General features: G+C 72.5%; 31 protein-coding genes (1 of these 31 running past the window's edge). 11 read left to right on the top strand and 20 right to left on the bottom strand.

Translation table 11 applies throughout. The features are described 5' to 3' along the window. Positions 1-131: 131 nt before the first annotated feature. On the bottom strand, positions 132-1,766 hold the full coding sequence (pgi, locus tag ACIA8L_RS21760) for a glucose-6-phosphate isomerase (RefSeq protein WP_395907176.1): 1,635 nt from the start codon (positions 1,764-1,766) through the stop codon (positions 132-134). Positions 1,767-1,787: 21 nt separating this feature from the next. Then, positions 1,788-2,705 (bottom strand): sulfite exporter TauE/SafE family protein, encoded by a 918-nt coding sequence (locus ACIA8L_RS21755; RefSeq protein ID WP_395907174.1) that lies wholly within the window; start codon positions 2,703-2,705, stop codon positions 1,788-1,790. Positions 2,706-2,832: 127 nt separating this feature from the next. Here ACIA8L_RS21755 and ACIA8L_RS21750 point away from each other — a divergent pair, with 127 nt between their 5' ends. Continuing rightward, positions 2,833-4,410, top strand: coding sequence for a hypothetical protein (locus ACIA8L_RS21750; protein ID WP_395907172.1), 1,578 nt, complete (start codon positions 2,833-2,835; stop codon positions 4,408-4,410). Between the two features lie 20 nt (positions 4,411-4,430). Then, positions 4,431-4,952 carry a hypothetical protein gene (locus ACIA8L_RS21745; RefSeq protein ID WP_395907170.1) on the top strand — a complete coding sequence of 174 codons (522 nt, stop codon included), beginning with the start codon at positions 4,431-4,433 and terminating at the stop codon, positions 4,950-4,952. Between the two features lie 8 nt (positions 4,953-4,960). On the opposite strand, the gene ACIA8L_RS21740 is transcribed toward ACIA8L_RS21745, so the two are convergent. The 3 genes from ACIA8L_RS21740 to ACIA8L_RS21730 form a co-directional block, all read right to left on the bottom strand. Further along, on the bottom strand, positions 4,961-5,797 hold the full coding sequence (locus ACIA8L_RS21740; RefSeq protein WP_395907168.1) for a hypothetical protein: 837 nt from the start codon (positions 5,795-5,797) through the stop codon (positions 4,961-4,963). A gap of 58 nt (positions 5,798-5,855) precedes the next feature. After that, complete coding sequence (locus ACIA8L_RS21735) at positions 5,856-7,007, bottom strand: lytic polysaccharide monooxygenase (protein WP_395907166.1); 1,152 nt, start codon at positions 7,005-7,007, stop codon at positions 5,856-5,858. Between the two features lie 136 nt (positions 7,008-7,143). Beyond that, positions 7,144-8,328 carry an ATP-binding protein gene (locus ACIA8L_RS21730; protein WP_395907164.1) on the bottom strand — a complete coding sequence of 395 codons (1,185 nt, stop codon included), beginning with the start codon at positions 8,326-8,328 and terminating at the stop codon, positions 7,144-7,146. 163 nt (positions 8,329-8,491) lie between these two features. Between ACIA8L_RS21730 and ACIA8L_RS21725 the strand changes: the two genes are divergently transcribed. The 3 genes from ACIA8L_RS21725 (at position 8,492) to ACIA8L_RS21715 (ending at position 12,887) form a co-directional block, all read left to right on the top strand. Continuing rightward, entirely contained in the window at positions 8,492-9,103 is a 612-nt protein-coding gene (locus ACIA8L_RS21725) for a TetR/AcrR family transcriptional regulator (RefSeq protein ID WP_395907162.1), read from the top strand. A 3-nt stretch (positions 9,104-9,106) separates the two neighbouring features. Next, positions 9,107-10,843, top strand: coding sequence for an ABC transporter ATP-binding protein (locus tag ACIA8L_RS21720; protein ID WP_395907160.1), 1,737 nt, complete (start codon positions 9,107-9,109; stop codon positions 10,841-10,843). Positions 10,844-10,958: 115 nt separating this feature from the next. After that, positions 10,959-12,887, top strand: coding sequence for an ABC transporter ATP-binding protein (locus ACIA8L_RS21715; RefSeq protein ID WP_395907158.1), 1,929 nt, complete (start codon positions 10,959-10,961; stop codon positions 12,885-12,887). Positions 12,888-12,997: 110 nt separating this feature from the next. On the opposite strand, the gene ACIA8L_RS21710 is transcribed toward ACIA8L_RS21715, so the two are convergent. Continuing rightward, positions 12,998-16,024 carry an NACHT domain-containing protein gene (locus tag ACIA8L_RS21710; RefSeq protein ID WP_395907156.1) on the bottom strand — a complete coding sequence of 1,009 codons (3,027 nt, stop codon included), beginning with the start codon at positions 16,022-16,024 and terminating at the stop codon, positions 12,998-13,000. A 199-nt stretch (positions 16,025-16,223) separates the two neighbouring features. On the opposite strand from ACIA8L_RS21710, the gene ACIA8L_RS21705 reads away from it, so the two are divergent. Further along, positions 16,224-16,898: an SDR family NAD(P)-dependent oxidoreductase gene (locus tag ACIA8L_RS21705; protein ID WP_395907154.1), complete on the top strand. Its 675-nt coding sequence runs from the start codon at positions 16,224-16,226 to the stop codon at positions 16,896-16,898. A 54-nt stretch (positions 16,899-16,952) separates the two neighbouring features. Here ACIA8L_RS21705 and ACIA8L_RS21700 read toward each other — a convergent pair whose 3' ends face one another. From ACIA8L_RS21700 to ACIA8L_RS21670, 7 genes are all read right to left on the bottom strand, one after another. Continuing rightward, on the bottom strand, positions 16,953-17,357 hold the full coding sequence (locus tag ACIA8L_RS21700; protein WP_395907152.1) for a VOC family protein: 405 nt from the start codon (positions 17,355-17,357) through the stop codon (positions 16,953-16,955). 65 nt (positions 17,358-17,422) lie between these two features. After that, on the bottom strand, positions 17,423-19,912 hold the full coding sequence (locus tag ACIA8L_RS21695; RefSeq protein ID WP_395907150.1) for a DNA topoisomerase (ATP-hydrolyzing) subunit A: 2,490 nt from the start codon (positions 19,910-19,912) through the stop codon (positions 17,423-17,425). Between the two features lie 23 nt (positions 19,913-19,935). Then, complete coding sequence (locus ACIA8L_RS21690) at positions 19,936-21,993, bottom strand: type IIA DNA topoisomerase subunit B (RefSeq protein WP_395907148.1); 2,058 nt, start codon at positions 21,991-21,993, stop codon at positions 19,936-19,938. 246 nt (positions 21,994-22,239) lie between these two features. Continuing rightward, positions 22,240-22,986, bottom strand: coding sequence for a hypothetical protein (locus tag ACIA8L_RS21685; RefSeq protein ID WP_395907146.1), 747 nt, complete (start codon positions 22,984-22,986; stop codon positions 22,240-22,242). Positions 22,987-23,020: 34 nt separating this feature from the next. Beyond that, entirely contained in the window at positions 23,021-23,572 is a 552-nt protein-coding gene (locus ACIA8L_RS21680) for a hypothetical protein (RefSeq protein WP_395907144.1), read from the bottom strand. 19 nt (positions 23,573-23,591) lie between these two features. Beyond that, the gene (locus ACIA8L_RS21675; RefSeq protein WP_395907142.1) at positions 23,592-24,707 is read right to left on the bottom strand and encodes a barstar family protein; all 1,116 of its coding nucleotides are present in this window, start codon (positions 24,705-24,707) and stop codon (positions 23,592-23,594) included. A 28-nt stretch (positions 24,708-24,735) separates the two neighbouring features. Further along, complete coding sequence (locus ACIA8L_RS21670) at positions 24,736-25,857, bottom strand: magnesium and cobalt transport protein CorA (RefSeq protein ID WP_395907140.1); 1,122 nt, start codon at positions 25,855-25,857, stop codon at positions 24,736-24,738. 99 nt (positions 25,858-25,956) lie between these two features. On the opposite strand from ACIA8L_RS21670, the gene ACIA8L_RS21665 reads away from it, so the two are divergent. Further along, positions 25,957-26,925, top strand: coding sequence for an ATP-binding cassette domain-containing protein (locus ACIA8L_RS21665; RefSeq protein ID WP_395907138.1), 969 nt, complete (start codon positions 25,957-25,959; stop codon positions 26,923-26,925). After that, positions 26,922-27,719, top strand: coding sequence for an ABC transporter permease (locus ACIA8L_RS21660; protein WP_395907136.1), 798 nt, complete (start codon positions 26,922-26,924; stop codon positions 27,717-27,719). Before ACIA8L_RS21665 ends, ACIA8L_RS21660 begins: the two co-directional genes overlap by 4 nt. Here the strand turns inward: ACIA8L_RS21660 and ACIA8L_RS21655 are convergent. The 5 genes from ACIA8L_RS21655 to ACIA8L_RS21635 are packed head-to-tail and all read right to left on the bottom strand — an operon-like array spanning position 27,701 to position 34,455. Beyond that, on the bottom strand, positions 27,701-30,814 hold the full coding sequence (locus ACIA8L_RS21655; protein WP_395907134.1) for a BTAD domain-containing putative transcriptional regulator: 3,114 nt from the start codon (positions 30,812-30,814) through the stop codon (positions 27,701-27,703). The two genes, ACIA8L_RS21660 and ACIA8L_RS21655, sit on opposite strands and share 19 nt — an antisense overlap. A 50-nt stretch (positions 30,815-30,864) precedes the next feature. Beyond that, positions 30,865-31,254 (bottom strand): hypothetical protein, encoded by a 390-nt coding sequence (locus ACIA8L_RS21650; protein WP_395907132.1) that lies wholly within the window; start codon positions 31,252-31,254, stop codon positions 30,865-30,867. A 47-nt stretch (positions 31,255-31,301) separates the two neighbouring features. Beyond that, entirely contained in the window at positions 31,302-32,273 is a 972-nt protein-coding gene (locus tag ACIA8L_RS21645) for a hypothetical protein (protein WP_395907130.1), read from the bottom strand. After that, positions 32,266-33,585: an MFS transporter gene (locus tag ACIA8L_RS21640; protein ID WP_395907128.1), complete on the bottom strand. Its 1,320-nt coding sequence runs from the start codon at positions 33,583-33,585 to the stop codon at positions 32,266-32,268. Before ACIA8L_RS21640 ends, ACIA8L_RS21645 begins: the two co-directional genes overlap by 8 nt. 21 nt (positions 33,586-33,606) lie before the next feature. Further along, positions 33,607-34,455, bottom strand: a complete 849-nt coding sequence (locus ACIA8L_RS21635) for an alkaline phosphatase family protein (protein ID WP_395907126.1) — start codon at positions 34,453-34,455, stop codon at positions 33,607-33,609. Between the two features lie 216 nt (positions 34,456-34,671). On the opposite strand from ACIA8L_RS21635, the gene ACIA8L_RS21630 reads away from it, so the two are divergent. Beyond that, positions 34,672-35,874 (top strand): MFS transporter, encoded by a 1,203-nt coding sequence (locus tag ACIA8L_RS21630; RefSeq protein ID WP_395907124.1) that lies wholly within the window; start codon positions 34,672-34,674, stop codon positions 35,872-35,874. On the opposite strand, the gene ACIA8L_RS21625 is transcribed toward ACIA8L_RS21630, so the two are convergent. Then, entirely contained in the window at positions 35,795-37,726 is a 1,932-nt protein-coding gene (locus ACIA8L_RS21625; protein WP_395907122.1) for an Hsp70 family protein, read from the bottom strand. The genes ACIA8L_RS21630 and ACIA8L_RS21625 overlap by 80 nt on opposite strands. Positions 37,727-37,786: 60 nt before the next feature. Beyond that, entirely contained in the window at positions 37,787-38,779 is a 993-nt protein-coding gene (locus ACIA8L_RS21620) for a threonine aldolase family protein (RefSeq protein WP_395907120.1), read from the bottom strand. A gap of 198 nt (positions 38,780-38,977) precedes the next feature. Between ACIA8L_RS21620 and ACIA8L_RS21615 the strand changes: the two genes are divergently transcribed. Both ACIA8L_RS21615 and ACIA8L_RS21610 read left to right on the top strand, forming a co-directional pair. Beyond that, the gene (locus tag ACIA8L_RS21615) at positions 38,978-40,237 is read left to right on the top strand and encodes a DUF2314 domain-containing protein (RefSeq protein ID WP_395907118.1); all 1,260 of its coding nucleotides are present in this window, start codon (positions 38,978-38,980) and stop codon (positions 40,235-40,237) included. Between the two features lie 37 nt (positions 40,238-40,274). After that, positions 40,275-42,304 carry the 5' portion of a methyl-accepting chemotaxis protein gene (locus ACIA8L_RS21610; protein WP_395907116.1) on the top strand. Its footprint extends 22 nt past the window's final position, so 2,030 of the gene's 2,052 nt are visible here — the first part of the coding sequence; it begins with the start codon at positions 40,275-40,277; its stop codon lies off the right edge, out of view.

The raw sequence follows: 42,304 nt of genomic DNA, 5'->3' as shown, positions 1-42,304 counted from the left end.
GCCCCCCCCGCGCACCCGGTGGGTGTTGGTGTGGCGGCTGCTGTGCATCCCCCACCAGCTGCTGCTCCACCCAAGGGGGGGGGGGGGGGGGGGGGGCCCCCACGGGGGGGCCCCCCCCGCGACCACGGGCTCTACCGTCCGCGCAGGGCCCGGTAGCGCTCGACCAGGCCCGCCGTCGACGAGTCGAGGGCCGACACGTCCGGGCGGTCCGACGTCAGCGCCGGCTCGATCCGCTTGGCGAGGACCTTGCCCAGCTCCACGCCCCACTGGTCGAACGAGTCGATGTCCCAGACGGCGCCCTGGACGAAGACCTTGTGCTCGTACAGCGCGATCAGCTGGCCCAGCACCTGCGGGGTCAGCTCGTTGGCCAGGATCGTCGTGGTCGGGCGGTCGCCGCGGAACGTGCGGTGCGGCACCTCGGCCTCGGCCACGCCCTCGGCCGCGACCTGCTCCGACGGCTTGCCGAAGGCGAGCGCCTGGCCCTGCGCGAACAGGTTGGCCATGAGCAGATCGTGCTGGCCGCCGAGCGGGCCGAGCTCGGCGACCGGCTGGGCGAAGCCGATCAGGTCGGCCGGGATCAGCGCGGTGCCCTGGTGGATGAGCTGGTAGTAGGCGTGCTGGCCGTTGGTGCCGGGGGTGCCCCACACGATCGGGCCGGTCTGCCACTCGACGGGCTGGCCCTCGTGGTCGACGGACTTGCCGTTGGACTCCATGTCCAGCTGCTGCAGGTAGGCCGTGAACTTCGACAGGTAGTGGCTGTAGGGCAGGACGGCGTGGGTCTGCGCGTCGTGGAAGTCGCGGTACCAGATGCCGAGCAGACCCAGGATCAGCGGGGCGTTGTACTCCGGCGGCGCGGTGCGGAAGTGCTCGTCCATCTGGTGGAAACCGGACAGCATGGCCCGGAAGCCGTCGGGACCCAGGGCGATCATCAGCGACAGGCCGATGGCGGAGTCGTAGGAGTAGCGGCCGCCGACCCAGTCCCAGAACTCGAACATGTTGGTCGTGTCGATGCCGAACTTCGACACCTCGCCGGCGTTGGTCGACACGGCAACGAAGTGCTTCGCCACGGCCGCGTCGTCGCCGAGCGCGTCGAGCAGCCACTGCCGGGCCGCAGTCGCGTTGGTGATCGTCTCGATCGTCGTGAACGTCTTCGACGACACGATGAACAGCGTCCGGGCCGGGTCGGCGTCGCGGACGGCCTCGTGCAGGTCGGCGCCGTCGACGTTGGAGACGAACTTGAAGTTCAGGGACCGGTCGGTGTAGGCCCGCAGCGCCTCGTAGGCCATCGCCGGGCCGAGGTCGGAGCCGCCGATGCCGATGTTGACGACGGTGGTGATCGTCTCGCCGGTGTAGCCCTTCCACTCCCCGGACCGGATCCGGTCGGCGAAGGCGGACATCCGGTCGAGCACGGCGTGCACCTTCGGCACGACGTTCTCGCCGTCGACCAGGATCTCGGCGTCGCGCGGCGCCCGCAGCGCGGTGTGCAGGACGGCCCGGTGCTCCGTGAAGTTGATCTTGTCGCCGCGGAACATCGCGTCGCGCCGCTCGAACACCCCGCGCGCCGCCGCGAGCTCCTGCAGCAGCCGCAGCGTCTCGGCGGTGACGAGGTGCTTGCTGTAGTCGAGGTAGAGGTCGCCGACCTGCACCGTGAGGTGAGTGCCCCGCTCGGGGTCGTCGGCGAACAGGTCGCGCAGGTGGACCTCTCCGAGCTCCGCGCGGTGCTTGGCCAGCGCGGCCCACTCGGGCAGATGGTTGAGCCGAGGCATCAGGAAACAACTCCTAGCGAGTCAGCGTGGTGACACTCCACTCGCTGATTCTGCCCCTTTCGTTTTCGACTCGCCGTCGGTGTCCCGATCTTCCGGCCGCCGCCGACGCCGGAGCCCCTCCACAACGGCGGCCGCCGTCGCAAGAGCGACAACCAGAAGCACCAGATTTGTGGGTACTGCGAACAGCTTGAGCGCGCTCGCGATGAGCACGATCACGAGGGCGGCCCGCACGACTCCGGCCGGCGCCCGCGCGGAGAGCCGGGCCCCGAGCAGCACTCCGGGCACGGACCCGACCAGCACCGCGGCGGCCAGGTCGAGCTTGAGGTCGCCGAACAGCGCATGCCCGAGCGCGGCCGCGACGACCAGCGGGATGGCCTGCACGAGGTCGGTCCCGACGAGGTCCCGCGGGGCGAGCGCCGGGTAGAGGGCGAGCAGGATCACGATGATCAGCGATCCGGACCCGACCGACGTCATCCCCACGACCAGCCCGCCGACGGCCCCGAGCAGCAGCGTCGGCACGGGCCGGACGACGACGGCCGCCGTACCACCGCCGCTGTCCCGGCTCCTGCGGTAGGTCTTGATCAGCAGGCCGGCCACCGCGAGCAGCAGCGCCACGCCGAGCGCGATCCGCACCACGTCCTGCACGGAGTCCCCGCCCCCGATGGCCCGCATGAGCAGCACCCCGAGGAACGCGCTGGGCACGCTGCCGACGCACAGCCACCGCACGAGCCCCCAGTTGACGGACCCGCGCCGGGCGTGCACCCACCCCCCGAACGGCTTCATGACGGCGGAGGCGGCCAGGTCGCTGGAGACGGCGGCGAGCGGCGGCACCCCGAAGAACAGCACGAGGATCGGCGTCATGAGCGCCCCGCCCCCCATGCCGGTGAGCCCCACGATGACGCCCACCCCAAGACCGGCGAACGCCAGCAGCGGATCCATTCGCTGAAGTCTGCCCACCAATCTCGCCTTTGTCCACTAACTAGGTCGACAAAGCGAGGTATCGCACCCGCTCGTGATCGCCCCGGGGTGAGCGTTTGATGATCACCGGGCGGGTAGTGGGGCCGCCGTGCTGACGAACCTGGCTCATCTCGACTCGCTGCGGGTCCGTATCGCGCCGCGGGCCACCGCGGGGCACACCACCTACCGGCTCGACGAGGAGCCGCACGTCGAGGTGGTGTGGACCTATGCCGAGCGGGGCGCCGACGGGGGCTTCCGGGCCGTCGGGGGCGGGGAGTTGTCGGCGTCGGGGCAGTACACCCAAGGCGCCTTCAATGCCGACGACATCGCGCGGGCCGCCGTGGTCTACACGCGGCACTGGGTCGCCACCGGGGACGCGGGCAGCCGGGAGGCCGGGCGGCAGCTGCTGCGGGGGCTGTGTTTCCTGCAGACCGCGCCCGCCGACGACACCGACCCGCGGGCCGGCAACGTCGTGCTGTGGCAGCAGCCGGACGGGCGGCTGAACCCGAGCGCGCGGCCGGTCGAGCAGCCGGACCCGTCCGACGCGGGGGAGTCGGCCTGGCTCGCCCGGACGATCTGGGCGCTCGGGGAGGGGGTCGCGGCGTTCGACGCCGACGATCCCGCGTTCGCGGGCTTCCTGCGGCGGCGGCTGCGGCTGGCGGTCGGGGCGGTCCGGCGGCAGGTGCTCGCGCGCTACGGGCAGTGGCGGCTCGTCGACGACACGGCCACGCCCGCCTGGCTCATCGGCGACGGTGCCGACCTGACCGGCGAGGCGATGCTCGGGCTGTGCGCGTACACCGGCGGCAATCAGGGCGACGACGACGCGCGGAAGGTGCTCGAGCAGCTCGCGGAGGGCGTGACCGCCATGCGCACCGGAACGCCGTGGACGTGGCCGTTCGGGGCGGTACTGCCCTGGGCGCTGTCGCGGACCTCGTGGCACGGGTGGGCCGGGCTGGCACCGGCGGCGCTCGGGCGCACCTACGCGGTGTGCGGCGATCTCGCGGCCCGCGACGCGGCCCTGGCCGACGCGGCCTCGTTCACGCCGTACCTGCTGGTCGGGGGTGGGCCCGACAACCTGCGGGTGGCGCTGCCGGGCGCGCGGGAGGCGCTGACCCTCGACGGTGTGCAACTCGCCTACGGCGCGCACTCCCGGGTGGAGTCGCTGCTGGCCACTGCGCACGCGACCGGGCGGGCGGCGCTGCGGACCCTGGCCGGCGTGGCCGGGTCGTGGTTCTTCGGCAACAACCCGGCCGGTGCGCCCATGTACGACCCGGCCACCGGGGTCACCTGCGACGGGATCGACCGGCCGGACGGGTTCGGGGTCGTGCACCGCGACGCCGGGGCCGAGTCGACGATCCACGGCCTGCTGGCCATGCTCGCCCTCGACGCCGACCCGCACGCGGCCGCGATCGCCCGGATCGCCGCCCGCACCGGTCAGGCCGAGGGGGCGGAGCTGCACTCGCTGAGCCTGGCCGACCCGGAGCGGCCGGCCCACCTGACGCTGCTGCGCAGCCTCGCCACCAGCACCCGGGCGGCTGACATCGTCGTGCCCGGCGACGCCCCGGCCACCGTGAGCGTCAACGACCCCGGCGGCGTTGAGCTGGAGCATTACACCACCACGGCGGGCTGGATCCGGGTCCTCGTCGCGCCCGGCGGATTCACCACGGTGGTGCAGTCCGAGCCGTAGGCCGACGTATGGTCGAAAGCGTGATCGAGGACGCCGAGCTGCTGGCCATGAGCCCACAGGAGCGCGACGAGCTGGCCCGGCGGCTGGCGGCGCTGCGGTCCCGGGCGGGGCGGAAGCCGACCGCGGGCAACGAGCGGGCGCGGCGGCGGTTCGTCATCGTGGTGGGCGTGGCCAGTGTGCTGATGATCCCGTGGGTGATCACCCTGGCCCTCCGGCTGCCGCCGCAGTACCTGGCCGGCAACTGGGACCTGACCTGGGTCGGGTTCGACGCCGCGCTCATGGTGGCCCTGGCCGTCACGGCCTGGGCGGCGCTGCGCCGGCGGCAGGTCGTCGTCCTGGCCGCGCTGGTCAGCGGGACGCTGCTGTCCTGCGACGCCTGGTTCGACATCATGACCGCGTCCGGGCCCGACCGCTGGGTCAGCCTGGCCACCGCCCTCGCCGCCGAGCTGCCGCTGGCCGGGTGGCTGTTCTTCGTCTCCTACCACCTGGTGCGGCGCCGGCTGTCACCCGGCGCCGCACTGTGGAGGCAGCCCGTCCAGTAGGGCAGGGCCTAAGGGCGGCGGTCCACCGAGACGGCGGCCGCGGCCGTGTCGACCTGCAGCGCGTACTTGTCCGTGGCGCCGGCGTAGTCCGGGGTCGTCGGCATCACGGCGGGGCCGGACACGTTCTTGCTGATCTTGTCGTCGAGGCGGACCTCGCCGATCGTGCCCTTGTCGGCCAGGGTCAGCTGGGCCGGGATGCCGGTCGGGGCGTGCACGGCGAGCCGCCCGACGCCGCCGACGTGGATGTTCATCGTGCCCTCGGGCTTCGGGACGGTCACGTCGAGCTCCTGCACGCCCGATTTGACCTCGATCCCGGCGAGCCGGCCGCTGCCGAAGTCGACGGACTGGCGCAGCCCGCCGCCGGCCAGGGTCAGGGTCCACTTGACCTTGTCGTTGAGGTACACGTGGATGGTTGCCTGCCCCGCGATCTCGGTGCCGGTCAGCGACAGCTGGACCGTGTCCCCGCTCCCGCCGGCGACCGGCGCGACCTTGCTGCCGGGCAGGGTCGACGCCCGGTACAGCAGCTGGTCGAGCGGCTCCGCGTGGATGATCACGGACTCGGCGCCGCTCTGCACCTCCAGGGTCGCCGCCTGCCGCCCGCCCAGCGCCCCCTCGACGCTGTGGACGGTCTGGTCGGCCGGCGGTGCGGGCGGGTCGCCCTGCTGGGTGACGAACACGACGGCGCCGATCACGGCGACGATGGCCACGAACCCGATGACGTAGCGCCACATGGGTGCGAGACCGCCGCCCCCGCCGCCGCGGCGGCGCGGTTCTTCCGGCGGGTCGAGGTTCGGCGGTGCGGCGGCGTGCCGGACACGGGTACCGCCGGAAGGCGAGTGCGTCACGAGGACCTCGAAAAGTCGGGGCGGCGCCCGGGGTGCGGGCGCCGCCGTGTGTGCGGGGTTACGGGCTGGTGCAGGTCAGTGCGGGTGCGGTGGCCGGCGCGGTGCCGGTGGCGTTGAACCCGAACGACGTCGTGGCATTGGCCCCGAGGACCTTGTTCCAGTCGACGTTCGACACCGCCGGGTTCGGTGGCTGGGCGGTGAGCGTGCCGTTCCAGGGCGCGCCCTCGAAGCCCTGCCCGCCGGTGTAGCTCCAGCGGACCGTCCAGCCGTTGAGCGTCGACGCCCCGTTGTTCTTCACGGTGACGTTGACCTGGAAGTGCCCGGCCCAGCTGCTGGGTTGCAGCGCCCACGTCGCGCTGCACCCGCCGCCACCGCCGGGGTTGGAGGAGGCCGACGCCGACCGCGAGGGCGACGAGGACACCGACCGGGACGCGGAGGGCGAGGCCGACGCGGAACGGGACGGGGAGGCCGAGACCGAGCGTGAGGGCGACGGCGAGCTGGTGCCCCCGCTGCCCTTGATCCCGGTGACCTCGCCGTTGCCGCCGTCGAAGACGACGTCGGAGCAGCTGAAGAAGTTCTCCTGGCTGTCCGAGCGGACCCACTGGATGTACAGGATGTGCCGCCCGCTCTTGCCGGTCGGCAGCGTCTGGTTCCAGTAGTAGTAGTTGAGGCCGCCGGGCCCGCCGGACTGCGGCGGGTCGGTGACGCTGCCGAACGACTCGAGGTCCGACCACTTCAGCGGGCTCGTCGGGCTCCAGCCGTCCTTGGTGACATACAGGCGGAACGTTCCGGGGTGGGCGGCCCAGTTGCTGTAGCGCAGCTGGATCGACGCACCCGACGTCAGGTGCGTCACCGGCCAGTCGGAGCGGGCGGCGTTGTACGCGGCGTACTTGGTGGTGCCGGCGCCGCAGATCTCACCGTCGTTGATGAAGCCGGTGGTGCGGCCGCCCGCGTCGGAGCGCAGGACGCCGAACCAGTCGTAGAGCGGCTGCTGGCCGCCCTGGGCCACGGCGTCGGCACACGCCGGATTCGTCGGCGCGATCGTGCCGTTGGACTGCAGGGCGTCGACGTAGCACAGATAGGTGCGTGCGCCGGGCATCATCGCGACGCCGTGTGCCTGGGCCGTTCCGGGTGCGACCAGCATGGCCGCGATGAGGGAGGCGGCGGCGACCGTGACGGGCCACAGCGCGCCTCGTGCGATTCTGACCAAGGGGTACCTCCTCGAGTTCGGGGCACGGCAGAGTTGCCTGGCTCCCACGAGGTAGGCGCAGTGTGGTCGGCGTCACCGTTCGATGGCAAACAATCGACGGTGACAACTGTGGAATTGCTGGGGAAGGCCGTGAAACTTACGGCAGCGTGAGCCGCGCCGTCGTCCCGGACCCGGCCGAGCTCAGCGTGATCCGCCCGCCGTGGGCGGCGACGGCCTCCTGGGCGATGTGCAGACCGAGGCCGACACCGGGGACGGCCTGGCGACGGGCGTGGCGGCCGCGGAAGAAGCGCTGGAAGACATACGGCAGCTCGTCCGCCGGGATGCCCACGCCGGTGTCGGTCACCTCGATCGCCGGGACCGGGGCGTAGACGGCCCGGACGGTGACCCTGCCGCCGGGCGGGGTGAACAGGATCGCGTTGCGGACCAGCTGCTGCACGGCCTGCGTGATCCGGGCGATGTCGACGGAGACGACGGAGGCCTCGGTCGCCCGCTCCACCGCCACCTCGACCCCGCGCGGCTCGGCCAGGGCGGTGTTGGCCTGCACCGCGGCGTTGAGGACCAGGTGCAGCTCGGCCGGGCTGCGGTGCAGCAGCAGCGGCGCGTCGGCCGGCCGGGTGCCGGTGAGCAGGTGGTCGACCATGCTCACGAGGCGCTGGCCGTTGCGGTGGATGGGCTCGACGAGGCGGTCGTACCCGGCCAGGCCCTCGTCCTCGGCGAGTAGCTCGAGGTACCCCTGAATGGCGGTGACCGGGGTGCGCAGCTCGTGCGAGATCGTCGCGACCAGGTCCTCCTCGCGCTGGCTGGCGCGGGCCAGCTCGTCGCCGAGCTCGGCCAGCATGAGCCGGCTGCGCATCAGCGACAGGTGCCCGGTCGCCTGCCGGGAGAGGGTCTCGAGGGCCTGCTGCTGGCGGGGGCCGAGGTCGCCGGGGCGGTCGTCCTTGACGCAGAAGGCGCCGAGCACGTGCCCGTCGTCGTCGATCAGCGGCGCGCCGGCGTAGAAGCGGATGTGCGGCTCACCGGTGACGTTCGGATACGCGCGGAACTGCGCGTCGGCCCGGGCGTCGGACACGACAAGCGTCTTGCGGGTCGGGATCGTCTCCGCGCAGAACGAGATGGCCCGCGGGGTCTCGTCGGACGTGATGCCGGTCCGGCCGGCGAACCACTGCCGCTCCCGGTCGACCAGGGTCACGGTCGACATGGTGGTGTCGAAGACCGACGAGCCGAGCTGGGTGAGCTCGTCGAGGGCCTTGGGCCGCGGCGTGTCGAGCACGCCGTAGCTGTACAGGGCGGACAGCCTGGCTTCCTCGTCGACGTCGCGCATCGCACCGTTCCCATCCGGGCTCAAGGGCTAACCCGATCATCGTGCGCACACCGGGTTGCGCGGCCCGATCACAGGGTGTTGCAACGCAGTTGCTGCCCGTGATTTGTCATACGTTCGTCAAATTCGGTTGTACGAGTGAGTGCTCGCTCATTAGAGTGGCCGCGTGAATGCCGAGACCCGCCGGCGGCGCGTGCCCGCGCTCGCGCCCGAGGAGCGGCGCGCGGCGCTCATCGCCGCCACGCTGCCGCTGCTGATGGCCCACGGCGCCGCCGTCACCACCCGGCAGATCGCCGAGGCGGCCGGCGTCGCCGAGGGCACCATCTTCGGCGTCTTCCCCGACAAGGTCTCACTGCTGGCCGCGACGCTGAAGCAGGCGTTCGACGCCGGCCCGACCGTGCGGGCCCTGTCGGCGATCGACCCGCAGGGCAGCCTGCGGCAGCGGCTCAGCGACGCGGCGGCGATCCTCATCCGGCGGATCGAGGGCTCGGTGCCGCTGATGATGCTCGCCCGCACCATGCACTTCCCCGCCGACGAGTCGCCGATGGCGGCGATCATGGACAACCGGCAGCGGCTCACCGAGGCCGTCGCCCGGCTCATCGAACCCGACCGGCACCTGCTGCGCCGCAGCCCGGAAACAGCCGCCGGACTGCTGTTCGCCCTGGTCGGGATCACCACCCGGGGCATGCTCCCCAACGACGACCTGACCCCCGACGAGATCGTGGCCGTCCTGCTGGACGGCCTGCTGACGACCACATCCGACCCTGGAGAAGCCTGAACGATGCTGATCCGACTGCTGCGAACGTACCTTCGGCCCTATCAAGGGACGATCACCCTGGTGGTGGTGCTGCAGCTGGTGCAGACGCTCGCCACGCTCTACCTGCCGACCCTCAACGCCGACATCATCGATCAGGGCGTCGTCACCGGCGACACCGGCTACATCGTGCGCTACGGCGGCTACATGCTGGCCGTGTCGCTGCTGCAGATCGTCTGCTCCGCGGCCGCGGTCTTCTACGGCGCCCGCACCGCCATGGCGCTCGGCCGCGACGTGCGGGCCGGGCTGTTCGCGAAGGTGCAGGAGCTCTCCGCCCGCGAGGTCGGCGAGCTCGGCGCGCCCTCCCTGATCACCCGCACCACGAACGACATCCAGCAGGTCCAGATGCTGGTCCTGATGACGTTCACGCTCATGGTCTCGGCCCCGATCATGTGCGTCGGCGGCATCATCCTGGCACTGAACCAGGACGTGCCGCTGTCCGGGCTGCTGCTCGTCGTCGTCCCGCTGCTGATCGGCATCATCTCGCTGATCGTGGTCCGGATGCGGCCGCTGTTCCGGACCATGCAGGTGCGCATCGACCTGGTCAACCGGGTCATCCGCGAGCAGATCACCGGCATCCGGGTGATCCGCGCGTTCGTCCGCGACGAGCACGAGCGGGTCCGGTTCGACAAGACCAACGGGGACCTGCGCGACGTGTCCCTGGCCGTGGGCCGGCTGATGTCGCTGATGTTCCCGACGGTCATGCTGGTCGTCAACGCCTCCAGCATCCTGGTGCTGTGGTTCGGGGCCAAGCGCATCGACACCGGCGGCATGGAGATCGGCGCGCTCACCGCGTTCCTCAGCTACCTCATGCAGATCCTCATGTCGGTGATGATGGCGACGTTCATGTTCGTCATGATCCCGCGGGCCGAGGTCTGCGCCGAGCGCATCGAGGAGGTGCTGGGCGCCGAGTCCAGCGTCCACGCCCCGGACGCCCCGGTCACCAGCCTCGACGCGCACGGCGAGCTGGAGCTGCGCGGCGTCTCCTTCCACTACCCGGGCGCCGAGTCGGCGGTCCTGTCCGGCGTCGACCTGGTCGCCCACCCGGGCCAGACCACGGCGATCATCGGCAGCACCGGCGCGGGCAAGACGACCCTGCTCAACCTGGTGCCCCGGCTCTTCGACGCGACCGGCGGCACGGTCCTGGTCGACGGGGTCGACGTCCGGCGCATCGACCCGGCGTTGCTGGCCCGGACCGTCAGCATGGTTCCGCAAAAGCCATACCTCTTCTCGGGTACTGTCAGCAGCAACCTCCGCTACGGCCGGCCCGACGCCACTGACGAAGAGCTGTGGCAGGCCCTCGAGGTGGCCCAGGCGGCCGACTTCGTGCGGGCCATGCCCGAGGCCCTCGGCGCGCCGATCGCGCAGGGCGGCACGAACGTCTCCGGTGGGCAGCGGCAACGGCTCGCGATCGCCCGGACGCTCGTCGCGCGGCCGGAGGTGTACCTCTTCGACGACTCCTTCTCGGCCCTGGACTACGCCACCGACGCCCGCCTCCGCGAGGCCCTGCGCGCGGCGATCGCCGACGCGACGGTCGTCATCGTGGCCCAGCGGGTCAGCACCATCCGCGACGCCGACCGCATCGTCGTCCTCGACGAGGGCCGCGTCGTGGGTGTCGGCACGCATGAAGAGTTGATGTCCGACAACGAGACCTACCGCGAGATCGTCCTCTCGCAGTTGACCGAACAGGAGGCCGCGGCGTGACCGCTGGAGCGAAGCGGAGGCGGGCGTGCTGCGTCGCTGTTGGCCTTCAGGTTGTTAGGAGAACAGCGTGACTGCACCACGTCCCGGTGGCGGCGCTCGCCCCGGGGGACCACCCATGGGCGGCCCGGGTCGGATGATGATGGGCGCTGGCGGACCCCCGGCGAAGATCGACGACTTCAAGGGGTCGGCCAAGCGGCTGCTCAAGATGCTCGCGCCGGACCGGCTGATCGTCACCGCGGTGCTGGTGTTCGGCGTCGCGAGCGTTGTGCTGTCGACGCTCGGCCCGCGGCTGCTCGGCCACGCCACGGACGTCATCTTCGAAGGCATCATCAGCAAGCGCATCCCGCCCGGGACGACCAAGGAACAGGCGATCGAACGGCTCCGGGCCCAGGGCCAGGACAGCTTCGCCGACCTGCTCTCCGGCATGGGCAACGTGGTGCCGGGCCGCGGCATCGACTTCGACCGGCTCCAGCAGGTCCTGCTCGGCGTCGCCGTCGTCTACCTGTTCGCCTGGATCCTCGGCCTGCTGCAGGCCCGGCTCACCACCGTCATCGTCCAGCGCACCGTCTACCGGCTCCGCGAGCAGGTCCAGGCCAAGCTGGCCCGGCTGCCGCTGAGCTACTTCGACCAGCAGCCCCGCGGCGAGGTCCTCAGCCGTGCCACCAACGACACCGACAACATCGCGATGACCCTCCAGCAGTCGATGAGCATGCTGCTCACCTCCGTGCTGACGATCATCGCGGTGCTCGGCATGATGTTCTGGATCTCGCCGCTGCTGGCCGTCATCGCTTTGGTGACCGTCCCGCTGTCGGTGCTCATCACGGCCAGGATCGGCAAGCGCTCCCAGCCGGAGTTCGTGAAACAGTGGGCCAGCACCGGCCGGCTCAACGGGCACATCGAGGAGATGTTCACCGGCCACTCGGTCGTGAAGATCTTCGGCCGGCAGCACGAGGCCGCGAAGACGTTCGAGGAGCACAACGACGCCCTCTACACCTCCGCGTTCCGGGCCCAGTTCATCTCCGGCCTCATCCAGCCGGCGATGATGTTCATCGGCAACGTCAACTACGTCCTCGTCGCCGTCGTCGGTGGCCTGCGGGTCGCGTCGGGGACGATGACGCTGGGGGATGTGCAGGCGTTCATTCAGTACAGTCGCCAGTTCTCCCAGCCTTTGACGCAGGTCGCCGCGATGTCCAATCTGATCCAGTCCGGCATCGCCTCGGCCGAACGCGTCTTCGCCCTGCTGGACGCGCCCGAGCAGAGCCCCGACCCGGCCGCGCCCGCCCGCCCCGACCAGGTCCGCGGCAAGGTCACCTTCGAGCACGTCTCGTTCCGCTACAAGGACGACGAGCCACTGATCGAGGACCTGTCGCTCACGGTGAACCCGGGCCAGACGGTCGCCATCGTCGGCCCGACCGGCGCCGGCAAGACAACCCTGGTCAACCTGATCATGCGTTTCTACGACCTGACCGGTGGCCGGATCCTGCTGGACGACGTGGACATCGCCACCATGTCCCGCGACGAGCTGCGCGAACAGATCGGCATGGTGTTGCAGGACACCTGGCTGTTCCAGGGCACGATCGCGGAGAACCTGGCGTACGGCGCCGACCATCCGACCCCGGAGAGCATCACGGCCGCCGCGGAGGCCGCACACGCCGACCGATTCGTGCGCACCCTGCCCGACGGCTACGAGACGGTCATCGACGAGGAGGGCGCCGGCGTCTCCGCGGGCGAGAAGCAGCTCATCACGATCGCGCGGGCCTTCCTGGCCGAACCGACGATCCTGATCCTCGACGAGGCGACCAGCTCCGTCGACACCCGCACCGAGGTACTGATCCAGCGCGCCATGAGCACCCTCCGCGCGGGCCGGACCAGCTTCGTCATCGCCCACCGCCTCTCCACCATCCGCGACGCCGACCTGATCCTGGTGATGGAGCACGGCACGATCGTCGAACAGGGCACCCACGACTCCCTCCTGGCCACGGAGGGCGCCTACGCCCGCCTGTACTCAGCCCAATTCGCCGCCGCCGCCGTCGAAGTGGACTGAGCTGAGCTGCCTTCAGGCGGGGAAGGCTTCGCCTCCACCCGCACCCCCGCACGATCGGCGCCACCGGCGACCGGCCGTGCGGGGCTGAGGTGCAGATCCTCGCCGAGTGTTCAGGCCCCGCCCTCCTGCGAGTACAGTGCGGCCAGCCGGGCACCCCATTCCGCATCGCGCATCAGTGTCCTGAGCGCGGCCTGGTGCGGACTCTCGCTCCACGCATTCACGTGCAGGACCTGGTCCAGGCCGGGCAGGTCGGCAGTCAGTCCGGGAAAGGCGGTGACGGTGATCGCCAGCGGCCGGTAGTCCATCTTTTCCAGTATCAGCCCGGTCGAGCGGCGTCGGAGACCGGACGTCACAGCCGCCGCGATCGTCCTGACGTGCTCGTAGTCCCAGCCCGGCTCGGCGAGGCCGAGAAAGTCGATCGCCAGCTGCCGGATGCTCGCGGAAAGCCGGCCGTGGTCGCCGGCGCCGAGCCGGTCCGCGGTGAACCGCAGTGTCGAGGCGATCCGGCTCCGCTTGGTCCGGTCAACCAGGATTGCCAGGAGCGCTCGCCGAAGCTCGCCATCCCCGGCGGAGTCGCCGATGCCGCCCAAGTGATAGATCATCTCTGTCGCCCGCATCCACGGTTCGTCGCCGAGGAAACGAGCGGCCGCCAGTTCGCTGTAGACCCAGGGCCGATCGGCGATGCGGACCCGCCCGTCCACCGGTTCCAGCTGCGTGACCATCGCCTGCCAGGACTCCTCATCGAGGCCGGCTCGCCACAGTCGGACCAGGGCCCGCCAGGCCGCCGCCGGTTCTTCGCCGCCGGCCGCGAGGTCGCCGAGCCCGGCACTGTCCAGGCAGGTCAGGACCGCAATGAGGTTTGCGGTGTGGGCCGCCCTGGCCCGGACCACGTCGAACCGCTGCGGCCGGTATCCGGCGGGCATGCCCGCCGGTCCGCTCTGCCGCGCGGCCTGTAGCCGCCGGACACCGGCTGCCGCCGCCTCCACCCGCACGGTAGGCGGGAGGCCGGCGGCGAGGTCCTGCAGGAACCGCAGGGTGCGTGGCTGGGCCGGCAGGACGCGGTAGGACAGCAGCGCGGCCACGAGGTCGTCATCGTCCTGGAGGAACCGGTCCAGCACGGTCGCGGCGACCAGATATTCGCCGATCGTGGCGTGCAGGAATTCATAGCTTCGCCGGTCGTGCCCGGCGGCCTTAGCCGTATGGATGAAGAAGAATCGGTCGACGACATCGTGCGGGTTGCCCGCCACCAGCGCCGTCAGGTCCTCGGCCAGTTCAGCGTCGAGCACATACGTCTGCCGGCGGTTGAACGTGGCCAGCGCGGTGATGCCGAGCCGCCACCAGCGATCGGCGATCTCGCGCTCCAGATCGTCCGGAGCGATCTTCATACATTGCCGGGAGATCTCACGGCGAATGAAGTTCTCGATCAGCATCCGATAGAGGTCGGCGGGGGACCGGGCCGCGTCCGTGAGCGGCGGCGCGCCCGGGTCGGCGACGTAGAGCGCGATGAACAACAGCAACAGGGGCTGCCGCGACAGCTCCGGGAGACGCCGGGCGCTGTCGAGGTCGAGCAGGCGGACCTGGTGCGCGGCGGCGGCCCGCGCGTTGGCGGCGCGCCAACCGGCGAGCCACCTCTGGATCTGCTCGTCTTCGAACTCGGCGATCTTCACGGTGATGCAGCCGCGCGGCACCCAGGTGCGGCCGGCCACCAGCGTCCGCGACGTCACCACGGTGCAGACCGGGGAGCCGAGGTCGGCCTCGTTGGCCTGGAACTCCCGGATGCGGCGCAGGTACTGTTCCCCCACACCGATGCTCTGGATCAGCTCGTCCAGGCCGTCGAAGATGACGACGCGCACCAAGTCGCGACTCTCCTCGGCCAGGGTGCTCCACTGCGTCCGTCCGGGCAACTGCAGATGCAGCGCCTCCTGGACCTGGATGTGGACATCGGCCTCCGGGGTCACCGATCGCAGCGGCACCCGAACGACAAGGAACCGCTCCGCGGGCAGCCGCGCCGCTAGGACCTTCGCGAACGTCGATTTGCCGGTACCGGGATCGCCCAGGACCAGCAGTGGTGACTCGACGCTGGCGGGCGAGCCGAAATGACCGGCCAGGAACGCCGGCAGGTCGGTGTGCAGGGTCTGGCGCCGCCACCACTCGTCGTCGCCGATGGGGCTGTCGCCGTCGTAGACCGCGTAATGGTAGTGCGGTGTGACGTAGGTTTCGTCGATCGTCGGGATGCGCAGGTTGTCGACGTATCGCAGGACATCGTCCTGGATCGGCGGCCGGCCCAGCACGGCGGCGTTTGAACGCCGCAGCGCCTCCGACTGCAGGCCCAGCGCGGTGGTGTTTCCCGGGAGTGCGAGCAGGTTGTGCAGCTCCGCCATCGTCTCGCGCTGGCGTTTCAGTTCGGCGACGACTTCCTGCCGGAACCCTCCCAGGAGGTCGAACGTTGCGGCCTGCCCGCCGAGGATGGCCCAGACCCGGAACTCGGCGACGTCAGTGGCCAGCCGGACGTAGTTGCGGCGATAGTTGCCCAACGCCGCGTCCGCGACTGACCGGGCCAGCGCCGGATCCGACAGCCAGGCGTGGCGTTCGCCGGTGGCCAGGCCGGCGAAGAAGTGTTGACACGCAACCGCGGCCTGGTGCAGGTAGGGCAGCAGTCCGCCACGGATCGTCTCGGACAGGCCACCAGCCGCCGCCGGCATCGGTATCTCGGCGGTCCACAGGAGGAGTTCGAGATCGTCTTCGGCCGTGGAGGTCAGCAGGCGAACCTGCTCGCTGTCGGTGACCGCCAGCTCGTCCCAGACCGCGCCGAGCTGCTGCTGCCAGGCCTCGAACAGCGCCGCGCCCACGATCGTCGTGTGGGCCGCCTCGAGCAGCTCGAATCGATCCTGGCCACGGGCGGGCACCAGCAGCTCTACGCTCCAGTCGACCAGCTTGCCGAGCAGCCCGACCGCCTCGTTCTTGTGATCGATCGCGCCCCAGAGGAACTCCGCCGCTTTGGCGCCGCCGTATGCTGCCGGACCTGCGGCCAGGATCGCCACCCCGAAGACTTTGTCCAGCACCTCGATCCACCGGCGATCCTTGTGCCCGAGCAGCCGCAGGGCGCCCGGATAGGTAAGCGTCCCGGCCCGTCGCATGGCAGCACCATAGCGATACCGGTACGCGCAACGTCAATGCCCGGGCCGCGGATCGAGCACGGCTCACGCGAACGAGGTATGGCACGGAGCATCGGCCTGGCAGTGGTCGCGGGCCGGGCTGGGGTTCGGGGCGGCGCTCGGCGAATGCCTGGCGCGGATGGAGCCGCCCGGCGCCGTGCGGGGCGCTAGCCTGGCGGTCATGCTGGCGGTGGTGACGGGGGCCGGGCGGGGGTTCGGGGCGGCGCTGGTCGACTGCCTGGCCGGGGCCGGGTGGGATGTGGTGGCGTGTGTGCGTGCCGGTGCTGCGGCTGGGCCTCGGGGTCGGGTGCGGACGGTGGTGCAGGACGTGCGGGAGCCGGTCGGGGCGGAGTTGCTGGCGGCGGTCGGGGAGCGGGGCCTCGACGTGCTGGTCAACAACGCCGGTGTCGGTGCGCCCGGGCGGGGGCTCGCGGAGGTTGATCCGCAGAGCATTCTGCACGCGGTGGACGTCAATGTGGCCGGGCCGTTGCGGCTGGCGCAGGCGCTGCTGCCGCGGCTGGTCGCCGCGCCCGCGCCGCTCATCGTCAATGTCAGCTCGCGGCTCGGGTCGTTGTCGGCGCAGGCGGCGGGGGAGTTCGCCGGGCGGGGCACGAGCTACGCGTATCGGGTGTCCAAGGCGGCGCAGAACATGCTCACCATCGCCCTGGCGCAGGAGCTCGCGGGGCGGGTGCGCTGCTGGGCGGTACACCCGGGCCGGCTCACCACCGCCATGGGTGGGCCCGGCGCCGACACCACTCCGCACGAGGCCGCGGATCGGCTCGTCCGGCTGTTGAGCAGCCCAGACCAGAGGTCGCCGCGTTACCTGTCCCTCGACGGTGGCGACCTGCGCTGGTGACGCCCGCGGCGCGGCGGGCACCGCCGGGCCGGGCGGTCGGACGGGTCGAGGGTGTCAGGCGAAGTCGGCGGCGCTCATGCCGGCCGCGTGGCCCGGTGGCCACTGGACGAGCTCGATGCGGTATCCGTCCGGGTCGGTCAGCCACGCCGTGTGCATGCCCTCGCCGTGGTCCGTCGGCGGGTCGGCGGTGACGTCCTTCGCGGCCAGCGCGGCGACGGTCGCAGCCAGGTCGTCGACCTGGATGACGAGGTGGTTGACGGCGCCGGTGTCGGTGACGGGGCGGCCCGGGTCGTGGACGAGCTCGAGGCTGCAGAACGGGTCGCCGGGCAGCTGCAGCATGGTGAGCGACCCGAACGGCGTCTCCGGCACCGTCCCGATCCGGGTGTAGCCGACGGCGGTGTAGAAGGCGAGCGAGCGCTCCAGGTCACTGACCCGCAGCCCGAGGTGCAACATCCGCATCCTCAGCAGCGTAGTGAGGACGGCGGCGGCGCGCCCCCGGAGTGGGAACGCGCCGCACCGGCCGGTCAGCCGCGTTCGACCAGGTGGCCGATCAGGTCGGGGGCGCGCAGCTGGGCGCCGGAGCCGTCGCGGCGGTTGTCCGGGGCCGGGAGGTCGCGCGGATCGCCCTTCGTGTTGGAGGCGACCGGGCGCGGGCCGACCCAGGCCAGGACCAGGTGGGTCTCGCCCTTCAGGAAGCGCTGGGTGCGCACCCCGCCGGTGGCCCGGCCCTTCGCCGGGTAGAGGCGGAACGGGGTCAGCTTGGCGTTGCCCATGGTGGCGGTCACGACCATCGGCTCGCCGTGCTCGGCGTCCTTGGTGACGACGGCGCCGAAGAACAGGGCGTGGGCGTCGGCGCCGAGGCTGATGCCGGCCATGCCGCCGCCCTTGAGGCCCTGCGGGCGGACCAGGTTGGCCGGGAAGCGCAGCAGCGACGAGTCGGAGCTGAGGAAGGCCAGGGTCTCGGAGCCGTCGGTGAGCCAGGTGGCGCCGATGACCTCGTCGCCGTCGCGCAGGCCGATGACCTCGAACTCGTCGGAGCGCACCGGCCACTCGGGCGAGCAGATCTTGACCTGGCCGTTGCGGGTGCCCAGGGCCAGGCCGGGGGAGCCGGAGTCCTTGTCGGCGAGCGGGGCCAGGCCGACGACGGTCTCGCCCTTCTCGAGCGGGACGAGCTCGGCGGTGGACATGCCGCCGCTGATGGAGACGGTGCCGGGCCGCTCGGGCAGCGTCGGCAGCGGCAGGACGTCGACCTTGAACGCGCGGCCGCGGCTGGTGACGAGCAGGATCTGGCCGCGGGCGGTGGTGTGCACGACGGCCCGGACGGCGTCGTGCTTGTCCCGGCCGGCCTTGGTCTTGGCCTCGGGGGCCTCCTCGGACTCGGCGGCGGTGCGGGCGACGAGGCCGGTGGCCGACAGCAGGACCTGACACGGGTCGTCGGTGACCTCGAGCGGGCCGGCCGGGACGGACGCGGCCAGGACCTCCTTGAGGTCGCCGTCGATGAGGGTGGTGCGGCGCGGGGCGGCGTGCTCCTTGACGACGGCGGCGAGCTCGTCGGAGACGACCTTCTTGAGCACCTTCTCGTCGTCGAGGATCTGGCTCAGCGCGGCGATCTCCTCGTTGAGCCGCTGCTGCTCGGCTTCGAGCTCGATGCGGTCGTAGCGGGTGAGGCGGCGCAGCGGCGTGTCGAGGATGTAGGTGGCCTGGACGTCGGTGAGGCCGAACTCGCTGATCAGGCCGGCCTTGGCCGCGGCCGCGTTGTCGCTGTCGCGGATCAGGGCGATGACCCGGTCGATGTCGAGCAGGGCGATGAGCAGGCCGTCGACGAGGTGCAGGCGGTCCTGGCGCTTCTTGCGGCGGAACTCGGTGCGCCGGGTCACGACCTCGTAGCGGTGGGCCAGGAACACCTCGAGCAGCGCCTTGAGCCCGAGCGTCTGCGGCTGGCCGTCGACGAGGACGAGGTTGTTGACGCCGAAGGACTGCTCCAGCGGCGTGAGCCGGTAGAGGTCGGCCAGCAGGGCCTGCGGGTTGACGCCGACCTTGCACTCGATGACCAGCCGGGTGCCGTTCTCCCGGTCGGTGAGGTCCTTGACGTCGGCGATGCCCTGCAGGCGCTTGGTCTTGTTGACCTCGTCGGTGATCTTCTCGATGACCTTCTCGGCGCCGATGCCGTAGGGCAGCTCGGTGACCGTGATCGCCTGGCGGCCGCGGCTGCCCTCGAGCGGGCCGATCTCGATCCGGCCGCGCATCCGCACGACGCCGCGGCCGGTCTCGTAGGCCCGGCGGACCTCGTCGAGGCCGAGCAGCAGCCCGCCGGTGGGCAGGTCGGGCCCGGGGACGAACTCCATGAGCTTGTCGAGCGTGGCCGTGGGGTGGTTGATCAGCCAGCGGGTCGCGGCGACGATCTCGCCCAGGTTGTGCGGGATCATGTTGGTGGCCATGCCGACGGCGATCCCGGACGAGCCGTTGACCAGCAGGTTGGGGAACGCGGCGGGCAGCACGGCGGGCTCTTCGAGGGAGCCGTCGTAGTTGGGCCGGAAGTCGACGGTGCCCTCGTCGAGCTCGCCGACGAGCAGCATCGCCTCCCGCGACATCCGGGCCTCGGTGTATCGCGAGGCGGCCGGCCCGTCGTCGGGGGAGCCGAAGTTGCCGTGGCCGTCGATCAGTGGCACGTTGAGCGAGAAGTCCTGGGCCATGCGGACCATGGCGTCGTAGATCGCGCTGTCGCCGTGCGGGTGGTACTTGCCCATGACGTCACCGACGACCCGGGACGACTTGACGTGCCCCCGGTCGGGGCGGTGCCCCTGCTCGTTCATCGAGAAGAGGATCCGCCGGTGCACGGGCTTGAGCCCGTCGCGGGCGTCGGGCAGCGCCCGGGAGTGGATGACCGAGTAGGCGTACTCCAGGTAGGAGTCCTCGACCTCGGTGGTCAGCGGGTTGTTGAGGACCCGGGCCCCGGCCTGGTCGAACGCGGACAGGTCGGCCTTGACCGCAGTCTTGCTCTTGCGTGGTGCCATCGTGAACTGTCGGCCTTCCGGTCTCAGGCGTCGATCGTCTCTTGGTCGACCCGCGCCGCGGAGTCGATGAGCCAGTTGCGGCGGGGCTCGACCCGCTCACCCATGAGCAGCTCGAGGACCTCCTCGGCCCGCTCGACGTCGTCGAGGGTGATGCGCCGCACGGCCCGGGTCGCGGGGTTCATCGTGGTGTCCCACAGCTCGTCGGCGTCCATCTCGCCCAGGCCCTTGAACCGGGGGATCGGCGTCACGACCTGCTTGCCGCCTTTTTCGAGCTTGGCGACGGTACTGGTCATCTCCTGCTGCGTGTAGGTGTAGATCGTCTCGGAGTTGCGCCCCTTGGTGACGATCTTGTGCAGCGGGGGGACGGCCGCGTAGAGCCGCCCGTCGGCGATCACCGGGCGCATGTACTTGGCGAACAGCGTGATGAGCAGCGTGCGGATGTGCGAGCCGTCGACGTCGGCGTCGGCCATGATCAGGATGCGGCCGTAGCGCATCTGCTCCAGCTCGAACGTGCGCCCGGAGCCGGCGCCGAGCACCTGCACGATCGCCGAGCACTCGGCGTTGTCCAGGACCTGCTGGATGTTGGCCTTCTGGACGTTGAGGATCTTGCCCCGGATCGGCAGCAGCGCCTGATACTCCGAGGAGCGGGCCATCCGGGCCGTGCCCAGGGCGCTGTCACCCTCGACGATGAACAGCTCGCTGCGCTGGACCCCGGTGGAGCGGCAGTCGACGAGCTTGGCCGGCATCGACGCGCCCTCGAGTGCGGTCTTGCGCCGGGCGGCGTCCTTCTGCTGCTTCTGGGTGAGCCGGACCCGGGCCGCGTCCACGATCTTCTGCAGGACGGTCCGCGCCTCGACCTTGGTCTTGCGCGCCTCGATCCAGGCCTTGACGTGCTGCTCGACGACCTGCTGCACGACCCGGGTGACCGGGGCCGTGGACAGCTCGTCCTTGGTCTGGGAGGTGAACTGCGGCTCGGGGATGCGCACGTGGATGACCGCGGTCATGCCCTCGAGGACGTCCTCGAGGGTCGGCAGGTCCTCCTTGGGCCGCAGCAGGCCGCGGGTGTTGCGGATCGCGTCGGTCAGGGCCCGCAGCGCCCCGCGCTCGAAGCCGCGCCGGTGCGTGCCGCCGTGCACGTTGCGGATGGTGTTGGTGAACGTCTCGACGATCCGCTCGTAGCCGGTGCCCCAGCGCAGCGCGATCTCGACCTCGGCCCGCCGCTCGACGTTGGCCTTCATCACGCCGTTCTCGTCGGCGGCGTTCTCCTTGTAGGTGCCCTCGCCGTTGATGAACAGCGTGCCGCAGACGGGCTTGTCGCCGCTCGGCGCGAGGAACTCGACCATGTCCGACAGCCCGTTGGGGTAGTGGAAGGTCTCGGTCTCGATCGACCCCTGGGTGGCGTCGCGCAGGACATACGTCACCCCCGGCACCAGGAACGCCGTGTTGCGCAGTTTCGCCCGCACCGCGTCCGGGTCCAGCGCCGCGCCGGTCTCGAAGTAGCGGGCGTCGTGCCAGTAGCGGGTCGAGGTGCCGGTGGCCGAGCCGCGCTTCATCCGCCCCTGGACGGTGAGCCCGCCGCCGCGGCGGAACTTCGAGCTGGCGTTGGGGCCGTCGAACTCGCCGGGCACGCCGTGCTGGAACGACATGTGGTGGACCTTGCCGTCCCGGCGCACGGTCACGTCGTAGCGCGTGGACAGCGCGTTGACCGCGGAGGCGCCGACACCGTGCAGGCCGCCGGAGGTCTTGTAGCCCGACCCGCCGAACTTCCCGCCCGCGTGCAGCCGGGTCAGGACCAGCTCCACGCCGGACATCCCGGACTTGGCGTGCACGTCCACGGGGATGCCGCGGCCGTCGTCGTCGACCTGGACGGAACCGTCGGCGTGCAGGGTCACCTCGACCCGGGTGGCGTGCCCGGCGATGCCCTCGTCGGTGCAGTTGTCCACGATCTCGTTGAACAGGTGGGCGACGCCGCGGCTGTCGGTCGAGCCGATGTACATGCCCGGTCGCTTGCGGACGGCGTCGAGCCCTTCGAGGAGCGTAAGGTCGTCTGCCCCGTACAAGGCCTCGGGTTGTGCGGTCAACTCGGCTCTCTCCAATGGTCCTGGTCCCCTGTGCTGCCCGCGAGCGTAGACCTAGGGTCTGACACTTTTCCGGCACCCTGGTGACATGTGGCCCCTGACGCGAACGGTCGAGCCCGATAACCCGGCTGGAAGTTCCCGGATATCCGGAACTGCGCCGACCGAAACGCGGCAGCGTCAATCAGGCCGCGACCTCGGATGATACTGCGGCCCGGGTGCGGCGCCGGTGAGCCGCGCGCAGTGAAAAAGTCAGATGTTTATTTGGGTGCGGCCGTTGCTCAGCTGCCGTACCGCCGCCAGGATCTCGTCCTCCGAGCGGTCGGCGAAGTTGATGTTCGCGGTGAATCCGGTGCCGTAGAACAGCTTGAACATCGAGGAGTCGAGCTGCGTGAACGCGCCCAGGCTGCCCTCGACCCGCGGGTCGCGCGGCCGGACCACCAGCAGCTTGTCCAGGGCCCAGCGCCGCCGCCGGATCTCCGCGATGCCCTCCCACGGCAGCCAGATCGCCTGGCCCCGGGTCGGCCGCGTCTTGATCCACATCCCGGCCGGGGCCAGGGCGAGGACCGGCCCGCCGGAGGCGACGAGGAAGACCGAGAGCCCGGTCACCACGCCGATCACGACGGTGATGCAGGCGACGATGGCGACGAGCGCGACGATGTCGCCGCTGGTGTGGTCGGGCCCGTCGCCGGTGAGCGCGAGGCTCAGCGGGCACATGACCAACATCATCACCACGACGATGATCGGGATCATGATGATCAGGCGCTTGGCCGGGGCCGGCCGGACCACGAACGGCAGGTTGTCCGGGATCCGCTTGGTGATGGGCGTCACCGGCGGCGGTGGCGGCCCGCGGAATCCGCCGGGCGGCGGCAGCAGCTCACCGGAGATCGGCACATTGGGCGGCGTCGGCGGCGTGTTCCAGGGCGGCGGCTGCGGCCGATTCCAAGCCGGCGGCTTCGGGCCGGCAGGAGGACCGGAAGGTGACGGCGGCTCGCTCACGGCGACACCATAGCGCCGGGGGACAAGGCCGTCATCAGCCGCCGGTGCGGTCGACCCACGACGTGTAGGGCCGCGACGGGTCGTAGCTGGCGTCCATGAAGTATTCGCGCAGGTCGGACCGGGTCATGAAGACCGCCGCGAAGATCAGCAGCGCGGCCGCGATCAGGCCGGCCACGCCGTGCGGCCACAGGTACCAGTCGGGCACGATCTGCGCGTATTCGGCCCGCACCTCGGCCGGCTCCTCGCCGGTGGGGGCGACCGCGTACTCGGGGCCGCCGACCAGGAAGCACAGGGTGGTCAGGGCGATGATCGGGGCCGCGACCCAGACGGCCGCCCGGACCTTCGCCGACGGCCGGAACAGGAAGACGGCGAGGACCGCGAGGATCACCGCCGACACCGCCTCGGTCCAGGCGCTGTTGAGCATGTCGATCCGGGCCCGGGTGATCTGGTCGGGCGACGCCCATTTGAGCGTCAGCCCGTCCAGGTGGGCCACGGCGATGAAGGCCAGGGTGCCCGCCCCGGCGAGCAGGACGGCGGCCAGGATGACCGACCAGCGGACGAGCCGGACCTGCGTGGACACGTGCATCGACGCCCCCGTCGTATTCTCAGCGTAACTCCAGGATGACCCCGTGCTCCTCGAGCAGCCCTGTGAGGATATCGAAGGTGACCCCGCTGTCCCAGCGCCGCCGGTCGTAATCGGCGACGAGCCGCTGCCGGGCGACGGCGGCGTCGTGCCAGACCAGCCGGAACGGTGGCCGGGCCCCGAACCCGCCGGCGAGGCAGTCGTGCAGGGCGTCGAGGTCGCCGCCGAAGTAGCCGCCGGGGCCGTTGACCGCCTCGCCGATGGCGCAGCAGAAGCCTTCGACGTCGGTGACGTGGGCGCCGTCGAGCTCGATCGTCCCGCCGGTGCGGTCGGGGCCCCGGTGGCGGTGGTGGCTCATCGCGGCCATGGACCACGCGTCGCGGAGGTCCCGGTCGTGTCCGGCCCACAGGTTGGCCGTCGCCGGGCCGCCGGACTGCCACAGGTCCCAGATGGCCTCGGCCCCGGCCGGCAGCGGCTCCTCCAGGGCGTCGACCAGGGTGACGTCGAGCCGGCCGCCGGGGCCGGTCTCGGCCCGGGCGACCCGGCCGTCGAGCTGAATCCGGGTGGGTGCGAGCCCGCGGGGCCCGGACGAGTACACCTCGGCAACGATTCCGGCCTGCCGGAAACGCCCTTCGGCCTGGGCCGCGACCGCCGCCGCGAGGACCGGGCCGGGCCGGCAGCCACGCAGCACCACGTCGGTCGGGTGCGGGGCGGGCCGCTCGCGGAAGACACCGCCGACGTCGATGCAGCGACCGAGGCGGACCTCGCCCGGCCGGCCGCCGGTGAGCCGGAACCCGCCGGGGCCGGGGCGGCGGTCGGCGATGGCCCGGTCGCCGGGGTGCAGGCGGCCCTCGAGGTCGACGTCGAGCAGGCCCGGGGCGAGGGTCGAGGGCAGCACGCCGAGAACGGTGAGGTCGACCAGCAGCGGGGCGCTCAGCGGGTTGTCGGTGGCGTCCTCGACGTAGACGTTGCCGAGCCACGTGCCGGGCGTGGCGGCGGCCAGGGGCCCGGCCGGCACCACCCCGAGGAACGTGTATCGCTCCACGGGCGGCGCCGCGAGTGGCCCGCTGAACAGCCCGTCGACCGCCGCGCACCCGGCGACCAGGCCTTCCTCGGCATCGACCAGGCGCCAGCGCATCGGCTCAGCCCCTAAGGGAACTCCGGCTCTACAGCCACTTGGACTTGCGGAACAGTCGGTACAACACCAGCATCCCGGCGCACATCACGAGCACCGCCGCCCCGAACCCCCACGGCGACGCGGTGCCCGGCATGTGGTCGAAGTTCATCCCGTAGACCCCGGCGATCGCGGTCGGGACCGCGGCCATCGCGGCCCAGGCGGCTATCTTGCGCATGTCATTGTTCTGGTCGAGCCCGACCTGCGCCAGCCGGGCCTGCAGGATCGAGTCGAGCAGCTCGTTGTAGGTGGCGACCCGGTCGACCACCTGGGTGAGCCGGCCGAGCACGTCGGTGAAGTGCTGGCGCAGCGCCGGGGGCAGCGACGAGGTGGCGTCGGTCATCAGCCGCAGCGGCGGCTGCAGCGGCAGCACCGCCCGTTTGAACTCGACGAGCTCCCGCTTGAGCTGGTAGATCTGCTGCACGTCGCAGCCGCCGTGGCGCAGGAACGCTATCTCCTCGAGCTTCTCGATGTCCTGCTCGACCCGGGTCGCGACGTCGTGGTAGACCTCGACCATCCGCTCGATGACGGCGTAGCCGACCGCCCACGGACCCTGGCCGAGCAGCGCCGGGCGCTGCTGGAGCCCGTCGCGGACGTCGGCCAGGGCGCCGGCCCCGCCGTGGCGGACCGACACCACGAAGTGGGCGCCGATGAGCAGGGTGACCGCGCCGGTGTCGACGACCTCGGACGTCTCGGTCAGCTCGGCGTGCTCGACGTAGCGGGCGGTGCGCAGCGTGAGGACCGTCACGTCGCCGCGCCGCTGGATGGCCGGGCGGCGCTCGACGTCGAGGGTCTGATCGACGGTCGCCTCGTCGACGCCGACCTCCTGCGCGACCGCGGTGAACTGGGCCCAGCTCGGCTCGAACAGCCCCAGCCACACGAAGCCGTTGCGGCGGCGCCGGGCCGTGGCGTAGGCCTCGGCGAACGCGGGCCGGCCGGGCTGGCGGCTGCCGCGCACGTAGAGCGCGCAGTCCATCACCGCCGCGTCCTCGTCCGGGCGCGCCAGTAGCTGTGGGAGTCGCTCCTCGGGCTGGATGCCCGCGATGACCCGCCCGAGCAGCCGCCCGACCCGGCGCCCGACCCGGCGTCCGGCGCTGACCTGGGTGTCGTTCATGAGCGGTCACGGTACCGCCGCCACGCTCGTCGGTTGTGCATCGGGCCGTGTCGGTCACGTGTCGGACCCGTGTCGGCGGCGCCCGGCACCGTGAACGGCATGACGAATCCGAGCGATGTGATGGTCGAGGCTTCCGGCCTCGTCAAGCACTTCGGCCAGACGAAGGCACTGCAGGGTGTCGATCTGGTCATCCCGCGCGGGACCGTGCACGGTGTGCTCGGCCCCAACGGCGCCGGCAAGACCACCGCCGTGCGCATCCTGTCCACGCTGCTCAAACCCGACGCCGGGCAGGCCCGCATCGGCGGCTTCGACGTGGTCCGCGACGCCGAGAAGGTCCGCTCCGCGATCGGGCTGACCGGCCAGTACGCCTCCGTCGACGAGGACCTCACCGGCCGGCAGAACCTGGTCCTCTTCGGCCGGCTGCTCGACCTGGGCCGCCAGGGCGCGAAGAGCCGGGCGGCGGAGCTCCTGGAGTGGTTCGACCTCACCGACGCCGCCGACCGGCCCGCGAAGACCTACTCGGGGGGCATGCGCCGCCGCCTCGACCTGGCCGCGAGCCTCGTCGGGCGGCCCGACGTGATCTTCCTCGACGAGCCGACGACGGGCCTCGACCCGGCCAAGCGCGAGGGCATGTGGGACGTGGTGCGCCAGCTGGTGCGCGACGGGTCCACGGTGCTGCTGACGACGCAGTACCTGGAGGAGGCCGAGGCCCTGGCCGACGAGATCACGGTCATCGACCACGGCCGGGTCATCGCCAACGACACCCCGGAGCGGCTCAAGCGCCGGGTCGGCGGTCAGACCCTCGAGGTCCGCCCGTCCGACGAGCACGACCTGTCCCGGGCCGCCGAGATCCTCACCAAGGTCTCCTCCGGCCCGGCCGCCGACGAGATCCGCCCCGGCGTCCTCGCTGTCCCCGTCGACGGCGACACGGCCCTGGCCGACGCCGTCGCCCGGCTCGCCGCCGAGGGGCTCACCGTCACCGAACTGTCCCTGCACCTGCCCTCGCTCGACGAGGTCTTCTTCACCCTGACGTCGGCCAGCAATCAGAAAAGCGAGGTCCCGGTATGACCGCCATCGTGCTCGACCGTCCCGCCCCGAAGCCGTTCAAGCTGATCAGGCACTCCCTGGAGCTGACGAAGCGCAGTCTCATCAAGACCATGCGCACCCCGGAGCAGCTGATCGACGTCACCGTCCAGCCCGCCCTGTTCATGATCATTTTCGTGTACATCTTCGGCGGCGCGATCTCCGGCTCCACCCACGACTACCTGCAGTTCGTGATGCCGGGCATCCTCGCCCAGACGATCGCCATGGGCGCCATCTCGATCGGCGTCAACCTCAACACCGACATCGAGAAGGGCATCTTCGACCGGTTCCGGTCCCTGCCGATCCCCAGAGCGGCCCCGCTGATCGGCGCCGTGCTCGGCGACATCGTCCGGTACGTCCTGGTGACCATCTCCACCTTCGGGTTCGCCTACATCCTGGGCTTCCGCGTCGGCACCGACGCCCTGCACGCGATCGCCGGCTGCGCCCTCGCCGTCGTCTTCGCCCTGGCCCTGTCCTGGGCTCCGGTCCTGATCGGCATGATCGCCCGCACGTCCGGTGCCGTCCAGGGCATCTGCTTCCTGATCGTCCTGCCGCTCACGTTCGCCTCCAACGTGTTCGTCGGCACGACGACGCTGCCGAGCTGGATGCAGGGCTTCGTGCGCAACAACCCGCTCAGCCACCTGGTCGAGGCGATGCGCGGGCTGTTCCTCGGCACCCCCGGCTACGGCGTCCACGTGTGGTGGACCCTGGGCTGGTCGGCGGCCCTGGTGGCGATCTTCATGCCCCTGGCCCTGCGGGCCTACCGCCGCAAGGTCTGAAGGTGTACCCCGGCCAGGCCGCGGACGCGGGCGGTGACCTCGGTCATCGGCCGCGTCCGCCAGTCCCCGAAGCCCGGGCCCTGCGGCTCGTCCGCGGTCCGGCCCACCGCCGCGTCGAGCACCGGGTCGGTGCCCGGCTCGAACAGCTGGGCCGGGTTGGCCGAGCAGCGCACGCCCAGCGTCCACAGCTCCCGCGCCCCGCCGGTGTCACCGAGGTGGGCGGCGAGGGCGGCCACGCCGAGCGCCCAGATGCCCAGCGAGGGCACGTCGATCCCGCTGAGCGCCTCGTCGCGGACGGTCTCCAGGAAGCCGGCGGCCCGCGCGGCCCCGGCCCGGCCGCGGGCCCGCAGGTTGAACGCGGCCGCGGCGGTGCCGAACACGACCCGGATCTGCGGCACCGGGGCCGTGCCCTCCCCGGCGGCGGCGGCCGCCCGTTCGGCGTGCGCGACGGCGTCGTCCCGCCGGCCCTGCCGCCACGCGTAGTGGGCCAGCCCGAGGTTGGCCTGGGCGGCGTCCATGACCTGAAACCCGACGGGCGCCGCGACCGGCTCGGCGTTGGCGACGTCGAGGAGCCGTTCGGCGGCCGCGTCGTCGCCGATCTGCGCCAGCTGCGCATCGAGCATGACCCGGATCGAGCCGGCGTCCTCGGCCGCGCCGAGCAGCTCCATGTGCCCGGCCCCGCGGCGCAGCCAGTCGGCCGCGTCGGCGCCGCCCTGCGCGCCGATCATCTGGGCCGCCATCGCCATGCCCCAGTTGTCGCCGGCCGTCTCGAACCGCCGGTAGGCGAGCTGGGCGTCGGCGGTGCGCTCGGCGACCGGCACGGCGTCGCCGCGGTTCTCCCGGATGACGCCGCGCAGGAACAGCCCGAACCCCTGCCCGTACGGGTCGGGCTGGGCGATGAGCGCCTCGGCCGCGGCCAGGCCCACGTCGAGGTTGAGCTCGCCGAGGGCCGGCACGACCAGGGCCAGGGCCGCCGCCCGCGGTGAGACCCGGGCGTCCGGCCGGTCCCGCCGCAGCCGCCGCAGGACCCGCTCGGCCAGGGTGAACACCCGGTGCGCGTCGGTCGCGAACGCGTTGATCCCGGCGAGCAGGCACAGCCAGGTGAGCCGGTCCGGGTCGGCCACGCGCACGAGCGGATACTCCCGCCGCGCCACCGGGTCGCCGGCCCGCAGCAGCAGCGCCGCCCACGGTGCGACCTCGCCGTGCAGCCCGCGTACCGTCCAGAGGTGGAACAGCGGCACCGCGATGTCGACGGCGGCCGCGTCGTCGCGCCCGCACGCGTGCCGCAGCGCCGCCACGAGGTTGTCCTGCTCGGCGCCGCACCGCGCGAACGCGGCCAGCTGCCCCGGCCCGATGAACTCCCCGTGCAGCCGCACCGCCTCGCCCCGGGCCCACGCGACCAGGCCGTCCATGGCCGCGTCGCGCCCGCCGGCGGCGGCCAGGCGGGCCTCGCCGTATTCGCGGACCGTCTCCAGCATCCGGTAGCGGTGCCCGTCCTCGAGCACCAGCAGTGACTGCTCCACCAGATTCGCCAGGTGCACCGCCAGTCCGGCCCCGGCCCCGGCGACGTGCTCGGCGACCGCCTTCGTGAACGGCGCCGGGATGACGGCGAGCCGCTCGAGGAGCACCTGCTCCGCGGGGCCGAGCAGCTCGCGGCTCCAGTCGACCATCGCCCACAGGCTGGCGTGCCGGTCCGGCAGCCCCCGCAGCGCGGCGTCGAGCAGCCCGAACCGGTCGTCGAGGCCGGCCAGGACGTCCTCGATCGGCATGTGCCGCAGCCGGGCCGCGGCCAGCTCCAGCGCGAGGGGCAGGTTGTCGAGGCGCCGGCACAGGGCCTGCAGCCGCGGGTCCTCGGTGACGGCCGCCCCGCCGGCCCGGGCCCGGGCGGTGAGCAGCGCCAGGGCGGCCTCGTCGTCGAGGGTCGCCAGCCGGTGCACGACCTCCCCGGGCAGCCCGAGCGGCGCCCGGCTGGTCGCGAGGACCGCCACGTCCGGGGTCGCGGCCAGCAGCTCGGCGACGGCGTCGGCGGCCCCGGCCAGGAGGTGCTCGCAGTTGTCCAGGACGACCAGGCCGGCGATCTCGGCGAGCCGCTCACCCACGGTCATGATCTTCTCGGTGGCGCCCGGGCCCGGGTCGGCGGCCGCGACGATCGCCGGCAGCACCTCGGCCGCGGCCCGCACCCCGGCCAGCTCGACGACGTGCACGGGCCCGCCCTCGGCCGCCCGCCGCCGTGCGACCTCGGCCGCCAGCCGCGTCTTCCCGGCCCCGCCGACGGCCACGACGGTGACCAGCGGCGCCTGCGTGAGGGCCGCCCGCACCGCCGCCACGTCCGGTTCCCGTCCCAGCATCGCGGTGGTGGCCCGGCGCCAGGCCGGCGGCAGCGGCCGGCCCTTGCCGCCCGGTCTGGCCGCGCGGGGCTTCGCCTCGCCGCGCAGGACCGCCAGGTGGGCCTCGGCGACGACCGGGGACGGGTCGCTGCCGTAGAGCTCGGCCAGGGTTTCCCGCAGCCGCTCCATCACCGCGAGGGCCTCGGCCGGGCGTCCCTCCGCGGCCAGCAACCGCATGAGCAGCGCGGCCGACGGTTCGTGCGGCGGGGTCCGGGTCGCCAGCAGCGTCAGGTCCGCCTCCAGGCCGGGTGCGGGGCGGCTCGTGGCGAGGGCGGCCTGGGCGCGGGCCGAGGTCACTGCGGCGAACAATGCGGCAGTGGTACTGCCGGTGAGGTCGGGCGCCGCCGGGAAGCAGGCCCGGGCCGCCTCCGCGTGCTCACCCGCCTCGGCGGGGTCCTGTGCTCGGCGGGCGGTGTCGATGTGGGCCTGGACGAGTACCACATCCGGCTCTATGTCGTCGGGGGACACCCGGTAGCCGCCCGGCGCCGCGGTCACCGGAAGCCCGAGCTTGCGGGCCCGCGCGATCAGCGCGTGGACGGCGCCCGCGGCGTCGTCCGGTGGTGTGCCACCCCACACGGCCTCGGCGAGGGCGGCCGGGGTGAGGGTGCGGCCCCGGGCTTCGACGAGGGCGCGCACGACGGCGGCCAGGCGTTCACCGCGCACCGGACGGCCGTCGACGGCGAGCTCGCCCAGGGTGGTGATCCGCACCGGGCAAGCATGCCACTGTCCGGCGCTCGGCCCGGCCGCCGGTCGGGCCGTCAGCGCGTCGCGGGCTGCTGGCTGTCGTCGAGCAGGGCGTAGAGCAGTGTGCCGAGGACCAGGAGGGTGCCGCCGAACACGGCCCAGCCCAGAGCCAGGCCGGCGATGACGACGACGGCGCACTGGATGATCATCGCCACGAACGCCATCTTGCGGGCGTGCCGGTCGCGGGCGGCCGCGGCGGCCAGCCCGGCGGCGAGGACGACGAGGAACAGGGCCAGGACGACCCCGCCGACCTTGAGCGCGGCCTGCGCGACGGACGGGTCGGTGCCGGCCATCGACATGGAGTAGGCGTCGATGACACCGCCGAGCGCGAACAGGGTGACGCCGATGACCAGGCCCTCCAGCAGGATGCCCACGGCCGCGATGAGCAGTGCCAGGGTTCGCATCCGGACAAGTTACTACCTGGTAGGGCGCTGCTCAAGGGTTTCGATCGCTATGGGACGGACGCCGGTGACTCGGCCTCCGGGATGAGGATCGCCGGGGTGCCGGTGCCGTCGGCCTCGGCGGACCAGACGTCGGCGTGGCCCTGGCCGCGGGGGAGCGCGTACATGACCGTGGTGTCATCCAGCCAGGCGATCTGGTCGTCGACGGAGCGGGTCTCGGTGAGGACCGTCGTGCGCTGGGTGGCGAGGTCCAGCACGGCCGGGCGCCAGCCCTTCGCCGGGTCGCCGCCGACGGCCTGCTTGAACGCGATCCGGGTGCCGTCCGGCGACAGCGACGGGCACTCGACGTTCTCGGCGACGGTCGTCACGGTGCGGGCGGTGAGGTCGCCGCGGACGAGGTACCGGTGCCCGGCCGTCGACATCGTGGCGTAGAACGTGTTGTCGTCTTCCGCGAAGGTGACGCCCCAGTAGTTGACGTCGGCGGCCTGATACGGGCGGCCGTCCCGGGTGAGCGCGTACGACTCGAGGGTGTCGGCGAGGAGGTTCCCGGTCCGCGTGTCGAGGACCCCGACCCTGGTCGAGAACCGCCCGCCGTTGTACGAGTCGCCGGTCACGAACGCCGTCCAGGTGATGAGGCGGCCGTCGGCGGAGACCCGGGCCCGGTTGGGCACGCCGACCAGCGGGTACGTGTCGCGCTCGGCGAGGCTCCGGTCCAGGATCGCGACCTGGTAGGTGGCGAGGGGGCCGTCGGGCCGCAGGCAGATCACGGTCCCGGCGGCCGCATACGCCCGGTCGCAGGTGACGCTCGAGGTCTTCCGGGTCTCGCCCTGGACGAGGGCGAGGTGCCCGGTCGATCCGGGGGCGGTGCTGCGCACCAGGATGCGGTGCCGGCCCGGCCCGACGTCGACGGCCTCGGTCGCGGTGGCATCGGCGTCGCCGCGGTGCGCGGCCGCGTGGATGTATCCGCCCGCCCCGGCGGCGAGGAGCGCGACGGCGATCGACGTTGATAAGATCTTACGCATTTTTTGTCGTACCGGTCCGGAAAATAGAGGTCACGAGGAGGAGGGCGAGGACGGCGGTCGCGGCGGCGGTGAGGAGTGCCGGCTCCGGGCCCCACAGCTGCCACGCCAGCCCGAACAGGATGGAGGAGCCCAGATATGCGATGGACTGCCCGCTCTGCACCAGCGCGATCCCGGTCGTCCGCAGTGCCTCCGGGAGCAGCGGCCCGGCCAGGGCCATCAGCACCCCGTCGGTGGCCGCGTAGAACGTCCCATACAGGGCGACCGTCACCACGAGCGCGCCCGTCCCCGTGCCGCCCGTGCCCAGGGTGACGTAGACGGCGGCGAGGGCGGCGAACCCGCTCACGTAGACCCGCACCCGCCCGACCCGGTCGGCGAGGTGCCCCAGCGGCACGGCGAGGAGGAGATAGACGAGATTGGTGCCGACGGCCAGGAGCGGAAACCAGCCCGCGGCCAGGCGGTGGTGCCGTTGCAGCAGGAGGTACACGAACCCGTCGCCGATCGTGGCCAGGCCCATGACGGCGGCGGCGAGCACGACGAGGCGGCACTCGCGCCGGGCCAGGAGCGCGGCCGCGGCCCGGATCGAAACCCTCGCCGTCGCGGGCTGGTCCGGGCCGGTGGTGCTGCCCGGTGGCGTCTTGCCCGGCGCCGACGCCGGCGGTGGCGGTGGCGGCGAGGGAGGTGGCGTCGGCCACGCCGGGCCGCGGTGGTCGGGGACGTAGGTGGCCAGGACGAACACGCCCAGTGCGGCGATGCCGAAGCTGGTCACGAAGACGGCGTCGAACGAGTGGGCCGAGGCGCCGAGGACCGCGACCGCGGCCAAGGGGCCGGCGAACGCTCCGGCGCTGTCCATCGCGCGGTGGACGCCGAACGCCCGGCCCAGGTGGTTCGGGGGCGTGGACAGGGTGATCAGGGCGTCGCGCGGGGCGGTGCGCAGGCCCTTGCCGGCCCGGTCGGCGACGATGACCGCGCTCAAGAGGGGGACGGAGGAGCCGGCGGCCAGGAGGGCCAGTTTGGCCAGGGCGGAGACGGTGTAGCCGGTGGCGGCCACGGCTTTGCGGCGGCGGACGCGGTCGGCGACGTAGCCGCCGACCAGGCGCAGGAGGGCGGTCGCGCCCGTGTAGAGGCCGTCGATGACGCCGTAGCCGAGGGGGCCCAGGTGCAGGGTCAGCATCAGGTACAGGGGGAGGATCGCCGTGACCATCTCCGACGAGATGTCCGTGATCAGGCTGACCGTGCCCAGGGCCAGGACCGTCGTGGCGACACGGGCGTTGCGGGAACGCCCGGGCCCGGGGCCGGCCGCGGGGGTGTCCACTGTGGAGAGGTACACGGGCGGTCAGGTCCAGATGTCGGTGATGGGGGACAGGTTGGCGGCGGCGTTGAGGCCGGGCAGGCCGTAGGCGGCCTCGATGGTGCGCAGGACGCTGTAGTGGTTGATCTTCCCGGGGTAGGAGCCGGGTTCGACCCGGGCGCCGGCGAAGACCGTGAAGATCTGGTTGACGGCCAGGTGGTTGTCCTCGTCGAAGGTGACGATCAGCAGGCTGTTGTGCGTCTTCGCCCACCGCGCGTACGCGTCGAGGTTGGTGCGCAGCCACGAGTCGCCGGTGCCGACCGGGCAGTCGTGCATGTCGTTGCACATGTCCGGCGTGACGAACGCGACCGTCGGCAGCGACGCGAAGTCGGCCGGGGACGGGAAGCTCGCGAACGTCCGGTTCGACGTCGCGGTGACGCTCGAGAAGTTCGCCCAACTGTTGTGTTTGCGCTGGTAGGTGCCGCTGACGCAGCCGGTGTAGCCGTCCGCCGGCATCGACTCCGAGTAGCCCGTGAACGTCAGGCCGGCCCCGGCCAGCTGCGCGTGCAGGTTCGGGCCGGTGAACCGCTGCGGGCAGTCGTTGCTGGTCACACCCTGCGTGGAGCCGGAGAACAACGCGATGTAGTTCGGCTGGCTCGGATGCGTGATCGCGTAGGACCGGGTGAATGTCGCACCCTGATCGGCGAGAGCGTTGAGGTACGGGGCGTCGGCGGCCCCGCGGATCTGCGCATACGCCCGGTTCTCGAACATCACCAGGACGATGTGGTCGAAACGCGGCACCCCCGATGCGGCCGGCTCCCGCGGCGCCGCGGCGGTCAGGCCGGTCGCGACGAGCACGACGGTCGCCAGCGCCAGCACCACCCTGATCCACATGTACCGGCCCCCGTTCGCGATCGCCACAACCTTGGAATACGTATGAACGGCCCCGAGCGTTTAACCACTGGCCCGGCGAGTCTGGACCGGCGTAGCGTGCACCCCATGACAGCCATCGCCCGCACCGTGTCCCGCGGTGCCCCGGTGGCCGCTCGCACGACTCGCTGATCGCCGCGCCGCCGGGGGCCGCTCCACCGCGTCCCAGGAGCGAAGCCCGTGCGCCCGTATGGCGTGTTCCTGCTCGTCTCGGGGGTCGGCGCGTTCGGTTCGTCGTGCGCGTACACCCTCAACGTGCTCTTCCAGATCCAGGTCGTCGGGCTCGGGCCGCTCGGGCTCGTCCTCGTCGGCACGGTGCTCGAGGGCGTGTACCTCCTCGCGCAGGTGCCGATGGGGCTGCTCGCCGACGCGCGCGGGCGGCGGCTGCCCGTGCTGCTCGGCGTGTTCCTGACCGGCGCCGGCACCGTCCTGCAGGGTGCGGTGCCGACCCTCGCCGCGACCCTGGCCGGCACCGCGCTGTGGGGGGCCGGCGCGGCCTGCTTCGACGGCGCGTTCGAGGCGTGGGCGGCCGACGAGCTCGGCGAGGACCGGATCGGCGCCGCCCTGACCCGCGGCGCCCAGCTCGGCCAGGCCGCGACCGTCGCCGGCATGCTCACCGCGGCCGCCCTCGCCACCGTCCGCCCGGCCCTGCCGATGCTCGTGGGCGGCGCGGCCTGGCTGCTGCTCGGGCTCGTCCTGCTGCCCGCGCTCCGCTCCGGCTTCGTGCCCGCGCCCCGCTCCGGCTCCCGCGGCGGCGGCCCGCGCTGGGCGCCCGGCGTGCGCACCCTCGCACTGGCGACACTGTTCGTCGCGCTCGGCCGGGAGGGCTTCGATCGGCTCGGGCCGGATCATGTGCTCACGACAGTACCGTCGACGGCTCCTGCCCCGTGGTTCTCCACCTTGGCGATCGTCACCATCGTCGCCGCCATCCCGCTGACCCGGCTGCTCCGGTCCTTGCCCGGCGGCGGCCGCGCCCTCGCCGCGGTGCTGGCCGTGCAGGTGGCGGCGATGGCGGTGTTCGCGCTCAGCACGTCGTTCTTCGTTGCGGCCTTTTCGCTGGTACTGGCCGGGGCCCTGCGAGCCGCCGCCGATCCACTGTGGACGACGTGGCTCGTTGCCCAAACCACGGCCGCCGAGCGGGCCACGGTCCTGTCGGCGGTCGGCACGGTCGGTGCGCTCGGCGAGATCGCGGGCGGGCCACCGGCGGGCTGGCTGGGCCGACGCTTCTCCGTCGCCCGGTCACTGCTCGCGTGCGCGGCGGTCACGGCACCGGCGGTGCTCGTCCTCGGCCTCGACGGCGGGTTCAGGACCGGGGGGCGACGTTCCACAGGCGGACCGCGCCGTCCGCGCCGGCCGAGGCCAGGATCGCGCCGTCGGGGGTGAAGCCGAGCGCTCGGACCGCGCCGTCGTGCCCGTCGAGGGTGTGCACGTGGGCGCCGGAGGCCGGGTCCCACAGGCGGATCGTCGAGTCCAGGCCGGCACTGGCCAGCAGCGTCCCGGCCGGGTCGAACGCGACGGCGGTCACCGGGTCCGTGTGCCCGGTCAGGGTGCGGCCGGGCCCCGCGTCGTCCCACAGCCGGACCGTCCCGTCGGCCCCGGCGCTGGCCACGACCCGGGCCCCGAACGCCACGCCGAGCACCGCCCCGCGATGCCCGGCCAGGACCGAACCGCCCTGCGGCAGCACCGGATCGCCCGGGTGCATCGTGACCCGCCCGCCGTCGTCGCCGGTGAGCAGCACCGAACCGTCGCGGCTGTATGCGAGCGCGTGCAGCTGGGCGCCTCCGTCCGGGCGGTCGGCGTACACCCGGGCATCGATGAGATCGAAGATCCTGATCGCACCGTCCCGGCCGGCGGTGGCCAGCAGCCGCCCCGCCGGGTGGAACGCCAGCGCCGCCGGGCCGCCCGGGTCGGCGTCGTAGACGTTGCGGCGGCGCCCCTCGTCGGTGTGCCAGACCTTCACCGTCCGTGCGGGCCGGCGGGGGTGACCTCCGGCCGAGGCGACGAGGGTACCGTCGGGACTGAACGCGACCGCCCGGACCGGCCCGTCATGATCCGTGAGCGTGTGCCGGATCTGCGCCGACTCGATGTCCCAGATCCGCACCTTGCGATCGTCGCCACCGGCCGCGAGGAGCCGCCCGTCCGGGCTCACCGCGATCGCGTTCACGGGTGGCGCCTTGCGCACGATCCCACCGGGGGAGAACGTGCGCAGCAGCGCCGGCTTGATCCGCGGCCGGGCCAGCGACGGCGGAGCGATCGCACCTGACCGCGCCGCCGGCCGCACACTGCCGCAGGCGACCGCGAGGTCGGGGTTCTCGCCGACGATCGGCTCGATCCGCAACCCCTGCCGCAGCAGCTCCGCCGCGAGGGGCGTCCGGCTGACCCCGCCGGCCATGAACACCGCCGCGATCTCCTGCGGCGTGACGAGGGCCTCCCGCAGCACGCCGACCGCGCACTCGACCGTCTTGTGCAACAACGGCCGGGCGAGCTGCTCGAACTCGTCGCGGTGGACGGTGACCGGCCCGGAGAACGGCACGTACAGCTCGGCCGACGGCTTGCTCGACAGCTCCTCACGGGCGGCCCGGGCCGAATGCCACAGCCGCAGCCGGGCCGCCGCCTCCTCCGGCCCCCGCGGCCGGTCCAGCCGCTCCCACGCCGGATCACCGCCGGTCCGATGCCGCGCGAGCCGGATCAACCCGGCGTCGAGATCGAGCCCGCCGGCGTCGAGCAGCCCACCGGCCGCGGCGATGGTGAGCCCGTCCGCCGCCTGGCGCACGACTGTCACGTCGAGGCTGGCCGCGCCGAGGTCGTAGACGACGAGGCAGCTCCCGTCGGGCACGCGGTGGCCGAGGACGGCGGTGCAGTATCGGGCGGCCGCGATGGGCTCGGCCACGAAGGCCGGCTCGCCGAGCCCGGCCAGCCGCGCCCCGTCGGCCAGCACCCGCCGGCGATCGGCCCGCCAGGCCGCGGGATGCGTGAGGATGACACTGAACTCCGAAATATCGAGATTCGTCGGAGTTGTCGCCTTCTGACTGATTTCCCGGCCACCCCGCTCCCGCCGCATCTCGGCGGCGACCCGAGCGAGCAGCGAAGCGACCAGCTCAGGCTCATCGAACCCGGCCGCGGGCAGGTCGGAGTCGAACCGGCGCGGCCTGATCCCCCCGTCCGGCCCGGCCACCGCCGCGACGGTGGTGGCCGCCCCGATGTCGATGCCGAGCCGGGGCCCCACTGAGGTCACGAGCTCAATCTATGGATACGGACCCGCGCCGGGCATCAGCCGCTCGGGCCGTTCCCCGGATCATCCGATGAACGCTGTGTGAAGCACGCGAGCGAACGCGTCGACGTCGCCCTGCGTCGTGTCGAACGAGGTCATGAACCGCCGAGGCGGCCCGGAATCCCCGGGCAGCGTGGCGAAGACGGCGTTCGTCCGCACCGGCAGCGCGATCGAGGCTCCGGGCACCCCGGCGATGACCTCCGCGACCCGTCCGGCCATCAGGTTGGCGTGCGCCGCGTTGGTCAGCCAGAGCTCTCCGTCCAGCAACGCCACGAACTGCGCGGCCACGAAGCGGCCCTTCGACAGCAGCTGCATGGCCTGTTTCTGGATGTGCCGCCGCGGCCCGGCGAGGGCCGGGTCGAGGAAGATCACGGCGTCGGCGGCGAGGGCGCCGTTCTTGGTGCCGCCGAGGGACACGATGTCGGCGCCGGTGGCGGCTTGGGCGAGGCCGGTGCCGAGGGCGGCGGCGGCGTTGGCGAGCCGGGCGCCGTCGATGTGCAGGCGCAGGCCGTGTTCGCGGGCGGTGGCGGCGATGGCCCGGAGCTCGGCGATGGAGTACACGGTGCCGAGTTCGGTCGGTTGGGCGATCGACACGGCTCGGGGGATGGGGGAGTGCGGCGGGTCGCCGGCCCGGGCGAAGGCGGTGACCTGGTCCGGGGTCAGGCGGCCGTCGGCGGTGGGGACAATGGTCAGGCGGGCGCCGGTGAAGCGCTCGGGGGCGGCGCATTCGTCGGCGGCGATGTGGGCGGATTCGGCGCAGAGGGCGGTTTCGTATGGGCGCAGCAGGGCGGCCAGGGCGATGACGTTGGCGGCGGTGCCGGTCACGGCGAACACCGTTTCGGCGGCCGGGGTGAAGTGGGTGCGGATGAGAGTTTCGGCGCGGGCGGTCAGGGGGTCGGTGCCGTAGGACGGCGTGTGGCCCTGGTTGGCGTCGGCGATCGCGGCCAGGACCTGCGGGTGTATGCCGGCCGTGTTGTCGCTGACCAGATACGTCATCGGGAGGGCCGGATACGCCATCGGAGCAGCGTACCCGGCGCCCGGGGGTGCGCACCGGACGGCCGGGCCGTCCACAATGGAGCGGAGTTCGGGGGCTGGTCCGCGGTTCGGCGAGTGTTCTCGACCGGGGGCGGCGACGGGCACCTGTTGCTCGCGATACTCATGCGGCGACGCGGGCTCGAAGGAGTACCCATCAAGGCTCGCGCATAAGATGTGCCGGTGGAAATCGTGCTCAGCGTGCCCGAGAACGTGATGGCCACCTATGTCGTGGCGACCACCCGCCCACCCGCCGACCCGGTCGCGGCCGCCCGGGACGCCGCCGGGCGGGTCGTGGGGCCGCTGCGGGAGGCGGTGCTGAAGATGCTCGACGGGCCGCTGATGTCGGTGACGGTCGTGCCGGCCGGGGACGCGCCGCCGCTGCCGATCGACCACCTGCGGATCTTCGGCGCCCAGGCCGAGGGGCTGCGGGCGATCCTCGACGCCACGCACTACGTCGTCTGTCAGGCGGTGTTCGGGGCCGGCTGGCCGCCCGCGCACGAGTGGCACGCCCGCGCGGTCGCGGCCGGGATCGCCGCCGACACCGGCGGCACGCTCGTCGACCTGTTCACGCCGCAGATCCTCGACCCGGCGGCCGCCCTCGCGTCGTTGCCGGGGCCGGACGGGCGGTCGCTGTTCAGTGCCTGGGTCGCGGTACCACAGTCGACCGGGGATCGGGGCCTGTGGATGACGACCCGGGGGCTGGGCCGGTTCGGGCTGCCGGAGCTGCAGGTCCTCGACGTCCCGCCGACCCTGGCCCGGGCCTGGACGAGCGCGCTGACCGGGCTGGCCCGGGCGCTGGTGGTGCGGTGGGCGCAGGCGGTCGAGCGGGCCCGGGGCGAGGCGTTCGTGCGCATCCCGCACGACCTGACCGTGACCGAGGCCGACGCCGTCTTCGCCTACGGGTCGATCCCCGGGCCGGACGCCGGGCAGCGCTCGGCGCTGGTGCAGCTGCGGCTCGACGTGGACGACCCGGACCTGGACGCGGTGCTGACCGTCGTGCCGCCGGACGGGTTCAGCTTCTCGGCCGGGGAGTTCCTGGCCCGCGTGGCCGCCGAGCTGTTCGGGGTGGAGTCGACGTCGGTGCGGCACGCGCCGGACGACGAGCGGATGCAGGCCGCGGTGGCCACCGCCCGGGAGGCGCTGCCGCAGGCCCGGACCCGGTTCCTGGCCGGGGAGTTCGGCCAGGACCAGCACCTGATCGTCAAGCACCGGCTGACCCGGGGCGAGGCGACGGAGCTGATCTGGTCGACGGTGACGCTGTGGCCGGACGCGCGGCGGCTGCACGGGGTGAGCATGTCCGACGCCGAGATCGACCCGGCGGTGCGCACCGGGCGGCCGACGGTCGTCCGCGAGCCCGAGGTCGTCGACTGGGGCGTCTGGGTCGACGGGGAGGGCATCGTCGAGGGCGGCTGGACGAACGCGGTCCTCGCCGGGGAGTGACGCTCAGGTTGGCCGTCCGCGTGCCGAACAGCATGAGGTGGGACTCCAGGGACGGCGGCGGTTCGCGCGCCGCCTGCTGCCGGTGGCCGCGGCCCTGGCCGGGCTGACCGTGGCGTTCCTGGTGATGCAGATGATCACCACGAGCGCGTTCGAGCAGCTCGAGGCCCGGCAGGTGGCGCAGGACGCGGACCGGATCCGGATCGGTCTGGACGCCCAGGCGCAGCTGCTGACGTCGTTCGGCGCCACGAACGCGGTCTGGGACAACTCGTACCAGGACGTCGCCGGCTCCGACCAGGCCGGCTTCACCGCCGACCTGCCGCCGAGCGCCCAGCTGGAGGTCAACGACATCGACGCGCTCCTCGGCGTCGGGGCCGACGGCACGCTGCGGGTCGGCGGCATGACCAGCACCGGCGACACGTTCCTGCCCCCGCCGCCGCAGCTGCGCGACCCGGCGGTGCTGCGCACGCTGTTCGACCCGGCCAAGCCGGCCGGGGAGGCGATCTGCGGGATCGTGTCGGCCGACGCGCCGTACCTCTTCTGCGGTGTCCCCACCTATCCGACCAGCGGCGAGGGCACCCCGTCCGGTGGCCTGCTCATGTTCAAGCGCCTCGACGCCGACCGGGTCGCCACCCTCGGCCGGGCCATCGACCTGCCGATCGCGCTCGCCGCGCGGGCCCGCCCGGGGGTCGCGGCCCAGCCGCGGCGGCAGAGCCAGCTCGGGACCGTCGCCATCGCCACCGTCGTCACCGGCGCCCACCACATCGCGATGGACGCCACCATCGCCACCGTCAACGGCGGGCAGGTGGTCCTCGAGGTCGTGGCGGCGCGGCCGATTCACGCGGCGGCCAGCAGTACCGCCGTGAAACTGTTCGTGTTCGTCGCCGCCGCCACCGTCGTGCTCGTCGCGCTCATGCTGTGGTCGGTGCGGGCGGCACTGCGCCGCCGGGTCGGGCCGCTGCGGCGCACCACCGAGGAGATCATCCGCTCCGGCGACAAGCTGCTGCGGGTGCGCCCCGAAGGCACTGACGACATCGCCGAGCTCGGCCGGGCCATCGACGAGATGCTCGACGCGATGCATCAGCAGGAGGTGCGGCTGCAGCAGGAGCGGGCGGCCAAGGAGAGCCAGCTGATGACCACGAACGTGCGGCAGCAGCTGGCCGAGCAGACGGTACGGCGGCGGGCCGGGGAGGTGATCGACGACACCAGCGCCGGCGTGCTGAGCGAGCTGCGCAACGTCATGGCCCAGGCCGACGAGGTGATGGGGGCGGCCGACGCGATCGAGCGGCAGGCGGCCGACGCCGACCGGGTCACCCGCGGCCTCGTCGAACGGGCCGGTGACGCCGGCGGGGTCCTCGACGCCGTCAACGCCAGCCTCGGCCGGGTCGACGGGATCGCGAACCTGATCGCCGGGGTCGCCGGGCAGACGAACCTCCTGGCCCTCAACGCCACCATCGAGGCGGCCCGGGCCGGTGAGGCCGGCCGCGGGTTCAGCGTCGTCGCCGGCGAGGTCAAGAACCTGGCGTCGCGGACGAAGGACTCCACCGCCGAGATCACCGCGACCGTCTCCGCGCTCGGGTCCGACACCGGCGCCATGTCCGGCGTCATCACCGACATGAGCGAGGGCGTCCACGCGGTCGGTGCCGTCACCGCCGACCTGACCGGTGTCGCCGCCCGGCAGCGGGACTCGGTGCGGCAGCTCGTCGGCAGCGTCCGCGAGGCGATCGCCCGGATCGAGAACCTGGCCCAGGTCACCGACCGGCTCGAACGGCGCCAGCACAGCCGGGCCGCGGTCGAGGGGAAGGTCAGCGTCCGGCACAACGGCCGCGACATCGAGGGGGACCTGCTTGACTTGTCCGTCAGCGGGCTGCGCTGCGGGTTCAAGGAGGGGCTGCGGCCGCCGCTCGCGGCCGAGCTCGATCTGACGCTGCACCTGGGCCCGCACGAGCTGCACCTGCCCGGCCGGGCCGTGCGGCACATCGACGCCGACGACCATGACGAGCTCGGGGTGCAGTTCGCGGACCCGAGCCCGGAGCAGGTGGCGCAGATCGGCGCCTACATCCAGACGCT

Source organism: Dactylosporangium sp. NPDC051541, from assembly GCF_044454505.1.
Taxonomy (GTDB): Bacteria; Actinomycetota; Actinomycetes; order Mycobacteriales; family Micromonosporaceae; genus Dactylosporangium.
Note: the sequence above shows the minus strand (reverse complement) of the source record. Positions and strands in the feature narration are given on the sequence as shown.

Coding starts and splice junctions, on each gene's coding strand:
- pgi (WP_395907176.1), bottom strand. CDS start 1,766: ATGCCTCGGCTCAACCATCTGCCCGAGTGGGCCGCGCTGGCCAAGCAC.
- ACIA8L_RS21755 (WP_395907174.1), bottom strand. CDS start 2,705: ATGGATCCGCTGCTGGCGTTCGCCGGTCTTGGGGTGGGCGTCATCGTG.
- ACIA8L_RS21730 (WP_395907164.1), bottom strand. CDS start 8,328: ATGCGCGACGTCGACGAGGAAGCCAGGCTGTCCGCCCTGTACAGCTAC.
- ACIA8L_RS21720 (WP_395907160.1), top strand. CDS start 9,107: ATGCTGATCCGACTGCTGCGAACGTACCTTCGGCCCTATCAAGGGACG.
- ACIA8L_RS21715 (WP_395907158.1), top strand. CDS start 10,959: ATGGGCGGCCCGGGTCGGATGATGATGGGCGCTGGCGGACCCCCGGCG.
- ACIA8L_RS21710 (WP_395907156.1), bottom strand. CDS start 16,024: ATGCGACGGGCCGGGACGCTTACCTATCCGGGCGCCCTGCGGCTGCTC.
- ACIA8L_RS21705 (WP_395907154.1), top strand. CDS start 16,224: ATGCTGGCGGTGGTGACGGGGGCCGGGCGGGGGTTCGGGGCGGCGCTG.
- ACIA8L_RS21700 (WP_395907152.1), bottom strand. CDS start 17,357: ATGCGGATGTTGCACCTCGGGCTGCGGGTCAGTGACCTGGAGCGCTCG.
- ACIA8L_RS21695 (WP_395907150.1), bottom strand. CDS start 19,912: ATGGCACCACGCAAGAGCAAGACTGCGGTCAAGGCCGACCTGTCCGCG.
- ACIA8L_RS21680 (WP_395907144.1), bottom strand. CDS start 23,572: ATGCACGTGTCCACGCAGGTCCGGCTCGTCCGCTGGTCGGTCATCCTG.
- ACIA8L_RS21675 (WP_395907142.1), bottom strand. CDS start 24,707: ATGCGCTGGCGCCTGGTCGATGCCGAGGAAGGCCTGGTCGCCGGGTGC.
- ACIA8L_RS21670 (WP_395907140.1), bottom strand. CDS start 25,857: ATGAACGACACCCAGGTCAGCGCCGGACGCCGGGTCGGGCGCCGGGTC.
- ACIA8L_RS21665 (WP_395907138.1), top strand. CDS start 25,957: ATGACGAATCCGAGCGATGTGATGGTCGAGGCTTCCGGCCTCGTCAAG.
- ACIA8L_RS21660 (WP_395907136.1), top strand. CDS start 26,922: ATGACCGCCATCGTGCTCGACCGTCCCGCCCCGAAGCCGTTCAAGCTG.
- ACIA8L_RS21650 (WP_395907132.1), bottom strand. CDS start 31,254: ATGCGAACCCTGGCACTGCTCATCGCGGCCGTGGGCATCCTGCTGGAG.
- ACIA8L_RS21645 (WP_395907130.1), bottom strand. CDS start 32,273: ATGCGTAAGATCTTATCAACGTCGATCGCCGTCGCGCTCCTCGCCGCC.
- ACIA8L_RS21635 (WP_395907126.1), bottom strand. CDS start 34,455: ATGTGGATCAGGGTGGTGCTGGCGCTGGCGACCGTCGTGCTCGTCGCG.
- ACIA8L_RS21620 (WP_395907120.1), bottom strand. CDS start 38,779: ATGGCGTATCCGGCCCTCCCGATGACGTATCTGGTCAGCGACAACACG.